We start from the raw sequence: 55,794 nt of genomic DNA on the forward strand, positions 1-55,794 counted from the left end.
CCACGTCAAGGGCTTTCTGTTCGACTGTCGCATGTGCGGCCAGTGCGCATTGTCGTCGACCGGCATGTCCTGCCCGATGAACTGTCCGAAGCAGTTGCGCAACGGCCCCTGCGGCGGTGTGCGCGCCAACGGCAACTGCGAGGTCGAGCCGGACATGCCCTGCGTATGGGTGCAGGCGTGGAAAGGCTCGCAGAACATGACGAAGGGTGATGCGATCCTGAACGTGCAGAAACCGGTCAACCAGTCGCTGCGCGAAACCTCCTCCTGGCTGCGGGTGACGGCCGAAGCGGCTGCCCGCCGTGAAGCACAGGCGAAAGAGAAGCAGGCATGAGCCCCGATTACAATCCACACGATCCAGGCGCCCCGCTTGACCCGCTGCCCGGCCATTCCTCTCGCGGGCGGCTCGAGCGCGTGCTGCGCCGCGGCGAGTTCGCCGTGACCGCCGAACTCAACCCGCCCGACAGCGCCAACCCGCAGGATGTCTACGAGCGCGCGGCGATCTTCGACGGCTGGGTCGACGGCATCAATGCGGTCGATGCCTCCGGCGCCAACTGCCACATGTCGTCCGTTGGCATCTGCGCACTGCTGACACGCATGGGCTACGCCCCGATCATGCAGATCGCCTGCCGCGACAAGAACCGCATTGCCATCCAGGGCGACGTGCTCGGTGCGTCCGCCATGGGCGTGCAGAACGTCATGTGCCTGACCGGAGACGGCGTGCAGGCCGGCGACCAGCCCGGTGCCAAGCCGGTCTTCGACCTCGATTGCATGTCGCTGCTCGAAACCGTGCGCATCATGCGCGACAACTCGAAATTCCTCTCGGGCCGCAAGCTGACGACGCCGCCACAGGTGTTTCTCGGCGCCGCCATCAACCCCTTTGCCCCGCCCTACGACTTCCGCCCCTACCGTCTCGCCAAGAAGATCGAGGCCGGCGCGCAGTTCGTGCAGAGCCAGTACTGCTTCGACGTGCCGATGTTTCGCGAATACATGAAGAAGGTGCGCGACCTCGGCCTCGACGAAAAATGCTTCATCCTCGTCGGTGTCGGACCGATGGCGTCGGCCAAGACCGCCCGCTGGATCCGCTCCAACGTGCCGGGAATCCACATTCCCGACAGCATCATCGCGCGGCTCGAAGGCGCACAGGACCAGAAGAAGGAAGGCAAGCAGCTCTGCATCGACATCATCAACGAGGTCAAGGAGATCGAAGGCGTCTCCGGCGTCCACGTCATGGCCTATCGCCAGGAAGAATATGTCGCAGAGATCGTGCATGAATCAGGCGTATTGAAGGGTCGCCAGCCCTGGAAACGCGAAACGTTGCCGGCCGATGCGCTGGTGGCCGAACGGCTGGAGCACATTCGCGAAGGCAAGGAAGAAAACCAGCAGGAGATGGCAGGCGCTGCAGCCCACCACCCCCACTGAAACAATTGTAGACACACCGGCGCCGGCAGACCCGGCCGCTTTCATCGATCACGGGTGAGACAACGAAACCCGACGCCACAGGATCAAAGGATCTTACATGACCCGTACCATCGTCGCTTCCGCCACCCGCGAAATCATCATCGGCTTCGACCAGCCCTTCTGCGTCATCGGCGAGCGCATCAACCCGACCGGCCGCAAGAAGCTGGCCGCGGAGATGATCGAGGGCAATTTCGACACCGTCATCAAGGACGCGCTGGAACAGGTCGCCGCCGGCGCAACGATGCTCGACGTCAATGCCGGCGTCACCGCGGTCAACCCGAACGAGACCGAACCGCCGCTGCTGGTCAAGACGCTGGAAATCGTCCAGGGCCTCGTCGACGTGCCGCTGTCGATCGACAGCTCCGTGTCGGCCGCGATCGAGGCGGCGTTGAAGGTCGCCAAGGGCCGGCCACTGGTCAATTCCGTCACCGGCGAAGAGGAAAAGCTCGAAGCGATCCTGCCGCTCTGCAAGAAATATGATGTGCCTGTCGTCGCGATCTCCAACGACGAGACCGGCATTTCGATGGATCCGGACGTGCGCTTCGCCGTTGCCAAGAAAATCGTCGAGCGCGCCATGGATTACGGCATCAAGCCGCACGACATCGTCGTCGATCCGCTGGTGATGCCGATCGGTGCGCTGGGCGACGCTGGCCGGCAGGTGTTTGCGCTTCTGCGCCGTCTGCGCGAAGAGCTGAAGGTCAACACCACCTGCGGCCTCTCCAACATCTCCTTCGGCCTGCCGCATCGCCACGGCATCAACGCCGGCTTCATCCCCATGGTCATCGGCGCCGGCATGACATCCGCGATCATGAACCCCTGCCGCCCGCAAGAAATGGAAGCCGTGCGTGCCGCAAACGTCTTGAACGGCACCGATGCCAATTGCACCAACTGGATCAGGACCTATCGCGACCACAAGCCGGCAGAAGGCGGCCATGCCGTGGCGGCGGCAGCGGCTCCGGCAGCCTCCGGCGGCCGTCGCGGCGGGCGCGCCGCGCGCACCGGTGGCGCTGCGGCAAGCGAATAGCCTGCCGTCGGGTCCATCTGAAAGGATAGCGGGATAAGGGTATGGGAAATAGTTATGCTTATGCTCTGCGCTATTTTCCCTACATCGTCGGCGTGATCTTCGTCACCAAAACCCTCATCCTCGACGGCGAGGACGAGTTCGACAGGTTTACCTCTGAGATCATCACGTTCTTCCTACCTGTCATGTGCGTCTGCGTCGTAGTTCTAACGATCCGGGACCTGGCGTGCGGCATAGGAAAACTCGCCCCCCAGGGGCGGGTCTACAAGACCTTCTCCTGGGGGGCCTGGGGTTCAATGGCGGCCGCGTTTACATGGGCAATCGTAGCTGCCAAACTGACCACGGCATCATAGTCAGGCATCCGACCGCCGCTATCGCGGCACAAGAGTAGGGATCAACGATGACAACGCGCCGACTTCACCTGGACACCTTTACGCTCTGGTTCGAAGCCCCTTTCGTGATCGCGCTTCGACTGCACGAAATGCAGATGGCGGCCCTGACCGGCAAGAGCCAGGATTCGACCGAAATCACCCGCATGATCTCGGAGAAGGTCGCCGCCACCGCCGAGAGCGCGATGGCAGTGAACATGGCGCTGTGGCGCGCCGCCTTCGACAATACGATGCGGCTGATGACCGGCGGCAATGCATCCTTTGGCCTGGGTGGAACGGCGATTGCCTCTGCCGCGCTCAAGCCCTATGGGAAGCGGGTGCGCGGCAATGCAAGGCGGCTGTCGCGCAAGTCGTCGTGAACGGATACCGCCGCGGCTGCGCGCCCCTGACGAAATGATGCTCGCAGATCTTTCCATGTCGGGATCTGACAACTATCAGGCTGCATTCCGGTGCAGTCTGAAGCCGTTTACCCGTGCTTCGCCTCACCAGTCGAAGCGGGCTTCAGGAAAGACAGAATAGAATGCGCATCGAAGGCAATTCCGAGATCGAGACCAACATGACCGAAGCCGCGCATAAGGATCCCCTCGTTCTCTTCATGCCCTCGGGCAAGCGTGGCCGCTTCCCGGTCGGCACGCCGGTGCTCGATGCCGCCCGCTCGCTCGGGGTCTATGTCGAAAGCGTGTGCGGTGGCCGCGCCACCTGCGGGCGCTGTCAGATCGAGGTGCAGGAAGGCAGTTTCGCCAAGCACAAGATCGTCTCTTCCAACGACCATATTTCGCCTCTCGGCCCGAAGGAGCAGCGCTACGCCTCGGTGCGCGAACTGCCTGACGGGCGCCGCCTCTCCTGCTCCGCCCAGATCCTCGGCGATCTCGTCATCGACGTGCCGCAGGATACCGTCATCAACGCGCAGGTGGTGCGCAAGGCGGCGAGCGACCGCGTGATCGAGCGCAACGCCGCCGTCCAGCTCTGCTATGTCGAGGTCGACGAACCCGACATGCACAAGCCGCTCGGCGATCTCGACCGCCTCAAGGTGATGCTGGAGAAGGACTGGGGCTGGAAGGACCTGCTGATCGCCCCGCACCTGATCCCGCAGGTGCAGGGCATCCTGCGCAAGGGCAACTGGGCGGTCACCGCCGCCATCCACCGCGACATGGATTCCTCGCGGCCCTTCATCGTCGGCCTGTGGCCGGGACTGAAGAACGAGGCCTATGGCATCGCCTGCGATATCGGCTCGACGACCATCGCCATGCATCTCGTTTCGCTGCTGTCGGGCCGTATCGTCGGCTCGTCGGGGACCTCGAACCCGCAGATCCGCTTCGGCGAGGATCTGATGAGCCGCGTTTCCTACGTGATGATGAACCCGGATGGCCGCGAGGCCATGACCAAGGCGGTGCGCGAGGCGGTCAACAGCCTGATCGGCAAGGTCTGCGCCGAGGGCGAGGTCGACCGCCACGACATTCTCGACATGGTGTTCGTCGGCAACCCGATCATGCACCACCTGTTCCTCGGCATCGACCCGACCGAACTCGGCCAGGCGCCGTTTGCGCTCGCCGTCTCTGGCGCGCTGCAATATTGGGCCCACGAGATCGACATCGACGTCAATCGCGGCGCGCGCCTCTACATGCTGCCCTGCATTGCCGGCCATGTGGGTGCCGATGCTGCCGGCGCCACACTGTCGGAAGGCCCGTACCGTCAGGACAAGATGATGCTGCTCGTCGATGTCGGCACCAATGCCGAGATCGTGCTCGGCAACAAGGACCGCGTCGTTGCCGCCTCCTCTCCAACAGGCCCCGCCTTCGAGGGCGCCGAAATCTCCTCCGGCCAGCGTGCGGCACCCGGCGCGATCGAGCGCGTGCGCATCGATCCCGAGACGCTTGAGCCGCGCTTCCGCGTTATCGGCGTCGAGAAATGGTCTGACGAGGACGGTTTTGCCGAGGCGGCGGCTGCAGTCGGCGTCACCGGCATCTGCGGATCGGCGATCATCGAGATCGTCGCCGAGATGTATCTCTCCGGCATCATCTCGCAGGACGGCGTCGTTGATGGCGCCATGGCAGCGAAAAGCCCGCGCATCATCCCGAACGGCCGCACCTTCTCCTACCTTCTGCATGAAGGCCAACAGCGCATCACCGTGACGCAGAACGACATCCGCGCCATCCAGCTCGCCAAGGCTGCCCTTTATGCCGGGATCAAGCTGCTCATGGAAAAGCTCGAGATCGATCATGTCGACACCATCCGCTTTGCCGGCGCCTTCGGCTCCTTCATCGATCCGAAATACGCCATGGTGCTGGGCCTGATCCCGGACTGCGACCTCGAGGAAGTGAAGGCCGTCGGCAACGCCGCCGGCACCGGCGCGCTGATGGCGCTCCTGAACCGCGGCCACCGCCGCGAGATCGAGCAAACCGTCAGCAAAATCGAGAAGATAGAGACGGCTCTTGAATCAAAGTTTCAGGAGCATTTCATCAACGCGATGGCGATGCCGAACAAGGTCGACGCCTTCCCGAAACTGTCTCAGGTCGTCACCTGGCCGGAGCCGAAGGTGGCGGCGGACGATGGCGAAGGTGGTGGCCGCAGACGGAGACGCAGCCGGGAGTAGGACGCCCCGCGCCGCAGCTCCGTAACGACACTGCCAGAAACCGACGCCTTCCGACCTCTCCCCGCCTGCGAGGAGAGGTCGCGGCAGCGGGATACCGGCTGCTTCCACAAAGGCCATGACCACGGCGCCTCACGCAGCCTGCGCCGCAAACGCTCCCAGCAACCCTGCCCAGCCACCTTCGGAATCGAGCGACGTGCGCGCCTCGTTCGCCTTGGCGCCATAGTTCTCCAGGTCGCGATGTTCGAGCCGCACCACCGTGCCGCCGTCGGTCGCGGGTTCGAAGGTCACTTCCACCTCGGTCTGGAAATCCGGATCGAAGACCCATTCGGCGTTGAGTTGCCAGGCGAAGACAATGCGCTTCGGCGGCTCGCAGGCCAGCACCCGCCCCCATTCCTTCTCTTCGCCGGAATTGCCGATCTCGTACCAGCGACCTCCCGAAAACGGCTCGACCACGACGGTCGTCTGTCCGCTTGCCGTCAGGCTGTGGCTCTTCAGCCACCACTCGCCCATATGTGAAACGAAGATCTCGAAGGCGCGCTGCGGCAGCACGCCGACGGTCACGGATTTGCGCACCGGCGCAGGTTCGATGCGGTGCATGTCACGGCCTCCCGTTTGTCTCACCGGCTGCGTCTCGCGCCATGCCGACGCTCAGATGGCTCCATCGAGGTCGGCCAGCGCCTTGAACGCCGCGAGCTGATCGCCCCAGAAACGATCGAGCCATTGGCGCAGCGGACCCAAGCCGTCCCGGTCGATCGAATAGATGCGGCGCGCGCCTGACGGTGTGTCGCGAACGAGGCCTGCCTGCTTCAGCACCTTCAGGTGCTGAGATATCGCCGGCTGGGACACTGGCAAGGACCGGGCGATCTCTGCAACCGAGCAGCCGCCGGTCGCGAGTTTTTCGATGATCGCCCGCCGGGTGGGATCGGCGAGCGCGACAAGCACCCTGCCTTCATAAGCCATGGCTTATTATAAGCTTCTACTTATGGAAAACAACCAAGGGACTGCTATCGGCACCGCGGAAGTTTCGGCGAACTGCGCCATCCGACAAATGACATGATTTCAATAATATAGAACTTAGAAATGACTCAAGATATCAACAATCACATGCCAGCCTAGCCACCCAGCGCGATCGTCACGGCGACAAGCACGCCGCCGATCGCCGTCATCGCAAACGCCATTGGCCAGGGGCTGCGGCCCATGTACTGCCCCAGCCGGGCACCGATGACAAAGAGCATGACGAGCGCGATGGCGTTCGACACCCGCATGGCCACGTCGATCTGATCGATGAACAGGAAGGGAATGCTCGGCGGCAGCGTCGAGATGGCGACAAGCGCAAAGATGGCGAAGGCTGCCTTGAGGTCACCACCCGTGACGACCCTCTGGCGGGCTGCGGCCGGCAAGGCACGGACCCGAAGCAACAGCGCATCCATCTCGGCTTGCGACGCGACCGAGCGAACGTCATCGGGCAGGTTGTCGTAAAACACGTCGCGTGCCCGCGGCAAAGGTTCGCGCTGCAGTGTCTCGATGAAGCCCTGACGCTTCACCCGCTCCACCGCCGTCGTCAGCACATGCATGACGCCATCGACGATGCCCCAGGCGAGATTGCAGCCGAAGGCGGCGATCAGCACGGCATTGACCTTCTCGCCGCCGCCCACAGCCGCACTCATGGTGCCGGTGAAGGACAGCACCATCAGCAGCCCGAAGATGATCTCCGAGAGCCGATCGATCGGATCGAGAATAGGTCGCGGCTGGTCATCGCGGGCCATCAAACATCCCCCTTGCGCGTCGATCAACGCATGACGACGTGACGGAAGCCCCCCTCTGGCTCAGGCCACGGCTGACGCAAGCCGCACCTCGCCCGCCTGCATCCTCAGTTCGGCGAAAGCGTCGCGAACGTGATCGGCCACCGCGAGCACCGGCGCCGAGGCGCTATCGATCACCTGCAAACCGATATCGTAGTGGCCGAGGTCCGGCAGACCGTCGCGCTCGCCAAGCTGCACCATCTCGCCGTGGACGAGATAACGCGGCAGCGGCGCGATCGCGAGGCCGGCGAGCACGGCGGCACGCTGGCCGGTCGTGTAGGCACTCAGGAACGCAATGCGAAACTTGCGGCCGGCACGCGACAGCTTTTCCACCGCATCGGCGCGCCACACACAGCCATCTTCCCACATCGACACTGGCAGCGGGTCCTTCAGGTGGGCATTTCCACACTTGACGCCGGCCCAGACCAGCTTCTCCTGCATCAGGATCTCGGCATTCTTCGGCGCGACATCGGTCAGGCTGTTGAAGATGGCAATGTCGAGGCGATGCTCGTCGACACGCTTGCGCATGGCGGTGCTCATGCCGATCGAGACGTCGACGGTTACGTTCGGATAGGATTCGGCAAAGCGCTTCAGCACCTCGGGCAGGATGCGCTCGCCGACATCCTCAGGCGCCCCGACGCGCACAACGCCGTTCATATCCGGCAACAGGAAGCGCGACACCGTTTCATTATTGAGTGCCAGCAGGCGGCGGGCGAAGCCCAGGAGCATCTCACCTTTCGGCGTCAAAGACACCGAGCGCGCGTCGCGCAGGAAGAGCGTACAGCCAAGCAGCTCCTCGAGCTTCTTGATCTGCATCGAGACCGCCGACGGCGTGCGGTAGACCGTTTCGGCCGCAGTGGTGAAGTTGCCCGTTTCGGCGATGGCGACAAAAGTCTTCAGCACATCCATTTCAAGGAGCGGAAGCGCGTGGCGCATCATCATGTTCATGGCGGCATCCTCATTCAATAAAACTGAAAGAAAGGTTCACATCATTTCGTTTGATTGAACATCAGCAAAGACCGATAGTCAAGTTGCAAGGACGCCAGGAGAAGCCCATGTCCGCAGCACTTATTATCGCCGCCTCGAAGAGTTCCCGCAGTAACAGCGCCACGTCGCAGGCAGTGGTACAAAAACAGTACAGCAGGAGCAAAGACATGGTCCTCAACGCCCTTACCCAGGTCATAGCCGTCCTAGACGGTGTTGTCAGGCATCGACAGCAAAGGCAGATCGCTCGATATCGGGTGGAAGCCCAGCGCGAACTGGCCAAACTGCCGAGGCGAGTTCGCGACGACGTGATGTTTACGGACTCGCTCATAGATCACCAAGTTTGATGAAAAGCATCAAACATATTCGCTGGAATGATAAGTCAGGTTGCGGCACAAGTACCGTCATGGTCGCGACCTGCTGAGACACTCAGAAGGAGCCATGAAATGTCCAATTCTCAGTTTTCATCGGCCTCGGAACGGGCATCCTCCCACTCGTCCCTTCCGGGTCTCTTCAATCTGCAGGTTCGTGCCTGGGCAGCGTGGAAGCGTCATCGCCAGGAACGCGCACTGGAAAACCTGTCCTATGACACGCTGAAGGACATCGGCTTCCCGTCGATGGACGATGCGGTGCATAAGTCCGAGCAATGACGTGACGGCTTGCCCTCTGGGCGGTCAAAGCAGTCGAATACAATGAAGGGTGTCGCTCTGATGGCGGCGCCCTTTTTCGTTGCACGGATGGCTCCCCAGCGTGCAGGGCCGGAATCTGCGGCGCCGATTTGTAGTCCCGGGCAACGGGGCACTGCGCCGTGCCGGCAAAGCCAGGCCAGCGTCGCCATTCGGCGAGACATGCACCCTACAAAGCCCGGGCTGAATACGCGGAAGATGAGATTTCGGAAAGCGCACCTGATGATGTAGGTTCGATGCATGGTCGATGCTTGTCAATTCAATGTCCGCGATCAGGTCGGACGCCTTCTTTGTCCCGCATGCGGCTATCCGGATTACGCCCGCGTTGCGGCCTACGACGAGTGCGGTGGATTGGTAGGAATCACGATTTGCCCATGCTGCCTGTGGGAGCCAGGCTTCGACGACGTCCCTGGAGCCTCCCCAAAGGCTGCCAAGGATGGCATCGGCGCTTCGTTGCGAGCCTATCGCGCTGCGTGGGGCCCGGCTTTGCGTTGGCGAGGACGATTTGCAGACAAGCCATCAGCCTGGGACGGCGAGCAGCAACTGGCCCGTCTTTTCGAGCTTGCGCCGGGCATCCGCTAGCGGACCTTGAATGCAGCAGGCAACGCCCGCTCGGCTTGAGGCGTCGCCCCTCCGTCAGAGTACTTGATACGTTTCCCGCGCCTCCTGTCGGCAGACAGGTCGACTTGTCTCATACCGACACCCGCCCCATCCGCCGTAAAAGTCGCAATCGGCAAACACAACCGTGACGAGAGCTTTATGATTATTGCGTATCTCTGGCAGTTCTTGTCAGATAGCGTCAATCGTGCTGCGAAATCTGTCGCTTTCCTTACAAAAGCCTGAAAGCCCTGCGCGGCCGCCTTTTCCCGCCCCATGTCGCAATGCGAAATGTCTTTGCGGTCGCTGCTTTCCATGTCAATGTCGCAAACAGACAAGCCGAAGAGTATCTTCCAAGCGACGAATATACGGCATCGCCAAGCATGGGAAGCCTCATGAACAAGCCCTTGACCAAAAAGCGTTCCATCGTCTTCTTCCTGGTTCCGAACTTTTCCATGCTGCCGTTTTCGGCTGCCATCGAAACGCTCCGCATCGCCAATCGCATGCTCGGTTACGAGGCCTATACGTGGCGCCTCACCTCAACCGACGGCGAGAAGGTTCTCTCCTCGAGTGGTATCGCCCTTGAGGTCAACTCATCTCTCGCCGACGAACGCAAGTTCCTGGGCGGTGAGAACCGTCCGTCGATGGTGCTGGTCTGTTCCGGCATCTACGTCGAGGATTTCAACAACAAGTCGGTCAATGCCTGGCTGCGCGAAGTCTACAACCGCGGCGTCGCCGTCGGCAGCCTCTGTACGGGCGCCCATGTGCTGGCGTCTGCCGGCCTTTTGACGGGCAAGCGCTGCGCCATCCACTGGGAAAACCTGCCGGGATTCTCAGAGAATTTTCCGCAGGTCGATGTCTATGCCGACCTCTACGAGATCGACAGCAACATCTACACCTGCGCCGGTGGCACCGCCTCGCTCGACATGATGCTGAACCTGATCGACCAGGATTTCGGCGAGAACCTCGTCAACCGCGTCTGCGAACAGGCGCTGACCGACCGCGTGCGCGGACCCCACGATCGCCAGCGGCTGCCGCTGCGCGCCCGTCTCGGCGTCCAGAATGCCAAGGTGCTGTCGATCATCGAACTGATGGAAGGCAACCTTGCCGAGCCGCTGTCGCTTTTGGAGATCGCCGAAGGCGCCGACCTGTCGCGCCGGCAGATCGAACGGCTGTTCCGCCAGGAAATGGGCCGGTCCCCTGCCCGCTACTATCTGGAGATCCGCCTCGACCGCGCCCGCCACCTGCTTATCCAGTCGTCGATGCCGGTCGTCGAGGTCGCCGTCGCTTGCGGTTTCGTCTCCGCGTCGCACTTCTCCAAGTGTTATCGCGAACTCTACAACCGCTCGCCGCAGCAGGAGCGCGCCGACCGCAAGCTGACGCTGCAAATGGCGCGGTAGGAACAAGCGACGGAGAAAAAACAAAGGGCGGGATTAACCGCCCTTTTTGCTGTCAAAAGCTACGGTCAACGGCCGCGACAGACACCTTTCCGCGCCGTGGTTCGGGCCGGAGGATGACCGGAAGAAAGCCCAAGCTTCAGCCTTGGCAACCATCTCCACGCTAAGTTCCGTCGCCTGTTCCGTGTCTGCACCTTACAGAACAGTTCGCCGCGGTTCGCTTGCCCACGCGCGATTTAGCCTTGATGTTACAACCCTGGGGAATCAGCGCGCAGCAGCGTCCCGTTGGTCCCAGACACGCCACGACCAGGAGCAAGCCGCCCTATGGCACCCGTGATCATCGACCCTGAAAAAGTCCGCGAATTCGAGGACAAGGAGCGCTTCTACGCCTGGCTTGGCGCCAACCACGCGAGCGAAACCGAGGTCTGGATCAAGATCCATAAGGTCAGCTCCGGGCTGAAATCGATCACGCCGAAGGAAGCGATCGACGTGATCCTGTGCTGGGGCTGGATTGACGGCGTGCGCAAGGGCCTCGACGACAAAAGCTTCCTGCAGCGCTACACCCCACGCGGCAGGAAGAGCATCTGGAGCCAGATCAACGTCGACAACGTCGCCCGGCTGATTGCCGAGGGACGCATGACCCCGCACGGCCTGAAAGAGGTTGAGGCGGCCAAGGCCGATGGCCGCTGGGACCGCGCCTATGGCAGCGGCAAGGACATGAAGATCCCCGACGACCTGCAGGCGGCGATCGATGCGGAGCCGGAGGCGAAGGAAATGCTTGCAAAGCTCAGCGCCCAGAACCGATTCGCGCTCGCCTTCCGCACCCACAACATGAAGACCGAGGCCGGCCGCCGCAAGAAGATCGAAACCTTCGTCGAGATGCTGAAGCGCGGCGAGACGATCTATCCGCAGGCGCGGAAATAGCATCGGCCAGCGCCCCCCGCTGCCGCAAGCCGCCGGCACTGGCGCGCGACGGCCCTGCTCAGACCCGGGCGTGGAAGGCGCGCTCCAACCCGGCGATATCCAGCTTGATCATGCCGAGCATCGCCTCGGTCGCCCGTTTGGCGCGGTCGCGATCGGAATGAGCGACCATATCGCCGAGCACCCTCGGTACGATCTGCCAGCACAGCCCCCAGCGATCCCGGATCCAGCCGCATTGCTCGACCTCTCCGCCGTTTTCGAGCAAAGCGCTCCAGAGACGATCGATCTCCTCCTGGGTGTCGCACTGGATCATGATCGATCTCCTCCTGGGTGTCGCACTGGATCATGATCGAGAACGAATGGTTAAACGGGTCGAGCGGCCCGGCCTCGAGCGCCAGGAATTCCTGCTTGCCCAGTGTGAACTCGATCACCTTGACGCTGCCGGCCGGACCCGCCGGCGACTCCGCCGGCATCACGGTCGCGCGGGTGATCGCCGAGCCGGGAACGAGCGAGATATAGAACTCGACGGCCTTGAGCGCGTCCTTCTCGAACCAGAGATTTGAGACAACATTGGTCATCTGCGGGCTCCTCCTTGTCAGTCTGGATCCTATCCAGATAACCGAAGGACGTTTCGCAGCAGCCACAGCCGACAATGCATCGGGATTTATCGCCGCCGCATCGGCAGGCAACGCTTCGCGGTGCGAAACGGTCCTACCCCGCTGGACCAGCCGAGAATGGCAGGTCTCGGCCCGTTACGACGCCAGCGCGTCGAGCAGGGCCAGTTCGGAGATCACCCGGTTTCGGCCCGCGTGCTTGGCCATGTAGAGAAACTGGTCGGCGGCATGCAGATAGTTCTCGAAGGATTCGGGCGCCTCGATGGTCGCCAGACCGATCGATACGGTGATCGACAGTTCCTCGTCATCAGCAACGATGCGTGATTTTGCCAGTTCGATGCGCAGCTTCTCGCAGAAGGCGAAGGCGCGCTGGACGTCGAAGCCGTTGAACAGGATACCGAATTCCTCGCCGCCGAGGCGGGCGAGCAGATGTTCGTCGCCGACCAGCGTCGTCAGCCGCTTGGCCACATGCTTGAGGACGACATCGCCGATCTCGTGACCGTAAGTGTCGTTCAGCCGCTTGAAATGATCGATGTCGAGGATGGCGATCGCAGTCGTCTCGCCGCGCCGCAGGCACTGCTCGACCAGGCGCGGGCCGGTCAGGAAGAAATGGCGGCGGTTGTAGATATCGGTCAGGTAGTCGCTTGCCGCCTGGCGTTGCAGGGTCTGTAGCCGCTTCTGGATGCCGGCGGCGTAGGCGATCCGGCCGTTGAATTCAGCCTCAAGGAACGGTTTCTGGATGAAGTCCGTACCGCCAGCCTCAAGGAACTTTGCGCCGATACGCCGGTCGCCACTGTCGGAAAGCGCGATCACCGGCAGCGCCTCGTCGCCCTGGCGCTGACGCACTTCGGCAAGCAGCGCCGCGCCGGTCATGTCGCAAAGATCGAGGTCTGTGACGACCACATCGATCGCCTCGCCCGAGTCGAGCACCTGCAGCGCGTCGGCTGCCGAAGCGACCTCACAGACCGAAATCCGTTGCCGGCGCAGAATGCCGGCCAGCTCTTCACGCGAAACCGCGTCGGAATCGGCAAGCAGCACCGTTGTCTTGCCATTGGTCAGGGCACGGTCGACAGCGCCAATCAAGAGATTGATCGATTCCGGCTGGTTCTTGATGACGCAGTCGAGAGCACCGCGTCCGAGGATCTGGTCGCGCGTGCTGTCGTTGAACGCCGCAGTGAAGACCACCGCCGGCACATTGTTTTCGAGGATGAAATCGAGCGCCTCGCAATTGGGCGCATCGGGAAGGTTGAGGTCGAGCACAGCGAGCGAGAAGCTGTCCGGCGCTGCGGCCATTTCCTGGCGTAGCGCCTCCAGCGAGGCGCAGTGCGTCACGCGGATTCCATGCACCGTCTCGAGGCCATATTTCAGCGCAGTGGCGAACATGCGGGAATCTTCGATCAGCAGCATGCGCTTGTCGCTGTGCTTCTGCACAGAATTCATCCGACCTGGCGTGCGGCGCAATCTCACGTCCCTGCAAATCCCGATTTCGAGCCGCAGGCGTGCTTGCCCCAAAAGGGCGACGCTGGCTCCCAATATACTGTTATACCCGATACGGATCGCGCCCAACGTTTCGTCTTGGCACGACCAGGCGGTACCGGGTCCCCACTTTTTTATTGCGGCCGATTGAAGACGGTCCTGATTGCAATTTCGTTAATGGAGCAACCGTAAGGAGTCTTTTCTCGCAACCCGGGCAATTTTAGGGGTCGCAAGCGCAAGAAATCTGCAAAGGCGCCGGCTTGTCTTGCCGACGGAAGAACACCACCGCCGTCAACAGAAGGCGATGGTCAAGCGAGAAACGAAGAAAGGCGGGCCGTCCGGCGGCATCCGCCCTGCGGCTTACGCCGGGACTTTTACCTTTTCGCTCAAGGTCTTGATCTTCGTCAGCGTATCGAGGTTCTGGTTGACGCGGCAGTAGAACTCCTCGTTGACGAACGGGCGCACGACAAAGTCGTTGCCGCCGGCTTTCAGGAAACGCGCCGACAGGAGCCGGTTGGTCGAGGACGAAACACCGATGATGCGCAGCTGGTGCGGGCCGTAGGCGCTGCGAATGCGCCGTGTCAGTTCGAAGCCATCGATATCGGGCATATTGTAGTCGGTGATGACAAGGCCGATGTCGGGATTGTTTTTCAGGATCTCGAGCGCCACCGCGCCGTTTTCCGCCGAGCTGGTGCGGAAGTTGTAGCGCTTCAGCTGCGTCGTCAGCAGCGCGCGTGCCGTCGGACTGTCGTCGACGATCAGCACATGGTGCTTGTGGTTGGTGAGAAACCGGCAGACCGATTCCGCCAGCATGTCGACGGCAAAGACGCTGTCCTTGATGACGTAGTCGACGATTTCCATCGCCAGGATCTTCTCGCGCGTCGACTCCTGGAAGGAGCCGGTGAAGATGACCGTCGGCACGCTCATCTCGATGAGGTAGTTGAGCGCCTCGCCATTCTCGGCACCGGGCAGGTTGATGTTGGAAATGGCGAGCGAGGCCGGGAATGTCGCATTTTCGACAGCAAACTGCAGGTCGTCATAATCGCGGCAGACGATCACGTCGATGTCGAACAGCTCTTTCAGCCGCTTCGAGACCATCGACGAAAACAGGTTGGAGTCCTCGGCAAGCACGATGCGGTGCTCAGCAAGGGATTCGCCGGAATAGTACATTCCGGAAACGCCGAAAAATGACATTGATCGCCTATCAGAAAGAGTGTCCCCGAAACCATGCTAGAGGAGAAAGACTTTCCCGGCTGTTAATAAGACAGCCGTGAAATGACGACTGCCGGGAGGGAACGAAGCCCGCGTGAGACGACATCGGCTCTGAAGGTCTGCGGATCGGCAAGGCCGCTTACGGCAAGCCGCCGATGACGGCCGAAAGCGCATCCCGCGACAAAGGCTTCTTCAGGAATGCGGCAGCGCCTGCGTTCAGACAGCGTTCGCGCGCACTCTCGTCTTGCGAACCGGTTATGATCACCGCCGCGAGCGGTGCCCGCCGCGCGCGCAACTCGACCAGCACCTCCAGGCCGTTCATCTCAGGCATATGGAGATCGACCAGCGCGCAGAACGGCGTGTCGCTATCGAGCGCCTTCAGGAATGCCTCTCCCGACGCGAAGGCGATAGCCCTGTAGGACAGGGAGACGACAAGGCGACAAAGTGCGCGACGAACCAGGTCGTCGTCGTCCACGATCGCAATGGCGGACCTTTCCTCACTCATCCAGCATTCTTACAGCATCACCCCGCGTTGTCGTAGTTGGACCTGGGTCCAATGCCGCGAGCGCTGCGTCTGCAAGTGCGACGAGCCGGACGAGATCGGCGACGGTCCGCACGCCCATCTTCGTCATCATCCGGCCCCGGTGGACCTTGACCGTCTTTTCCACCGTACCGAGATCGGCGGCGATCTGCTTGTTGAGCCTGCCGGCGACGACGAGATCCAGAACCTGGGCTTCCCGCGGCGTCAGGCTTTCAAGGCGCCGGCGAACCGACGCGCGCCTACACTCCTGTTCCTGCTCCGCCCGTGTGCGCGACAGCGCGACCTCCACGGCAGCAAGCAAGGCCTGCGCATCGACCGGCTTCGTCAGGAAGTCCAATGCACCGGCCTTCATCGCCTTCACGCTTGCGGGGATATCGCCTCGCCCGGTGAGAAAGATGATAGAGCGGCGACCTCCCCCCGAGGTCAGAGCTTGTTGTGCGGCGAGCCCGTCGATGCCGGGCAGGCCAAGATCAAGGATGAAGCAGTCCGCAGCATCGAGGTCGCTCGAGGCCAGCATCGCTTCGGCACTCAGAAACGCTTGGACGCCATAGCCCGACGCGCCCAGCAGCCTTTTCAGCGCCCGCAGCACAAGTTCGTCGTCATCCAGCAGAAAAATGCTTCCGGCGCTCTGGCCCATTGTCCACCTCTAAGCCGCAGGCAAGGCGATCACGGCGCGCGCGCCGCGCTCAACGCTGTCGTCGAAGAACAGTTTCCCACCTTGCGCCTCGATGATCGACCGGCAGATCGCAAGCCCAAGACCGAGCCCGGTCTTCTTGGTGCTGACGAACGGCTTGAACACCTCGTTGCGCATCTCCGGCGGAACGCCCGGTCCCCTGTCGGAGACAGCCAGTTCACGGGTGCCATCTTCGCGCCGGCGCACGCTGATTTCAACCTTTCGCTGCTTGGACGGCATCGTCTCCATGGCGTCGGCTGCGTTCAGGAGCAGGTTGAGGATCACCTGCTGCAGCTGCACCAGATTTGCCTTCACACGTTCTTCGCCAGGGCTTTCGATCACGGTCACCTCGGTGCGTCGGGCCATGAGCTCGGCGCTCGCCAGCGTCACCGTCGTGCGCACGGCCTCGTTGAGGTCGAGAACCTCCAGCGAAGCATCGCCCTTCAGCATCATGCTGCGCAATTGCGCGATGACCGAAGCGGCACGCTTGTCGTCGGCAATGATGTCATCAAAGATTTCCTTGACCTCGGTGCGATCGAAGGCGTCTGCCATGGCGAGCCGCTGGCCGGCCTCGGCATTGGCGAGAATGGAGGTGAGCGGCTGTGCCAGCTCATGGGCGAGAGCGCCGGAGAGTTCGCCGAGCTGCGATCGGCGCGACAGATGCGCGAGTTCGAGCCGCTCGGTGGACAGGGCCTCCTCCAGCCTGCGTCGGCGCCTGTCCTGAACGAGCAATGCACCGATGGTCATGGTCTGCGCGGCGATCACCGTTAGCGCGATCAGGATCTGCAGCCGGTAACGCTCCCAGGCGGTTGGCTCGTAGTTGAGGATCTGCGTCCCCTCCGGGATCATGGCGCGATCGATGCCCCAGCGCTGGATTTCTCGCCAATCCACCAGGTTCGCCTCCCGCGCAAAGGTGGTCTGGGCCGATGCAGCGTCTCCGTCCAGCACCTGGCGCGCCAGGTCCGCCATCTGTCTTCCGATTGTATCGAAGGTTCCGACATGGCCTGCCAGAACGTTTGAGCCGAAATAGGAACTGTAGACCGTGTAGACAGGCACGCCAGACACTTTGGCAATCGCAGCAACAGCTTCACGCGGGACGAACTTTTCTCCCTCCGAATCCTCGAAGATGGACAGTATCAGCATCACCGCATCGGCCGGCAGCGCGGCTGCGGTCTGCTTGAAGCCGTCGAGCGACAGGCCGGACACATACGAGACGTCGAAACCCGCATGGTGATCGCCAAGCGCTGCCCGGGCTGTGGCCTCCCAATTCCGATCGAAGCCGGAGGAACCGGATACGATAACCGCCTTCTTCGTCTGCGGCTGAAGCTGCCTTGCCAGTTGCAGCGTCTTGCCGACATCGAACCGACTGAGGACGCCCTTCACATCGGCCGGCAACGGCTCGCTCACCGACGTATCCCTGACGGCACCAAAGACGATGGGCACACCGTTTGCCAGCCGGTCGCGCCGATCCATGAGGAAGCGCAGCGCCCCCGGCCCAACCGCGATGACGACATCGAGAGGCACGTCGCGATATTTCGCCTCCAGATCTTCGGAAAGGTGCTTGAGGCGATCGGCCGAAGGAAAGCGAACAATGTCCAGATATTCGCTGTAGATCTCGATATGCCCGGGTTCGCCCGATGCGAGTTGCGCACGCAGTCCGGCCGCAACCTCCACCGCCGCGAACAAGGTGCTGTCATTCTCGTAGACGATCAAGATGCGTTGGGTCGACACCGCTGCCGCCGACGTCGACGCAAAGACGAGAAACACAAGCGTCGCGACCACCAGTCGGCATCGAAATCGAAGTCCCATGCTGTTCAGGCACCTTCTTCAATGCAGAGGAACGGTTTCAGCGTCGGGCGAACTCTCAATGAATGCGGTCATATCTGCAGGCGCGAGAGGCAAACTCTTCGTTGCTGCCTTGTCTATAGAGGACACTATGGAGTTGTATGTCAAATAGCTCAATTAGAATAGAGACTTCCTACCACAATTGGGCCTGGTCGTCAGCATCGGCGACACACGCAGCGCTGCCGCACTGGCCTCTTCAAGGCGACCGACCGGCATTTGCCTAGTTGGCCCTTGGTCCAACTATTCTTCCTCAACAAATGCACGAGAATGTCCGGCGATATCAGATGGCATCACAATGCCGTCCTCGCGCGGCTTTCCGCGTCTGGGGTCCGGCACACATTTTCCGCAACTCGCATGATCAGGCGAGCAGAACGGCCGCAAGTGCCGAGCGCCTCACCGACGTCATTCCAAGAGGAGAAGCCCAGTGAACGATGATATTGCATCCACACCGCAGGAAGACATCGAGAGCAGTCCCGAGCTTCAGAAAAACGGTCTCAGCCGACGCAGCGTGCTTTTGGGCGGCACTGCCCTTGCGGCAGCCGCCACCGCAATGGTTTCCACCACCGGCGTCAAACCGGCACACGCTCAGGCGAGCACCTTGGGGTCCGCAGCCAAGCCCAACATTCTCGTGATCTGGGGCGACGACATCGGCACCTGGAACATCAGCCACAACAACCGCGGCATGATGGGCTATGAAACGCCGAATATCGACCGCATCGCCAAGGAAGGCCTGGCCTTCACCGATTATTACGCGCAGCAGAGCTGCACTGCGGGGCGCGCGGCCTTCATCGGCGGCAACGTACCCGTGCGCACCGGCATGACCAAGGTCGGCCTGCCCGGCGCGCCGCAGGGCTGGCAGAAGACGGACGTCACCATGGCCACGGTTCTCAAGAGCCAGGGCTACGCCACCGGTCAGTTCGGCAAGAACCACCAGGGCGACCGCGACGAGCACCTGCCGACCATGCACGGCTTCGACGAATTCCTCGGCAACCTCTACCACCTCAACGCCGAGGAAGAGCCGGAAAACCGCGACTATCCGAAGGACCGGGTGCTTGCCAACGGCAAGACGTTCGGTGAGCAGTTCGGACCACGCGGCGTCCTGCATACCTGGGCCAATGCTGATGGCACCCAGAAGATCGAGAATACCGGCCCGCTGACCAAGAAACGCATGGAAACGATCGACGACGAGAGCCTTGCCGCCGCCAAGGACTTCATCACCCGGCAGAACCAGGCCGGAAAGCCCTTTTTCGTCTGGTGGAACGGCACGCGCATGCACTTCCGCACCCATGTCAAGGCTGAGCATACCGGCATTTCCGGCCCGAGCGGCGACGAGTATCACGACGGCATGGTCGAGCACGACATGCATGTCGGCGAACTCCTGAAGCTGCTCGATGACCTGGGGATCGCCGACGATACGGTGGTGATGTATTCCACCGACAACGGCCCGCACTACAACACCTGGCCGGATGCCGGCACGACGCCGTTCCGCAGCGAGAAGAACTCCAACTGGGAAGGCGCCTATCGCGTGCCGACCTTCGCTCGCTGGCCCGGGCATTTCCCCGCCGGCAAGACGCTAAACGGCATCGTCTCGCATGAAGACTGGCTGCCCACCTTCGCCGCAATCGCCGGCGAACCGGAGATCAAGGAAAAGCTGAAGAACACCGTCGAACTCAACGGACGCCAGTACAAGAACTACATCGACGGCTACAACCAGCTCGATTATCTCTCGGGCAAAGCAGGCGAGTCGCCGCGCCACGAGTTCTGGTACGTCAACGATGACGGACAGGTGGTGGCCGCACGCTACGACGACTGGAAGGTCGTATTCCTGGAAAACCGCGGCGAGGCCTTCGGTGTCTGGCGCGAACCGTTCATCGAACTGCGCACACCACTGTTGTTCAACCTGCGCCGTGACCCGTTCGAGCGGGCGCAGCACAACGCCAATGTCTACAACGACTGGTTCCTCGATCGCGCCTTCGTGGTCGTGCCGATCCAGGCGCTGGCGTCGAACTTCCTCCTGACGATGAAGGAATTCCCGCCCAGCCAGACCCCCGGCTCGTTCAACCTCTCCAAGATCGAGGAGAGCCTGAAGGCCGGCATGGGCAACTGATCGGCTGAGTTTCCAATACGAAATGACCCGGCGTCGCTGACGCCGGGTCATTTCCGCGTCAAGCGGTTGCCAAGCGCGCCACTGCCGGCAGCAGGACAATTCCCTGACCCCAGCGCCCGTTTCGGTATATGATGCCGGCATGAGCGAAACCCAGGCCCTTTTCGATGTGCTTCGCCAGTCGGCGATACCCAGCTTCGTCGATGCCCTCGAGTTGCACGTGCGCGAGGCGCCCGACCGCAAGCTCGGACGTATCAATGCGCTCGCCTTTGCCGCCGAGCACCGGCTCGACGAGGAAAAGACCATCGCCGGTTTCCTGCATGCCTCCCGTCTCGGCCTGTTCGAACTGTCCTGGAATGTGCTGTGTCCGGGCTGCGGTGGCGTGCTCGACGCCAACACGTCGCTGAAAACCGTGCAGAGCGAGGCCTATACCTGTGCGCTCTGCGCCGCCGGCTACGAGCCGACGCTGGACGAGATGATCGAGGTGACGTTCACGGTCAGCCCGCGCGTCCGCCACATCGAGGCTCACAATCCGCACGAGTTGTCCGCCGCCGAATATTTCCGCCAGATCTACTGGGGCTCCGGCGTCGACCTGCCCGACGATCACTACGATGAAATGGTCGAGGACTTCGTGCTCGAGACGCTGGAACTGCCGCCTGGCGAAAAGGCCGTTATCGCGCTGCAGCTTCCGGCCGAGTTCGTCATCATCTTCGAGCCGGTAACCCACGCCGCGCAGTTCCTCGACGTCTCCGGAGAGCCGACGAAGGAAAGACGCAATTTGTCGCTGGTGTTCGACCGCACGCACCGGCACAGCGAGACCATCAGCCTGCAGCCGGGGCCACTGCGCATCCAGGTGGAAAACCATTCGGAGGTCCGCACCCTGCCAAGCGTCTGCATCGCCGGCGAAGCGCTGCACGCGCTGCTCGGGCGCCGACGCCCCTTCCTGACCGCCAAGCGACTGCTCTCCAACCAGACGTTCCGCGACATCTACCGCACCGATACGATCGACGTCGACCAGCGCCTGAAAATCACCAGCCTGACGTTTCTCTTCACCGATCTGCGCGGCTCGACAGAGCTTTACGAGCGCGTCGGCGACCTCGCCGCCTTCGACCTGGTCAAGACCCATTTCAGCGTTCTGAACGAGATCGTGGCCGCGGAAGCCGGCGCCGTCGTCAAGACTATCGGCGACGCCGTGATGGCGACCTTCCCGACACCCGACCGAGCCATCGCGGCGGCCGTGCGGATGCGCGACGCCATGCGCCAGCTCAACAACGAGCGCAGCAGCGAAGACCTGTTGCTGAAGATCGGCATCCACGAGGGCCCCTGCATCGCCGTCAGTCTTAACGAGCGGCAGGACTATTTCGGCCAGACGGTCAACATCGCCTCGCGGGTGCAGCACCTGGCCACCGCCCACGAAATCTTCGCCACCAGCGCGGTGCTCAAGCATCCGGCCGCCGCCGGCCTGCTGAGCGACCGCGGCCTCAACCCGATGACCCACAACGTCACGCTGCGCGGCATCACCAACGAGATCAGCATTTTCGCGATCCCGTGACCTTTTCTTGAGACGCGGGCCTTGCGCCTCAGTCCGCCAGGATGAACAGAAGGTCGAAAAACACGGACGGCGCCTGTGAGAGCAGCGCGCCGCTGCCATAGCCGACGATGCCCCCTGTGGCTGCGCCCATCCAACCGTTAGAGCGTTTCATCTTTAAACGGAAGCGATTCTGTTGGCTCAAAACGGCCGTTCCACACGAAGGATGGCGCAGAGCGATGCGGACCCATCGGTCAAGCCATCCGACACAGTGGACGGCCGTTTTCAGCCAACCCGAAGGGCCGGATGAATTTCGGCCATTACCGGCGGCGTCCGTCTCGACCGCAGCTTCTGCTGCGCTCTTCGCCAGCCGACTTGGTTCTGGCCGAAATTCCTTCCGGCAGAATGCTTCCGTTTAAAGATGAAACGCTCTAGCCTCCCAGCCCGAAAAGATCCCGATGGCGGTCGCCATCCCGACGAGGCAGACGATCCACAGACTGTACATGACCGATCGCAACGCCCTGTCCATTCCACCTCCGCCCATGCCCCAACCTGGTGTGGCGCGTCAGCCGCTCGCCGTCGCCCTCAAGGGGAAGCTCATCCTCAGATTTCACCCCTGCATTGCAGATGGATAGAACGGCAAGCCATTACAAGTGGCGTCTGCAAGGCTGGCAGCGCGGATCGGCGGAGGCGTTTGGCCATCGCACCGCCCGGCTGCCGGCGCTGCAAGGCTCAGGCATTCCGTCGTGGCCGGCGAACCACTCTGACCTTGCCGCTGCCGCCACCGCCGCAGAAGAAGCGGTCGCCGCCATCGGCCTCGAGCCCGGACACGCCCATCCCTACCGGCATGTCGAGCCTCTCCAGCACCTCGCCTGTTTGCGGATCGATGCGCCTGACATCACTTTCGTCACCTTCCCAGGTGCCATGCCACAGGTCGCCGTCGACCCAGGTGACGCCGGTGACGACGCGGTTGGATTCGATCGTGCGCAGGATGGCGCCGGTCTCGGGGTCTATCTGATGGATTTTCCGGCCACGATGCTGCCCCACCCAGAGCGTGCCCTCGGCCCAGGCAAGGCCGGAATCTCCGCCCTTTCCCGGCGCCGGGATCGTCGCAACGATTTGGCCGGTCTTCGGATCGATCTTGCGGATGCGATCCTCGGCGATCTGGTAGAGGTACTCGCCGTCGAAGGCCGTGCCCGCATGGGCGGCAACGTCGATGGAGCGCACCGTCTCGCCGCTTTCCGGGTCGAGCGCATTCAACCTGTCGCCGGTGGCAAACCAGACGTGGCGGCCATCAAAGGTGACGCCATGCACCTGGTCGGCACCGGGAAACGGGCCGTATTCACGGATAATTTCGGCCGCAGTTCGTTTCATCGCTTCATCCTCATGCATCTTGCTGACGATCGGGACGGCTCAGCGGCATCGACGGGAACGACAGTAGTGGTCTGAAGCGCGTCGATGCTGCCCCACCACAAGCCATGCACTTTAATCACTCGGCAGGGGACCTGGGAGTAACAACACTGTCGGGAAACCCGGCATTGGCGGCGTCATCCACCGGCGCGCCCGCCCTCGCCCGACAGGCTGCACCTTGCCGTCTGCGGCAAGCGCATCCAGCGCCCTGAGCACCGTGCGCGGGCTGACGCCAAGCGCGATCGCCAGTGCCGAGCTCGCCCAGGCTTCGCCATCGGCAAGCAGGGCCAGCACGGCGCCGTGCTGCCCCTCGACCGGCGGCGTCATCACCGCGATCCGGGCAGCGCCGACCGGCGCCAGGACAAAGCCACTGTCCGTCGCGTAAACCTCGGCCAGGCCGTTCAGCGCCCCCCGTAGCCGCCCGAGCTCGACCCGCAACCGCGCGCGGTGCGTCTCGTCGGCATGTCGCGCCCCGAAGGCGCGCGCGAGAAGCCGGCCTCTCGACACATCATCCGGCCAGGCCTCGCCGAGCGTCCTCGCCAGCGCAAACAGCACCGGCCTGGTCGCCAGCGAAGCCACCCTTTCACCTGCCCTGACGCTGTGGCGGCACGCATCGATGACCAGGGCGCCTGACGCCAGCAATTCCTCGACGTCCGAAAGTAACAACACGCGTTCCTCGCCTCGGGAAACCAGGCGCGCCGCCGGCGTTTCCAGAAAGGCCGATGCCGCATCGACTTCCGCATCGAGCGCGGGAATTTGGGCATCGCGCGCCGCCTGGCGGGCGCCGACCAGCGCCTCGCGCGCAAGACCCGTGCGCAAGCGGCGCATGGCGATACCGGCCACGATCAGCGCATGTGCGGCCCGATGCGCGGGCAAAAACGACGCTGGATCGACACCGGCAAGTGCCCGCTCGGCCTCGTCGAGGCGGCCGATCAGCACGAGGCGCCGGGCCTGAAGATGGCGCGCATGCGCTGCATTGATCGGATCTCCATGCGCTTCGAGCGCGGCGCGGGCGGCTTCCAGCGCCTTTTCCGGAAAGCCGAGATCGCGCGACACCAGGGCAATCTCGGCTTCTGCGACGACACAGCGCGCCCGCGCGACCGCCTCGCGTGGGCCGAAGGCGCGCGCAGCCCCCTTCAGCAGGCTTTTCGCGCGAGCGTAATCGCCGAGTTGCGCCATAGCGATTCCGCGCAACGCCAGCGCCGGCGGGTCGTCTCGCAGCGCCACACGCTTCAGCGCGCCGAGCGTATCGCCCTTTGCCAGCGCCCTTGCCGCTGCCGTGATCAGCGAATCCATCGCAATCCCGCCAAACTTGTAACTCCCGCCCTGCGCGCACCCGGCGCTAACTGTCCGTGCAAACCCGTCAACGAATGGATAACTGAAAATGGCGACGCGCAGAACCGGATCGATCGATGGACGCAGAGGCACGATCCTGCCTGCCCTGGCGGATCGGCTTTCATTGTTCGCCAGCCCCACCTTTGCCGCCATGGCGCTCGTCACCGGCTTTCTGTCAGACGGCGAGCCCGGCATGCTCTGCACCACTGCGGCTGCCTCGCCGCTCACGGGCATGGCCGCCATGTACGCCCTCATGAGCGCCTTCCATCTTGCGCCCTGGCTGAGGCTGATCGCCGAATGGCGAAGCCCTCTCCAGCAATAACGACGGGTGACCGTTGCGACCCCGCACACATCTCAACACGAAGGAGACACCCCATGCAGAATGAAATCGTTTCACCCGAAGCGTGGCTGAAAGCGCGCCTTGAGCTGCTAACCGCCGAAAAGGAATTCGGCCGGCAACGAGAAGCGTTGACGCGCCGTCGCATGGAAATGCCATGGGAGCGCGTGGAAAAATCCTACCTGTTCGAGGGGCCGGCCGGCACCCTGTCACTTGCCGATCTGTTCGACGGGCGCTCGCAGCTGATCGTCTACCACTTCATGCTCGCTCCGGACTGGCAGGAAGGGTGCAAGCACTGCTCGTTCTGGGCCGACAATTTCAACGGCATCCCGGTGCATCTCAATCACCGCGACGTGACCTTCACGGCTGTTTCGCGCGCGCCGCTCGCAACAATCGAGACCTACAGGAAGCGGCTGGGCTGGAGTTTCCCCTGGGTGTCGTCCTTTGGCAGCGACTTCAACTTCGACTATCAGGTATCCCGCACGCCCGAGCAGCTCGCCAAGGGCGAGGCCTACTACAACTACAAGCTCCAGCCGAGCACCGTCCCGGAACAGGTGGGCGTCAGCGTATTCTACAGGAGCGACGAGGACGAGGACGAGGTGTTCCACACCTATTCCTGCTATTCGCGTGGCATCGAGATGCTGAACGCCGGCTACCATTTCCTCGACCTCGTGCCCAAGGGCCGCGACGAGGACGGCTTGAACTACCCGATGGAATGGGTGCGCCGCCGCGACCAGTACTAGAGCATCCAGCCTTCAAGCTCGCGCAAAACCGCTTCGCACTCTTCCTGGAAATGCTGTGTGACGACGCGACCGGCCGCAGTGCAGCCGGTCCTCGTCCTTCGCAATGCGGAGCTTTTGGCGGCGGGTGGCACGATGACAATGGGTCACTCTCTGCTGCGCATCGCCTGTCGAACGGTGGTGCGACCGTTCAGCCCGGCAGTCCGGCGATCCTGGGGGCCTGCTCTAGCTGATCCTCCCAGGCAGCCCGGCTGTCGAAGCAGATATGTGCGTCGGGCCGGACCGCGATCGCGCTGTCCATGCTTCCTGCGGGCACCACGAGCAAGGTTCCTTCCATCTGGATGCTCGGAACGGCCGAGCCGCATGCGCTGCAGAAACTCTTTTGATGGCGGGTGGCCGGAAGCCGGTATGTCTTGATGAGGTCTTCTCCCGACAGCCATCGCAGCTCGGCCGTTGTCGAAAACAGGTTGGCCGCAAAGGCGGACCCTGTATCCTTGCGGCAACGCGAGCAGTGGCAAAGGAAGAAGCTCTCGAGCGCGCCGGAAACCTCGAAAGTGACGCTGCCGCACAGGCAGGAACCGGTGGTATTGTCTGTCATCTTTTCGCTCCCTGACCTCCATGACGCCCGTCACAGAAATTCGTGCCGCTGGTCACATCGTCCGCGACCGCCCGCTATGGTTCAAACCGATCGGTTGCGGCCTACGTTTTCGGTGAGACGGATTAGCGCCCGGTCCTGTCCAGCACCAGCACCTCGCCATCTCTAGGGATCCGCAGCTTTGTCGCGGAAATGCCGCGCGCCTCGGCGGCCTCGCGCAGGTCCTGCCTGCTGATCGTCGCATGGTCGAGCGCTTCCATGTGGGTGGCAACGACCACCGCATCTGCGGATGCTGCGCAAACGGAAACGGTTTCATCGGCGTCCATGACAATCAGGTCGCCGTCCCAACGTGCACCGCAGGAATGGGTGATGATGATGTCGGGCCGCGTCCCTGCGATCACATCCGAGACCGGCGGATAGAGCACGGTGTCGCCGGCCCAGTAGATCGATGGCTCGCCCTCGGCCTCGAGCGTGAAGCCCATCACCGAGCCCATCAGCTCCACAACGGGACCAAGGCCGTGGCTGCCTTCGCGCCGCGTCAGCGTGAGCCCTTGCCAGGTTGCTCGATCGGCAAGCGGCGTCACGGCGGTAAAGCCAGCTGCGCGGATCTCCCCTTCGTCATCAGGCTGACAGAAGATCGGCAGGTCTTTCGCCAGGCACGCCTTGGCGACATCGTCGAAATGGTCCGAATGCAGGTGCGAAACGATCACCAGCTCGACACCGTCGAGGATCTCGTCGATCGACACCGGCAGCTCGACCACGGGATTTTCGGACCGGTTGGCAAAGGAAGGCAGGCTGTGTTTCGGCGCGAAATAGGGATCGATCAGCACCGTGCGCCCGGCATAGTCGAGCTTCAGCGTTGCATTGCGGATCAGCTGCAGTTTCATGGGGTGCATCCTCTGGCGGCGACCGGCCGTTTGACATCGCGGTGATCGTTGCCATTGCCGCAGCAAAATCAAGCCCCGAAATGCTGCTCCGTCTCCGTCGGCGCCCCGCTATTTGGCGGCAGAAACCGCGACCTCTCTTGCGGCAGCGATGATCCGCTCGGCGGTCGGAAAGGTCCCGAGGCCATCAGGGCCGTCGCGCGCCTCAACCTCGACCCAGGCGATGCAGCCCGATGTATCGACAAGGAAATGGCCGACGAGCTGGGTGCCGTAGCTCTCGGAGATGGATCGGTCGATGTCATGCAGTTCGAAGCCATCCTTGGCATTAAGGAGCTCATTGGCCTTCATCGGCTGCGCCGGCTCCGCCAACTCGCCGCCCGGATTGATGCGTGCAGCGGCAAACTGCTCGAAACTGGTGTGTAAGGGCCATTGCGGCTCTTGAGTGCTATCGGCCGGGGCAAAGCCGGCGAGCGGCAGGCCGAAGTCGCGGTGCGTGCGGCACTCGGGATCGCACAGCACCGTCACCGGCGTCGGTTGAAACTGGAGATAGAGACGCGCCCGCTCTATTGGCGTGTTGATCACGGCAAGCGTTTCTACGCCCGCTTCGCGCAAAACCGGCTGGAGCGCCGAGAACTGCCTGAGTTGACGCCGGCAGAACGGACAATGCAGGCCGCGAAACAGACCGATCAGGAACGGCCGACCGTGCAGGTCCGCAAGCGAAACAGTGCCATCGCTGTTGGCAGCGGCCAACGAGAAGGCCGGAGCAGCCTCCCCCGGGCGCAGTCCTGGAAAGTCATTCGCCATCGATAACCGTCCTCCGTAAAGAGCAATTCCTGCAAAAATGCGCAGCGGCTTTGTGTCCTGAATTGCGTACAAGCCAAGAGATAGGGCGTTGTGCGATTCCGTCTGTAGCGGAACCGCCCCAAAGCATGTCGCGCAAAAGTGTGCCGCGGTTTTGCGATAACGACATGCGCAAAAACAAGAACTCAAAGATCGCTACGCGCTTTAATGTCACCCGCCGATCACGTCGTCTCGTGACCACCACGGCTTGAGCGGTGCGGTCACCGCCAGCTGCAGTCCCAGGGTTGCCCGCGTGCGGCACGGGCGCAAGCAAACGTGCGGCCACAGGCATGTGTGGCGCTCATCGACGTGCGGCCGCGGCCGGAACCCCGGCCGAGCGTCTGGCGGGCTGCAAGCTGGGCGCTGGCGGGACAGCTGGCAAAGCTCTTTTTCTTGGCGTCATCGGGTGCCGTGATGGTGTTCGAAGGCGCCTTCCTTGCAGGCGTTTCGCCGGTGCTGCGCGTCTTCGACGGATCCGGCAGCTTCGCCTCGCGCCTGATGTCAATGCAGCGGCCGCCCTTCAGCTGCTGGTTCTGGGCGCAGGCGAGCGGGCAGATCCGCGCCTTCTGCGTCCGCAACCGCTCCAGCACGCCATCGGAGGGTTCGAGTGCCGCAAGCTCGACCTTGCCGAGCCTGGCGAACTGCTCCAGCGCCCGGCGGCTGCCGAGCCCCCAGAGCCCGTCCTCGCTGCCAGCGCGGCATCCGACCCGATTGAGCTCCTTCTGGATCGAGCGCACCAGCTCGCGGTTCGGCTCGACGGTTTCCAGCACCGAGGTTTCGCTGGCCGACGGCTGCGTCAGCGCGGCCAGCTGCTCCGGTTCGGCGGGAAGCCCGCCCGCGGCCGGCGCTTGCTGTTTTGCCGCCTCCTCGGCTGCCGCACGCTCGATGATCCTGATCTTTGCCTTCGCCAGCGAAACGAAGGCGCCGGTGGGATATTGCTGCAGATAGGCGTCGAACAGATCGCGATCGCTCGAGCCCTTGATCGTATCCCAATAGGCAAGCTCGGCGGCATTGCCCTCCTTGGTGGTGCCGGGCGATACAGCGGTCCCCTGTGCCGTCGACGGGTTCAACACCACCTCTCCTGTCAGCGAAGAATTGTCCCAGGGCACCTGCTTGCCGTCCGTCGCCTCCAGCACGTCGCGGCGAACGTCGATCAGTTCGCGGGTGATGTCGCGCCCCGGCTTGCCCAGGTGGCGAAGCAAGGCGGCCGTGAACGGCGAGTTGCGCCCGGCGCCGTCCAGCGCGACATTGCCGGGCTGGGTGGCAAAGGCGATCAGCGAGCCGATGCCGGTGCCGACCTTTGCCAGCCCCCTGCCGATCGAACTGGAGCGCGTGCCCATCGAGCGGGCGAGATTGACGGCGAGCGGATTGTCGCGGCAGGCATCGAGGAACACCAGGTTGACCCGGGTCTCGCGCTCCATCGCCGAAAGGATCAGGTTCATCGGCACCGCCTCGAATTCGAGGTCGATATAGGAGAGCAACTTGGCGTCGACGGGGGCGATGTAGTTCTCGCCGTTCACCTGCAAGCCGTGGCCGGCATAATAGAACAGCGCGAGGTCGGCGCCATCGAGCTTGCCGACAAAATCGCGAATGGTCCTGCGCACTCCGGCAAGGTCGAGGTCGCGGCCGACGACGACCTCGAAGCCGAGATCCGTCAGCTTGCCCGCCATGTCGCCGGCATCATTGTCGGGGTTCGGCAACTGCGCCACATGCTGATAGGCCGAATTGCCGATGACCAGCGCCACGCGCTTTTCGGCAAGCGCCTGCGAAGAGATCAGCACCAGGAAGATCGTCATGACCATGCGAAGGCATTGCATGTCATCCCCTCCGGACATGCCTGTGCATGTCCCGCCAGCGCCGCGCATCACAGGATGCGCCAAGGGCACCGTACCACCTCAAGCTTGCCGCATAGGCTTCTCCTCAAATCGCTTGCGCCTTGAGGAGTCATGCCGTCGAACGTCGCGTGCCCCCGCCGCACACCGGCCTGTTTTCAGCAGGGTGCGGCCCCTAGGCGGCGCTGTCAATGCGGTCTGCCCGTACCTGCGACACCCGCTCGGCATGAAACCGTGTCTCGGGGCCGTCCCCGAATTAACGGGCCATGGCCGCATTTCATTCAATTGCCAAATGGGATTAGCGCGCCCTAACCCGTTCTGCTTACGGCGCGTCGAAGGGTTGTTCGCGGCCCGGGTCGCCCCATCCGCACATCGGGCAACGACGGGCCAAAACGAAAAAACGGCGCCGGGAGATCCCGACGCCGTTTCGAATTCCGTTTTGAAGAGCTGCGCTTACTTGACGATCGCCGAGCCGTTGACGATCTCGACATTCTCATCGCCCTGCAAGCCGATGCGGTCTCCGCTCGGCGTGGTGACGAAGCAGCCGCTGGGGCAGATCATCTCGGTCGCGCCGGCGCTGATCGCCACTTCCATGCGGCTTTCGCCCTCGACGACAACCAGAACAGCAGTCTCGCCATCCTTGTTCGTGACAGTCGCGGCAGATACCGCCCCTGCCGCCAGCACGCCGGAAAGCAAAGCAATCACAAATGTCTTCATCGCCCATCGACGCCCGCGGCGCCGCCCTTTTGCACAGCCGGCCGCCCCGTCGGATCGCGACGGTGGCTCCGGCCACCTCTTCAGCCCGTGACAGCCTAGACCGTCAAAAGAAGAATTGCATGCTTTTTATCGCGGGCAGGCTGAATAGCGGCTGAACGCTCCGTTTATCAGCGGTTGGGGTTTGAGCGGCGGCTGGAGGCACGGCGCTTGCCGCCTTCCTGCTCGTTTTCTTCGTCCAACGGGGCTGCTGAAGCGGCCTCTTTCTTTGAGGCGGCGGCCCTCTCATCGGCCGAGGTCGCACCCTTGGGCTCGCCGACCGTCTCCGGCTCGTGGCTCTCGATCCCGGTCTGGTTCTCGACGGGCACGTCTTCGATCTTGACCGGGAACGGCGCGCCGATGCCTTCGTCACGGAAGCGCTCGTAGATGGTGACACGCAGGTCGTTGCGCACGCCGCCACCCGTCAGGACGTCGGCCACGTAGATCCGGAGTTCGAAGGTCATCCGGTCCTCGCCAAAGGCGGTAAAGCCGACGGTCGGCGACGGGTTCTTCAGCACCATCGGGTGGGCACCGGCGATTTCGGCGAGCAGGTCCATGATCCGGCGCGGCTCGCTCGCATAGGTGACGGTGACGGCGATTTCCGAACGCCCGAGCTTGTTGCGGTGCGTCCAGTTGCCGACCGACGCGTTGATCAGCAGCGAGTTCGGCATCATGATCGACTGGTGCTGGAAGGTCTCGATCTCGGTGGCGCGCACCGAGATGCGCTTGACGAAGCCTTCGGTCGTGCCGCTGACGATCCAGTCGCCGACCTTGAACGGGCGCTCGACTAGGAGGATCAGGCCCGAGACGAAGTTCGACACGATGTTCTGCAGGCCGAAACCGACACCGAGCGAGAGAGCACCGGCGACAAGCGCAAGATTGGAAAGATCGATGCCGGCCGCCGAAAGACCGATCAGGCACGCGAGCCCGACCCCGACATAGCCGATGCCGGTGCGGATCGAGTTTCTGACGCCCGCATCCACCCGGCTGCGCGCCATGATGTTGCCGTCGATCCAGCGCTGTACCCAGCGGGTGACGACGTAGCCGAGCGCGAAGAACAGGATGCCCGCCATGATGCCCATGAGCGAGATGGTGATGGTGCCGATCTTGATCTCGGTGATGGCGCGATAGGTCCAGGACTCGATGTCGGCGACCTGGAAGCCCCATTGCAAGAGGATCAGCGGGATGAAGAACAGCGCCACCAGCGCGTAGATGCTGAGGCCCGCCGCCAGCCCGACCTGGTCGAGACCGACCTGCTCCAGCTTGTGGCGCCGCTCGAGATAACGTCCGGCTGCCGTTTCGGCGAAGGCCCCCTGGCGCGACACCGCCTTGCCGGTGAGGAACCCGATGTACATCATCACCAGAATGGCGCCAGTGATGATGATCTGCGTGGCGATGAAGCGGGAGAGACCGACATAGCCGGTCGCGGCTGCGATGATCAGCGCCGCACCGGTCAGCATCAGACCGATGGAGACGATGCGCGGCCATGGGCGACCGGGCGCGTCAAACGGCTCGTCGCGCTTCAGCGTCGGCTTGATCCAGGCCGATGCGATGATGATCAGCCCGATGACGACCGAGGCTATGAAGCTCTTGACGACCGTCAGGACAACAGGCGAGCCGAGCGCCTCGCTGATGCCGCCGAAGAGGTAGTCGAGACCGTTGACCAGCACCATGGCAAAGATGGTGATCAAGAGGACGTTGGCGCCGCGATCGGACACACGCACCAGCCGCCAGCGGGAATCCTTCGGCGACAGCACCGCATTGGCAAGCGTCGTGACGAAGAACCCGACCACGGTTACCGCAAGCGCGATCGCAATGATCGGCGTGATATCGGAGCGCAGCACGTTGAAACTGCGCAGGAAGAGAAAGCTCGAAACGGCGAAGGCAGCCGTCGAGAGCGTCGGAATGAGCGTCGACCAGAAGGCGACGGACAGGCGCCGGAAATAGCTCGGCTCCTCGTCGGACTTGTCGTGATGGATGTAGGGCGAAAAAAGCCGGTTGCTGCCAACAAGGAAGATGAGTGCGGCGCAGATCGACAGGAAGAGTGCGGTCAGAAGCGGAATACGCTTGTAGTTCCAGACGAAGGTCAGCCAGCTCGTCGTGCTGCGTGACAGCACCTTGGTTTCGTTGATCGTCGCCGAAAGCGCCTCGTCGAACATTTCGAAGGACACATCGGTGTTCTTCAACAGCGTGTTGGAAAACAGCGCGCGCCGCGTCGCCGTGATGCCGTTCGACAATTTCGTTGCCTGGACCGAAAGGCTTTCAGCCTCCCCCGTCAGTGCATTGATCTCACCGCGCTCGGCCAACAGCCGCTTTCGCTCTGAGGTGACGATGTCGGCCTCGGGCGGCTGCCCCTCGCCCGGCGGATCGCCGAGTTCGGTCAGCCGGGCCTTGATCTCGTCCAGCCGCGGGCGGGTGGCGATCGAGGTCGAGATGATCTGCTTGGCGACGGCATCGACCTGAACCTTGAGTTCGGCAAGCGCGATGTCGTCGTCGCTGGCTTTGCCGACGAGGTCCTTCAGCCGCTGGAGTTCCTTGCCGGCCGTCGCCAGTTGCTCGGCGGTCTGGCTCTGCCCGGCATCGGCCGCGATGGTCGCGTCATTCGCCTGTGCTGCGTTCTGTGTAGGTGCCGCCGCGTTTTGGGCGGGTTGCGTCGCGCCCCCTGCGGGTTGCTGCGCATTCGGCGCAGGCTGCGCTTTGCCGTCGGAGGCCGGCTGCGAGTTCTGGGCGGGCTGGGCGCCTCCCTGCGCAGGCTGATTGCCGGTCTGGGCCGGGGCTTGCGCGGGCGTCTGGGCCAGTTGCGTCGTCGTCTGTGCCGGCTTTGCGGTTTGCGCCACGACAGCGCCGGCACCGGCCAGCGACAGCAGGCAGACGGAAACAGCGAGCAACTTTCCCACGAAACGCAATTTCAAAACCCTCAAAAGCCCAACCTCATCCCGATACGGAATCGCCCGGGCAGTCGTCACAATGCGGTTTGAATACGAAAGACGGCGGAAAGATGCAAAGGCATGGTAAAACATGCCTTCACACCCCGTAAAACCGTCAGAAACCCGAGCCCGGCTGCGCCAGATAGGCGAGTTCCGCCGCCGTCGACGTTCGCCCGACGAAGGCGTTTCGGTGCGGGAAACGTCCATAAGTCTCGATCACCTCGCGGTGCCGGATTGCATAGTCGATATACATGGGATCGCCAAGTTCGGTGAAAAGCTTCACCGCCATGGTCTGGTCCGTCAGGTTCTCGGAATGCTCGAAGGGCATATAGAAGAATGCCCGCCATTCCGGCTTCACCGCCATGTCGGCGCCGGCGCCGACGGCGAGCTTGGCTTCCCTGAGCGCCAGCCCGTCGGTCGCAAAGGCGAGCGGCGTCCCCCGGTACATGTTGCGCGGCAGCTGATCGAGAAGCACGATTGCCGCCAGCCGGTTTTCCGGCGTCGCCCGCCAGACGTCGCCGATCTCCCTGGCAAGGGCGAGATGCGAGGACTGGAAGCGCTGGTAGCAATGCTCGTCCAGCTCGCGGGAAGGCTTGAACCAATGGTCGAGCGACAGTTCCTCGAACCAGAATTTAAGGACTTCATCCGGGGTGCAGGCCTCAGCGTGATACGTCATTCGCTCCTCGTGTTGCGCAGTGGTCGATTGCTGGAACCAGGCGGCAATCGGTCCGTGTCCATGCCGCGAGCTTTACACCACCTTGCGCTGTTTCAGAATGGCAATAAAGGCCAAGCCGCCGACAAGTCCGGTGACGACGCCGATCGGCATGTCCTCGGGCGCCATGACGACGCGGGAAAAGAGGTCGGTCCATATCAGCACCAGCGCCCCGACAAAGGCGGAAAGCGGGATAACCCGGACATTGTCGCTGCCCGCAAACAGCCGAACGAAATGCGGCACCATCAGGCCGACGAAGCCGATCGCACCGGAGAACGCGACCATGACACCGGTCAGGAGCGCCGTGACGACAAAGAGGACAAGGCGGAACCGGCGAACGGGAATGCCGAGCGTCGTTGCCGTCTCGTCACCCATGGCAAGCGCGTTGATCTCGCGCGCACGAAGCACGAGATAGCCGAGGCAGGCCGCCAGCACCACGGCGGGATAGACGAGATGCGGCCATTGCGCCAGACCAAGGCCGCCGAGCATCCAGAAGATCACGGTGTGCACCGCCCGGGGGTCGCCGAGGAAAATCATCAGGTTGCCGATCGACGTCAAGGTGAAGGCGACGGCAACGCCTGACAGCACCAGCCTGTCGGCGTTGGTGCCGAGCACCCGCGTCACCAGCGCCACAAGTGCTGTCGCGACCAGAGCGCCGGCAAAGGCAAACAGCGGCACCGTGGCAAGGCCGAGGATGAGGCCTGTGTGGAGAAGCGCGATGATCGCGCCGAGCGCGCCGCCGGAGGACACGCCGAGCAGGTGCGGATCGGCGAGCGGATTGCGGGTGACGGGCTGAAGCACGGCGCCCGTCAGCGCCAGCCCCGCCCCCACCAGCCCGGCAAGCACGACGCGCGGCAGGCGCACGTCCCAGACGATGCTCTCGCGGCCGGCCGACCAGGCGACCTCGACGCTGCCAGGCGAAAGCTTCGAGGCGATGATCGACCAAACGGTCGAAACCGGGATCGGTGCGGAGCCCAAGGAGACGGCAGCGGTGATCGTCAGGCACAAGAGCAGCAGTGCCACGAGAAAGGCGGTCGTGATCTTCACTGTCCGTCCCAGGTTCAAGATTGCAGAGGAGAGGACGAAAGCGGGCGACAAGGCACGCTTTCGCCAGAGGGCGGCGCATCGGGCGTGACGCGCCGGCAATGCCATAACACGCTAAACGTGCTGCATGATTTGCCCTAAATCGACGCCGGTTTCAGGCAACATGCAGCCGCTGGCGCATTACATCGCCTGCCCGTGAAAAGCCTTGGCCAGGCGGGCGATGGCATCGATGTTGCGCGGGCCCGGCGTCGCCTCGACATAGTCGAGCACGACGAAGCGGTCGTTCTTGACGGCATCGATGTTCTTGAAGGCGGGGTTGCTCTTCATGAAGGCGATCTTCTGCTCGGCGGTGACTTCGCCATAGTTGACGATCACCACCACCTCCGGGTTCTTGTCGATCACCGGCTCCCAGGAAATCTCCGTCCAGCTCTTCTCGACGTCGTCCATGACGTTGACGCCGCCGGCCGCTTCGATCATCGCCGTCGGAATGCCGAACCGGCCAGACGTGAACGGCTTTTCCTCGCCGGAATCATAGACGAAGACGCGCGTCGGGCGCTCGATCGCACCGACGTCGGCGGTGATCCTGGCGAGATCGCGGCGATAGCCGTCGACCAGCGCCTTGGCCTGGTCCTCGACGCCGAAGATCAGGCCGAGATTGAGCAGATCGACGAACATGTCGTCCATCGTCGGCTTATCCTTGGCCATGATGTGGATGCAGGATTCGGTCAGTTCGTAGACGTTGACCTTGAAGGGCGCCAGCGTTTCCGGCGTCACCTCGCCGCCCACCTTCATGCCGTAGTTCCAGCCGGCAAAGTAGAAATCAGCGTCGGCATTGAGCAGCACTTCCTTGGTCGGATATTTTTCCGAAAGCTCCGGCAGCGCCTGGACACCTTCGCGCAGCTTTTCATCCAGCGTCTTCCAGCCGGAAACGCCGGTGTAGCCGACCATGCGATCCTGCAGCTTCAAGGCCAGCATCATCTCGGTGAGGTTGACGTCGTTGGAGACGGCACGCTTTGGCGCCGCATCGAAGGTCACGTCGCGATTGCAGCTCTTGACGGTGACGGGATAGGCGAGCGCCGGCGTCGCGGCGAGCGCAAGGAGCAGAAGGGCCGAACCGGCGAACAATGTCTTCATGAAATCAATTCCTGTCGAGCGAGTGAAAAGGAAAATCGGGCGCCGTTGGAGACGGCATTACTGTGGGCGGTGGCGGTAACGCCGAAGGCGGCCGAAAGCGCCTTCGGATTGAGCACCTCTTCGGGCGGCCCGAAGGCCGTCATGCGGCCTTCCGTCAGGATCGCCACGTCGGTGGCAAATTCGGCGGCCAGGTTGATGTCGTGCAGCGTCGTAACGATGGTCAGTCGGAGCGTCTGCAGGAGGTCGAGGATTTCGAGCTGATGGCGGATATCGAGATGGTTGGTCGGCTCATCGAGGATGATGATGCGCGGCTGCTGGGCCAGCGCCCGGGCAATCAGCACCCGCTGTTTCTCGCCACCCGAAAGTGTCGAGAATTGCCGTCCGGCCAGGTGGGCAAGGTCGAGATGCTCGAGCGCATGCGCCACCGTCTCGCGATCCCTGGCCGTCCAGCCGCTCATGCCTTCGCGCCTGGGGATGCGGCCCATCATCACCACGTCGCGCACGCTGAAAGGGAAATCGCTCGGCATTTCCTGCAAGACGACTGCAATGATCCGCGCCGCCTCCCGTGCCGTCATCGACCAGATGTCAGTGCCATCGACTTCGATCGTGCCCGCCGTCGGCTGGGCGGAACGATAGAGGCAGCGCAGCAGCGAAGTCTTGCCGGCACCGTTCGGGCCGAGAATGGCAAGCCGGCTGCCGGGCGCAATGGCAAAGTCGACCTCGCGGACCAGCCGCAGGTCCGGGCGTGGGCCCCAATCGAGCGCGCGGACACGAAGGCCGGCCCCTGTCGCGGTGCAACTCATCGGCTCATCCCTCCCCATGTACGCATTCGACAGGCGTTCATTGGAAATGCCCGCCGATATCTTCGGAGATGAGCAGCGCTGCCGGTATGCGCGCCAGCGTCTTGGCGCTCAGCCCGCGCGGCCGTTCGGCCGCCCGCGTCATGCCATCGTTGCGCCCGGCATAGGTGGTGGCGAAGGTGATGAGATCGTCGATATCCTCATCGGGCGAGATATCGCCGAAGAGATAGGTCGCCTTGCCCGTCGCCTGGAAGGCGATGGTACAAGGCCGGGTGCAGGCAGCCATGCAGACCGTTCCGGCGATCGAAAAATCCCGGTCGAGCGGCGCGCCGAGGGCGGCAATGCTGCGGTTCAGCCGCTGGATCAGATCCGCGCCCGGGCGGCAGGGGCCGCCGGTGAACCGGCAATCTGTGCAGACCGTTATCTTGTGCTGTCGGGATGCCAGATTGGCCATATCTCTTCTCCGCCGGATCGGGCCGGAGAGAATATGGCAGAGCGATGTGATGACGGGTGACCGCCGCGCAAAAACCAGTTCTTGTCCATCGGAACACCCCGTCCGTTGTGGTTGATCGGTTCGATGGCAGGTCTCCTGGCTCGCGGGTCGAGGCGCATCCACGTCTTCCCGGCTGATCGCCAGTGACATGGTGTGAATGCGCTTTCCGCTCACAGTTGCGGGGGCAGCCACGGTTTCGGCCCCATTTGGGTCGTCCGCTCCGTGTTCCCTTTTCAGCCGCTTACGCATTGTCGCGCTCGCAGCACCATCACCCCCTTCGTCGCACACTTCGACGGAGGTGACAACCGGCGGGACGGATCGGCCTCGGCCTATCAACATGCGGCATATTCTCATGCGCTTTAGTTATGTAATATCATTACAGTAAGCAAGCCGAAATATCCGTCCTCCGGCATTATGCATCAGGGTCGACGACGCCACGACTGACCGTGCACGAACGCTCGACCGCGATGATCAGCAACGTCGTTGGCAACGACCCGTGCCCGATATCCCATAAAATGCTGAGATGCGCGCCTTTGGCGGACACTCTGCACGAGCGCAATGAGGGAAACGATGCGTCGGCTGTATCCGCCGTGTTGAAACGTGTCTGGGTTGCTTCAACCATCCTTGGAGAAACCGCCTTCGGCGCATTCCATGGCTGGCAACGGCACGGAGTGGTGGGCGCGATTGCGCTCGGCTTCGTCGCCGGAGCCTTCCTCCCCACTTCACCGAGGTTGCTTGTCGAACTGCTGACCTGAACGATCGCCGACGGCATCGGCACCCCATCTCCTGCCATGCCTCGTCGCACGAGCCATCGCGCCGCCTCTGGGCGCAGTCGTCACCGACGGAACGGCCAACCGGTAACGTCGTCCGTTACTGTTACGTACTTGCAGACTGGCACAATCGGTGATGTGCTTTCAAAGAACTGATCGCGCCTTCCAGCGGCGTGCAACGACTTGCGCCGGGTTCGCCCGCGTTCCGGGCGGCGGCGCTCCGAACTTCATATCTCGAAGTCTTATGCGACGTAACATCCAGCCTGTCCGCGTAACTCCCGAATACGACGAGTTTTTTGAAGGGGATGATGGTGAATCCAATAGACTTTTTCGTAGACACGCTGCGTACATATCCGCCGGTCGCCGTCTTTCTTGCCCTCGGCATCGGCTTCGTGATCGGCCCGATCAAGATCGCGGGCTTCAACCTTGGAAACGTTACCGCCACCCTGCTGGCCGGTGTCGTCATCGGACAGCTGGGCATCCAGGTTTCCGGCGACCTGAAATCGACCTTGTTCCTTATTTTCCTGTTTGCCGTCGGCTACGGCGTCGGCCCGCAGTTCGTTCGCGGCCTGAGCACGGACGGACCCAAACAGATTCTCTTTGCCCTCTCGGTCCTCGTGCTGTGCCTGATCGTGCCCTATCTGTGCGCGCTGATTGCCGGGCTGCCGCTTGGCTATGGCGCCGGCATGTATGCCGGTTCGCAGACAATCTCCGCGGCCATCGGCGTTGCCAGCGACCAGATCAATGCAATGGGCATGAGCCCGGAACAAGCCAAGACCTACACCGACCAGATCCCGATCGCCTACGCGGTGACCTATATCTGGGGCACCATCGGCTCGGCGATCATCCTGGCGCAACTCGGGCCCAAGCTTCTCGGCATCGATCTTCCCGCCGCCTGCAGGGAGTATGAGGCCAAACTCGGCGGTGGCACCGTCAGCAGCGAACCCGGCATCACCCGCGCCTATCACGATTTCGGCCTCCGGGCCTACCGCGTCGACGAGGCGAGCGGCCTTACCGGAACGCCGGTCAGGAACCTGCTTCCCGGCATCCGCGTCTTCGTGGAGCGGCTGCGGCGCGGCGGCCAGATCATAGAGGCCGATGGCAACACCGTGCTGCAACCGGGCGACGTCGTCGCCTTTTCCGGCAGACGCGCCGCCCTTGTGGAACACCTCGACGCCAAGCTGCTGGAGGTTGAGGACAAGGAACTGCTGAACGCCGAAGCCGAGGTCCTCGACGTCTACGTCACCAACAAGGCGCTTGCCGGCCGGACACTCGCAGACGTCAGCACCGAGGATTGGGCCCGCGGCGTCTATGCCCGCAAGATCGTGCGCTCGCTGGTCGAAATCCCGGTCCTGCCCGGCACGACGGTCGAACGCGGCGATATCGTCACCATCGGCGGCGCCAAGAGACATGTCGAGGCGGCGATCAAGGCGCTCGGCTTTGCCGACCGTCCGGTCGAAACGACCGATATTGCCTTTCTCGGCTGGGGGCTGTTCTTCGGAGCCATGGTCGGCGCGCTGACGCTCACGATCGGCGGCATACCGATCGGCCTGTCCACCTCGGGCGGCGCGCTTCTCGCCGGCCTCGTCCTCGGCTGGCTTCGCTCCACCTATCCTGCCTTCGGCACCATCCCGGCTCCGGCACTCTGGCTGATGAACACGCTGGGCCTGAACATCTTCATTGCCGTCGTCGGCATCGGCGCCGGTCCCGGCTTCGTCGCCGGACTGCAGGAAGTCGGCATTTCGCTGCTGCTCTGGGGCATCGTGTCGACATCGGTCCCGATGATCGCCTCGGTGCTGATCGGACACTACGTGTTCCGCTTTCACCCCGCGATCCTGTTTGGCGCCTGCGCCGGCGTGCGCACCACCACGGCGGCGCTCGGCATGATCCAGGAAGCGGCCAAGAGCAAGGTTCCGGCCCTTGGCTACGGCATGCCCTATGCCATCGGCAACACACTGCTGACCATATTCGGCCTCGTCATCGTCATCATGCTGGCGCCATCAGGCGGGCCGTGAGTTTGAGAGCATCGTTCGAAGAAGCAGAAAACATCGTTTAAGGGAGTGTGATTCATGTTGGACAGAAAATTCTACGACAGTCTATCCGATCTCAGCCCGTTCGAAATCAAGGACGAGCTGATCAAGCTTGCCAGGACGAGCTCGCAGAAATCCGCCACGGCATTCCTCAATGCCGGCCGCGGCAATCCGAACTGGACGGCGACAAGGGCGCGTGAAGCGTTTTTCCTGCTTGGCCAATTCGCCATCACAGAGGCCAAGCGCACCTCCTTTGATCCCAAAGCGGGCGTAGCAGGCATGCCGGCGCGCGATGGGGCGCATCAGCGGTTCCAGAAGTGGATCAAGAAACAGCTCCACGCGGCCGCCCAATGGGACGAGGAGGAGGAAGGCGAACTGCCGGCAAAGACGCTTTCCGACGCCGTCGAATACGCCATTCGCTCCTTCAACTTCGACGCGGACGCCTTCGTGCACGAGCTCACCGATTCCATCATCGGCGACAACTATCCAGTGCCCGACCGGGCGCTCCATCACAACGAGATCATCACCCATGAATATCTGATGTGGGCGATGTGCGCCGGCCACCGGCCCAAGGCGACGTTCGACCTCTACCCGGTCGAAGGTGGCACCGCCGCCATGTGCTACATCTTCAAGGCGCTGAAGAACGCCCGCCTGCTCAACGCCGGCGACACGATCGCACTCGGCACGCCGATCTTCACGCCCTATCTGGAAATGCCGGAACTGGAGGACTACGACCTCAAGACCATCAATGTCAGCGCCGAGCAGGAGGATCGCTTCCAGTTTACCGACGAGGATATCAAGGCGCTCGAAAACCCCAAGGTGAAGGCGCTGTTCCTGGTGAACCCCGGAAACCCGTCCGCCGTTGCCATGGATCCGGATTCGATCAAGCGCCTCGTCGACCTCGTCACCAAGAAGCGCCCCGACCTGATCGTGCTCACGGACGACGTCTACGGCACCTTCGTTCCAGGCTTCCAGTCGCTGCTCGGTCATCTGCCGCGCAACACGATCGGCGTCTACTCGTACTCGAAGTATTTCGGCTGCACCGGCTGGCGCCTCGGCGTCATTGCGGTGGCGCAGGACAACATCTTCGACGAGAAGATCAAGGCCCATGGCGAGCCGATCCAGAAGCTCCTGGAAAAGCGCTACAAGGCGATGACGCCGAAGCCGCGCGACGTGAAGTTCATTGACCGCATCGTCGCCGACAGCCGCGACGTGGCGCTGAACCACACCGCCGGCCTGTCGCTTCCGCAACAGGTGATGATGTCGCTCTTCGGCCTCGTCGAGCTGATGGATGTGGAGAAGGCCTACCAGAAGGCTTGCATCGCCATCTGCACGAAGCGGTTCTGGAACCTGATCGAAGGCATGGGCGTCGAGTCGAATCCCGGCATCTATTTCGACCACTATTACGGCATCATCGACTTCGAGTTCTGGCTGCGCAAGTATGTCGGAGAAGATGTCGTCGCCTGGGTGAAGGAGAACATTCACCCGCTCGACATCCCCTTCCGGCTCGCCGAAGACTACGGCATCGTTCTCTTGAACGGTTCTGGTTTCGATGCGCCGAACTGGTCGGCACGCGTCTCCTTCGCCAATCTCAACGACGATGCCTATACCCAGATCGGCACTGCCGTCCGCTCCGTCGCGCGCGGTTACGTCCAGGCCTATCGCGCTTCCAAGGGCATTCCGATCAGCTGATGCACCAAAGGCGCCGGCCGCCTCTGGGCGGCCGGCGATTTCAACCCGCTCGCCTCGCCTGACCGCCTCGTTTCCTGAGCCGCATTCCCGCGCGTCCGAAAATCGACCGAAGGCTTCAGGCGCCGCATATCGTTGAAAACCCATCTGCATTCGGCACGCAGCCCACCGGCGTCCGGCGCTCAATCTCGAAGGATCGTCACGTGGTCGAACAGGCGTTCAGCATTCTGCGGGCTCATCCGGAACTGGCGTTGTTCCTGGCGCTCGGCATCGGTTATGCCGTCGGCAAGATCACCATCGCCGGCGTGACGGTCGGCGCCGTCACCGGCTGCCTGCTGGCCGGCGTGCTGATCGGCCAGACCGGCGCCGTGCTTTCGAACGATGTGAAGCAGGCGTTCTTCCTGCTCTTTCTCTTCGCCATCGGCTACCGCACCGGCCCACAGTTCTTCCAAAGCCTCAACGCCGACGCCCTGCCGCAGATCGCCGTCACCGTGACGCTTTGCGTCGTGGCACTTGGCGTGGCGATCGTTCTTTCCATCTTCTTCGGCTTCGATCTCGGAACGGCGGCGGGCGTGCTTGCCGGCGGGACAACGGAATCGGCAACCGTCGGTGTCGCCATCGACACGTTCCGAAAGACCGCACCGACGCCAGAAGCTGCCAGCCAGTTCGAGTCCGCTGTCGCGACCGGCTTTGCCGTCGCCTATCTCGTCGGTGTCGTCAGCGCCATCCTCGTGCAGTCGCAACTGGCGCCAAGACTGTTCGGCCGCAGCCTGAAGGACGCCTGCGCCGAACTCGAGGCAGAACTCAACATCACTCCGAGCGACACCGGCAACAGCGCACGCCGCGAGATCGAGGCACGCGCGTTCATTGTTGGCGACAATCTTGTCGGCCTCACCGTCCAGGAGGCGGAGGCACGCGTTCCCGAGCGGCAGAAGGCCTATATCGAACAGATCCGCCGGGGCAGCGAGATCATCACCCCCGCTGCCAAGGAGCGCCTGCAGGTGGGCGACGTCATTGCCGTTGCCGGGCTTCGCGGGTTTCTGGTGGAGTATGCCAGCCGGATCGGCACCGAGATCGACGATCGCGAGTTGCTCGATATCCCGGTCGAGGTTCTCGACGTCGTCGTGACCAACAAGGAGGTCGCAGGACAACGCCTGTGGCAGCTCAACCAGCGACCGGAAGCGCGTTCCGTCTTCCTGCGCGGGATCCTCCGCGCCGGCCAGACGATCCCGATCTTCCCGGGGCTGACCGTGCGTCGCGGCGACGTGATGTCGATTGCCGGCGCGAGGCGCCATGTCGAGGATGCGGCGGCTCTCCTTGGTTATGCCGACCGCGAGACGACGGCGACCGACATGGTCTTTGTCGGCGTCTTCATCTTCCTCGGGGGCCTCATCGGCATTCCCGCCCTCAAGCTTGGCGCGCTGGAGATCGGCCTCGGCGTCGCGGTCGGCGTGCTGGTCGCCGGCCTCGTCGCCGGCTGGCTACGCTCGATCAGGCGCACCTTCGGCTTCGTGCCGGAGGCCACGCTCTGGTTCTTCGACAGTGTCGGGCTCTGCGCCTTCATCGCCTGCGTCGGCATTTCGGCCGGCCCGAGCTTCGTGGCAGGCCTGGTCCAGTCGGGGCCGGCGCTCGTTATTGCCAGTGCGCTGATCTGCGTGATTTCGCACCTGGCCGCACTCGCGCTCGGCCGCTGGGTCTTCCGCATGAACGAAGGCCTGCTCGCCGGCACCTGCTGCGGCGCCGGCACCTCGGCACCGGCGCTGGCCGCCGTGCAGGAGGCAGCGGGAAGCAAGGTCCCGACATTGGGTTACGGCCTTGGCTATGCAATCGGCAATGTGCTGCTGGCGCTCTGGGGTGCGGTGCTGGTTACGGTTCTTGGGTAGCAACGCCCTTTGGCCCGGCGGCGCACATTCGCCGGTTGAAGCCCCTCTTCTTCCATCTATCGCAGCGGCCACGCCAGCATCAGCGTTGGGATGCTGACGACAACAATGACGAGCGAGAGCGGCAGGCCGAGGCGCGGGTAATCGCTGAACCTGTAGCCACCTGGCCCCATCACCAGGGTGTTGCACTGATGGCCGATCGGGGTAAGGAAGTCGCAGCCGGCGCCGATAGCAACGGCCATCAGGAAGGCTTCGGGCCGGTAGCCGAGCGCGGTCGCGAAGCTGGCGGCGATCGGCGCCATGACAAGCACGGTCGCGGCATTGTTGAGGAACGGCGTCACGGCCATGGCCGCAAGCAGGATCAGCGTCAGGGCGCCGGCGGGCGGCAGGCCGGTTGCGACCGTGCCGAGCCAGCTGGCAATGACATCGGTTCCTCCTGTCGTGCGCAGGGAATCGCTGACCGGGATCAGCGCCGCCAGCATCACCAGGATCGGCCCGTCGACCGAGCGATAGACGTCACGCAGCGGAATGATCCGGAAGATGACCATGGCAAGGGCGGCGGCAAAGAAGGCGATCGGGATCGGCACCAGGCCGAGGGCGGTCGAGCCCATGGCAGCGGCCAGAACGAGAAGGGGCAACGTCGCCTTACGGATGGTGCCGAGCAGGATCTCGCGCTGCGCCAGCGGCAGGCAGCCGAAATCCTGCAGGAACGATGGCAGCTCGCGGCGCGCGCCCTGCAGCACGACGATATCGCCTGCCCTGAGGCGGATGCTACCGAGCCGTTGCTTCAGCCGCTCGCCCTGGCGGCTGACGGCAAGCAGGTTGATGTTGTGGTTATTGAACAGCGCCAGGCGCTGCGCCGACATGCCGACAAGCGGCGAGCCGCTGCTGATCACCGCCTCGACCGCCTCGATCTCGGCACCGGTCTTTTCGCTCGATGACGGCGAACGATCGCCGGAGATTTTCAGTTTGGCCTGCGAGACGATGCGGTCGAGCGCATCCGGCCCGCCCTCGAGCAGCAGCACGTCTTCGGCCTCGAGCTTGATGTCGGGCAGCGGCGCCACATGAAGCCCGCGTCGGAACACGGCAATGACGACGGCCCCGCCATCGCCGATCTTGACGAGGTGGCTTAGCGACTTGCCGATGACGGGTGAGCCGGCCGCGACCACCGCTTCCGAGGTGTAATCGGTGATCTCGATTGCCGCCTGCACCGAGACATGCTGGCTCGTGCGCTGCGGCACCAGCCTGTAGGCAAACAGCAGGAAGACGACGCCGATGGCCGCAAGCGTGGCGCCGACGGGGGTGAAGTCGAACATCGTAAAACTCTCGCCCGTCAGTTCCTGCCGCACCCGCGACACGACGATGTTGGGCGAGGTGCCGACCTGGGTCATCAGCCCGCCGATCAGCGAACCGAAGGCCATCGGCATTAGGAACACCGAGGGCGTGACGCCCGAGCGGCGGGCGAACTGGAACGCGACCGGGATCATGATCGCGAGCGCCCCGATATTCTTGATGAAGGCGGAAAGGATGGTGACGGTGATCACCAGCAGCGCCAGCTGCGCCCTGACCGACGAGATATTGGGCAGAAACCGCTGGATCGCCGCATCGACGATCCCCGAGCGCGCCACCCCGGCGCTGACGATGAGCGCGCTGCCGACGATGATGACGATATCGTCGCTGAAGCCGTCGAAGGCGTGATCGTAGGGCACGATGCCGACCGCGACCGCAAGCATCAGCGCCGAACAGGCGATCACGTCATATCGAAACCGCCCCCAGATGAAGAATGCCATCATGGCGCCGATGACGAGAAACGCGAGAGACTGTTCGGCGGTCATGCAATACCTGGGTTGGGCAGAGAAGCTGGGCGGCGGGATGGATCGCCCGAGAGGCGCAAGTGCCTAACGCGCAAACCGAGTGGAAGTTCGCCAAGGACTACCGCATGTTTCGCCGGATCGGAAATCGCAGCGGCGACAAATCTGGGTATGAGCGGGAAATGCGAGGCGCTTCATCGCCAAGACCTGCCTCATTCCCGTGCCTGTCACGGGAAACTGCAGCAAGACCAAGTCCTTGGGCTGAAGGTACTTTGACCCGACCGACGTCAGGCCGCTGGATTCCGGCACAGGGCCGGAATGAGGGGAACTGGATCAGCCTCCCGTCAAACCGGCCCTTTCAAGGTTTGCCAGCAATCTCAGCCCGGGAAATCCCCTCTCCCGGCCCTGCCCTGGGCCGTCACGCCTAGGTAGCGATGCGCCGGCGATCAGTTGGCCGGTTGCGCGGCCTTCTCGATGAGATCGGCAACGGCCTTGGGGTTGGAGACATAGATCGCATGGCTGCCGGGCACCTCGACGACAGTGGCGCCTGCGCGCTTTGCCATCATCTGCTGCGCAGCCGGCGGGATCATGAGATCCTGGGCCGCAACCAGATAGTAGCTCGGCTTCGTCTTCCACGCCGGCTCGGTCACGGCACCGGAGAGCGCCTCGACACCCCACGGAACCTGGGAATCGGCCATGAAGGCAGCCGTCTCGGCATCGACGTCGGCGGCGAAGGACGCGGCGAACTTCGCCTTGTCGAGGAACAGGAAGCCATCGACCGGCGGCAGGATCGGCGGCACCGGCGCGCCGGCCGGCGGATTGGCGATCAGCGTTGAGACGGACTCGCCCTTATCCGGCGCGAAGGCGGCGATGTAGACGAGGGACTGGACCTTCTCATGCGTGCCGGCTTCGCTGATGACGACGCCGCCATAGGAATGGCCGACCAGCACGACCGGTCCCTCACTCTTGTCGATCGCCTGCTTGGTGGCAGCAACGTCGGCAGCAAGCGACGTCGTCGTGTTTTGGACGATGCTCACCTTGTAGCCGTCCTTCTTCAGGATGTCGTAGACCCCCCTCCATCCGGTGCCGTCGGCAAAGGCACCATGAACCAGAACGACAGACTTTGCCCCCTTCTCGGCGGCGAATGCGGTGGTACCGGCGGCGGCCAGTGCGAGCGAGGCGGCAGCGGCAAGCAGAGACTTCTTCAACATTTGCGCAACTCCTTAATTTGTTAGCGTGACAATCATTATCGCGATAATTAATAGATACGCTTCATAGAATTAGCTGTCCAGTATTTTATTATCGCGATAATGATTTCCGTGGTAAGGTCATGAAAAGCCACGGACAAAACTGGAGATGACCGATGACCACCCCGGCGCCACTTCCACTCGACAGCCAATTGTGCTTCTCGATCTACGCGGCGGCGATCGCCATCAACCGCACCTACAAGCCGATGCTCGACGCGCTCGGCGTGACCTATACGCAATATCTCGCCGTCAGTGCGCTGTGGGAACAGGACGGCCTGAGCATATCGGCGATTGCCGACCGGCTCGGCCTGGAGCCAAGCACCATCACGCCGGCCGTAAAGCGGCTCGAGGCGGCAGGTTTCCTTTCAAGACGCAGAAGCACGGCTGACGAGCGACTGGTCGAGGTCTTCCTGACGGACAAGGGCAAGGAACTGCACCCCAAGACCGCGTGCCTTACCGACACGCTGCTCCGCCGTTCGGGCTTTAGCGTGCCGGAGATGATCGATCTCAACAAGAAGGTCCAGATGCTGCGCGATGGCCTCACGCGAGAAGAAGAGCCGGAAGCCCGCGGCTAGGTATATCTCCGCGCAATCAAATGGCTGCAACCACTGGCAATCGCATGCCCGCAACTTGGAAATTCCCGTTGGAGCGCTACACTTTAGAGAAAGGTGTTGGAGAATTGCCTGCGAAAGCCGGAATAGATCGCGCCTGCTGGGAGTCGCGTATGGCAGCGGGCAGAAATCCATTCCGCCTCCTGCACGACAGAGGATCGTCGACATGAAACACGCTCTTGCCGCCCTGACCGTTGCCTTGCTTCTCGGTGGCTGCACCGCAAGCGGCCAAACCTATGGCTACTCGCCGAACCTCGAGCCCATCCCCGGCAGCATCACCTATGGCGGCCAGCCGCGCACCAAGCTGCAGAAAGCCCCGGTCGGCAGCATCGTCCCGCACCAGTTCTTCGATCAATTCGGCCGTCAGGTGTTCGAGACCTATGTGATCGAACCGGATCGCTCGCTGCGCCTCGTCAGCCGCCGCTGGAGGAACATCGACGCCTTCGGTGGCTTCGACGACTGAGCTTCACCATTCGCGCGACGACCAGCCGCACGACCCATCCTCCGAGACTGAGCGCTGTCGCAGCCACGCGCTCTCTTTGACCGCGTCCGAGGCGGGCTTCAACGGTTCCCGCCCTCGAACTGCTCCAGCACCCAATCCCTAAGCACCTGCGTTGCCGGCCGCTCGGCCATGCGCGGGCTGTAGACGAGGTCGTAGCGGTCGCCCTCCAGCGTCAGGTCGAAAGGCTGGACGAGAATGCCGGAGGCAAGCTCTTGCGCCACGAGCGTCAGGCTCAGGAGGGCGATGCCCTGCCCAGCGACCGCCGCCTGGACAGCGTGGATCTCGTCGGTAAAGGAAAGTCGTGCGCTAGCATCGACGTCGGAGGCGCCCGCACACTCCAGCCATTGCCGCCAGACGGGGGCGCGGTGATCGTTGCGGCGCGCTGGGCCCCAATCGAAGTGAATGAGCGTTGCCCGTTTGAGATCGGCCAAGCTTGCCGGCGCAAGGCTCGGCGTGCAGACCGGCGCGAAGCGATCGGCAAACAACGCCTCAGTAACGAGGCCGGGATAGTGCCCGCCGCCAAGCCGGATAGCAGCATCTGCATCCGCCTCGAGGTCGAGCGTGCGGTTGGAGGCATCGAGCCGCAGTGTCCAGTCGGGATAGGCTTCGCGGAAGGAACCGGCAAGCGGCGCGAGCCTCTTGGCGACGAAGGCAACGGTGGAGGTAAGACGCGCGACCTTGCCCGCCTGCTGCCGGCGCACATCGGCAATCGTCTGCTCGAAACGATCAAGACCATCGCGCAACACCGGAAACAGCGCCTTGCCTGCGGCGGTGAGATGCACCTGCCGCGTCTCGCGCTCGAAGAGCTTAACCTCAAGCATCTCCTCCAGCTGCCGGATCTGGTGGCTGACGGCGGTCGCCGAAACATTCAGCTCCTCCGCCGCATGCTTGAAGCTCAGCCGACGGGCAGCCGCCTCGAAAACCCTCAGTGCACCGAGCGGCGGCAACTTCCTCATCCCATCCTCATAGGTGAACTAGATTCATCCATCGGCTGAGAAATCACTCTTTGTCAGCCCGTGATCGCCCCAGCATATTGGGATCCACAGCCAAGGCAACAGCGCCGAGCTGAGAAAATCTCACGCGTGAAAGGACACTGCCATGTTTCTCGAACAGGTCATCACCAAGCCGGATCCCTACGCCCCCTTCCTCTTGTCGCAGGCGATCAAGGCCAACGGCTTCGTCTTCGTCTCCGGCCAGGCGGCCATCGGCGACGATGGCGAAATCGTCGGCGAGGATGATTTCGACCGTCAGGCCGAGCAGGCCTTCCGCAACCTCGAACGGGTGCTGACCGCCGCCGGCTCCAGCCTTTCCAGGGTGGTGAAGGTGACGATCTTCCTGCGCTCGATGGAAAATTTCGGCAAGATCGTCGAACTGCGCCGCAAGTGGTTCTCTGCACCCTATCCCGCCGACAGCATCATCGAGGTCTCTTCGCTTTATTCACCGAAGGCGATGATCGAGATCGAGGCGATCGCGCTCACTGAGGAACGCTGAGATGAACGTGCACAGCACCGTCGCCTCGCCGACTCTGGCCGAAACGGCGCTCAAAGGGCTCCCCTTCGCCAACCGGCTTTCCGTCGCGCCAATGACCCGCATCAGCGCTACGGCAACGGGCGTGCCGACCGAACGGATGGTTCGCTACTACGAGCGCTTCGCCAGGGGTGGGTTCAGTCTGCTGACCACGGAAGGCATTTACACCGACAAGGCCTATGCGCAGACCTATAAGGGCCAGCCGGGGCTTACAGACCCGGAGCAGGCGGAAGGCTGGAAGGCGGTCGTGGACGCCGTGCATGCCGCCGGCGGCCGCATCTTCGCCCAGCTCATGCACGGCGGCGCGCTTGCCCAGGGCAACCGCTTTCGCAGCGACACGGTAGGACCGTCTGCCCTGCAACCGAGGGGCCAGCAAATGGTCTCCTACCACGGCGAGGGTCTCTACGCCGTACCGCGGGAGATGGAAGAGACGGATATCGCGGAAGCGATAGCAGGCTTTGCGCAAGCCGCCACGCTCGCCATCGATGTCGCCGGCTTCGACGGCATCGAGATCCATGGCGCCAACGGCTATCTGCTCGACCAGTTCTTCACCGACTACACCAACCGGCGGCACGACCGCTGGGGCGGCGACATCGGCAAGCGGCTGGGTCTGAGCCTCGCAGTGCTCGACGCCGTTCGCGATGCGGTCGGCAACGCAGTGCCTGTCGGCATCCGGCTCTCCCAGGCCAAGGTCAACGACAACAAGCACAAATGGACCGAGGGCGTAGAAGGTGCTGCCGTGGTCTTCAAGGCACTCGCCGCCAGCCCCGCCGACTTCGTGCACCTGACCGAGTTCGAAGCGTGGCAACCGGCCTTTTCGGACGGCGGCAAGTCGCTGGTGTCTCTTGCCCACCAGCATGCGCCGGATCTGTTCGTTATCGCCAATGGCAGCCTGCACGAACTCGCCAGGGCCGAACAGGTTCTGGAGACCGGCGCCGACATGATCGCACTCGGCCGTGGCGCGCTCGCAAACCCCGACTGGCCGCGCATCACCGCCGACGATCGCGAGGCTCGCCCGCTGAAGCTGGAAATGCTGTCGCCCATCAGCGACATCAAGGACAGCGAGCTTCAGCTTTGACGACAAAGGGCGGCGCCACTAAGTGATGCCGCCCTCGCCCTCCTTACGACCCCGAGACAAAACGATACGCCACACCGTTCCGCTCGGCCCGACCGATGCCGGGATAGCTCCAGTGGTAGCCGAGCAGCGTCAGCTTCTCTGTGGCTGCCCGGTCGATCAGCATCTTGCGGGTCTTCAGCGCCAGATCCGGGTCCGTATCGAAGCCGAAATGCCAGTCCGGGTGTTCGAAGAAGACGATGTTGCTGGTCGCCGCATCGCCCGAGATGACCAGCCCGTCGCCGCCTTCAAGCTCCAGCGAGATGTGGCCGGGCGTGTGGCCGCGCGTGTCGAGCACCTGCATGCCGCTGACGATCTCGTCGCCGGGCTTTACCAGCGTCAACCGCTCCTTGACCGCGAAGAGATCGCGCTGCGCGCCGCGCGCAAAGCCGTGCAGCGCCTTCGGCATGGCCTTTTCGTAATCCGGGTTCGTCCAGAACGCCCATTCGCGCTCAGAGACGAAATATTGCGCGTTCGGAAAGGTGAGTTTGCCATCCGTTCCGACCGTGCCGCCGGAATGATCGGGATGGACGTGGGTGAAGACCACCTTGGTCACGGCGGCTGCATCGATGCCCGCCGTTGCCAGATTGGCCGAAAGCTTGCCGGCGCTCGCCTGGAAATTGCCGCCAGATCCGTTGTCGACGACGATCACTTCGCTGCCGGTGCGGATCACCGGAATGTTGGTGTGGAACGGTGCGCCCTCCGGAGTGCCGCCGAGCCGGCGCATGATGCCGTCGCGCTCCTCGGGCGCTGCGTCCGGCAACACGATGCTGACCGGCAGGGTCAGGAAGCCGTCGCTGACGACAGAAATATCGAAAGCTCCGTGGCTGAAGCGGTGGGTGTCGGCGGCGTAGACACCCTTCGGCAGCAACGGCAAGGCAGCGCCAGCGGCCGAACCGGCGAGAAAGGAGCGGCGGTTGAGGCTAGAGGTCTTCTCGTCAATGCGGGTCATGGATCGGTTCCTTCTGGTTTCGAGGAAGAGCTACCGGCCAGTGGTGCGTTTCGGCGGCACCGGCCGGCGTCAGGGGTCAGGACCGGGCGAAGTCGAGCAGGTCGGCGTTGAGCTGATCCTTGTGGGTGTCTGTGATGCCGTGCGGCGCGCCGGGGTAGACCTTCAGCGTGGCGCTCGGAACCAGTGTCTTCGAAGCGCGGGCGGCCGCATCGATCGGCACGATCTGGTCGTCGTCACCATGGATGATCAGCGTCGGCACGTCGAACTTCTTCAGGTCTTCGGTAAAATCGGTCTGCGAGAAGGCGACGATCGAGTCATAGGTGTTCTTGTGCCCGCCCATCATGCCCTGCAGCCAGAAGCTGTCGATCATGCCCTGCGAGGCAACGGCACCCGGCCGATTGAACCCGAAGAACGGACCGGAGGCAATATCGCGATAGAGCTTGGAGCGATCCTTCAGGCTCGCCGCCTGCAGCCCGTCGAACACCTCCTTCGGCAGGCCGCCGGGGTTCTTGTCGGTCTTGACCATCAGCGGCGGCACTGCCGAGATCAGCCCGGCCTTGGCGACGCGGCTCGTGCCATGCCGGCCGATATAGCGGGTGATCTCGCCGCCGCCGGTGGAAAAGCCGACGAGGAAGATGTCCTTGAGATCAAGCGCATTGATCAGGTCGGCGAGATCGTCGGCATAGTGATCCATATCGTTGCCGTCCCAGGGTTGGGAGGAGCGGCCATGGCCGCGACGGTCATGGGTGATGACACGGAAGCCGTTGTTGGCGAGGTGGAATGCCTGCGCCTCCCAGCTATCCGACGACAGCGGCCAGCCGTGGCTGAGCACGACCACCGGGCCATTCTTCGAGCCCCAGTCCTTGTAGTAGATCTCGACGCCATCGCGGGTGATGATGCGGCTGCCCATGGTGGTTGCTCCCAGTGTCGTGCTTGTGCTGGCGGGTGTGGTTTCGGCTTTCGCCGGACGAATGGCGGCCGGGACGGCCGCGGCGGTCGCTGCGGCGCCAAAGGCGGCCGAAAGAACTGTGCGGCGCGAAAGGCCGGTGGAGACTGCGGTGGAAACTGCTTTTGCTTCAATCATTGTCCTGCCCTCTTCCATCTCGGTTGATCTGCTCTCTCCGTTCCGGAGCGCTGGTTGAATTGATAGAACGAGCGGCCTAACCTCTCGACCGGCAAAGCTGACAACGATGGGGGCAGAAGTGACAAAACCACCCGGAAGCGAACCGGCGGAGATCGGCATCGTCGTTTATCCCCGCGCGCTGAAGTCCGCCGTCCATGGGCTCACCGACATGTTCCAGGTGGCCGGCATGCAGGCGACCGAACAGGGTGGTGCAAGCGCGCCGCTGATCCGCGTCACCCATTGGCAGCTTCAGGACGACGGCTCGGTCGAAAAGACCCTCGACACCCACCCCGGGCCCTCCTCCGGTCTCGTCGCGCTGATCCTGCCCCCGACGCTGGCGGAGCTGCCCGTAGGCGGACGCATGGGTCAGCTGCCCGCCTTCGTGCGTGAAAAGCATGCCACCGGCACCACCATCTGCTCGGTCTGCGGCGGCGCCTATCTGCTGGCAGAATCGGGCCTTGCCGCCGGTCGCACGATCACCACTCATTGGTCGCACCAGGACCTGATCGCCGACCGCTACCTCGACGTGCGCATCGACACCGACAAGCTGTTGATCGACGAAGGCGATATCATCACCGCCGGCGGCATGATGGCGTGGATCGACCTGGGGCTGAAACTCGTGGACCGGTTCCTCGGAACCAACGTGATGCTGGCAACGGCCCGCTTCATGATCATCGATCCAGGCGCCCGCGAGCAGAGCTACTACAGCGTCTTTGCCCCGAAGCTCGACCACGGCGACAGCATCATCCTGAAAATCCAGCACTGGCTGCACGGCGCCAACACCAAGGGCGTGACCCTGCAGTTGATGGCCGAGCGCGCAGGCCTCGGCGACCGCACCTTCCTCCGGCGTTTCCAGAAGGCGACCGGTTTCAACCCGACGGAATACTGCCAGCGGCTGAGGATCGCCAAATCGCGCGACCTCCTGGAGCGCTCGCACCTGTCGATCGAGCAGGTCGCCTGGCAGAGCGGTTACGACGACACCAACGCCTACCGCAAGATCTTCCGCAAGATCCTCGGCCTGTCGCCCAGGGAATATCGGTTGCGCTTCTCTGTATCGGACGGCGGACGTCGTCCGGCCACGGCAGATCTTGCCGGCGCCCTACCCGCCTGAACGGCACCGCGGCGATATCACTGGGCTTGCGGGCGCCTTTAGTCGGCGCTCGGCTTTCGCCCCAGGATCTGTCGCGCTCCGCTCTTGGAAAAGGGCTGCACCAGTTGGCCGACGAAGCTACGCGACACCTTGCCGGTAATGCCGATATCGGTGGAGGACGGCCGATCAGGATTGAAGTAGGTGCCGAACAGCTGGTCCCAAAGCACGATGTTTTCGCCGTAGTTGCTGTTGCCCTCAGCCAGATCCTTGGAATGGTGCCAGCGATGAAGCCTCGGCGTCGAGAAGATCCAGTCGAGCGGGCCGGTGCGCATCTCGACATTGCAGTGGGTCAGAAGGCCGGTGAAGGCGGTGACGGCACCGATCCACAGAAACACCGGCAGCGGCGCCCCGAGCAGGTAGAGCGGCAACTGGCCAAGGCTCACTTTGATCAGGGAATCGATGACGTGGAACCGCCCGGTGTTGAGCACCCAAAGCCGCGTCACGCTGTGATGCAACGCGTGGAAACGCCAGAGGCCAAGCCGCTCATGCGCCAGTCGGTGGGCGGCATAGAGCCCGAACTCGGCAATCACCAGCCCGAGCACCACCTGGGAGATCGTCGACCAGTGCGCCGGCCAGATATGCGGCTGCGAACCGAAGAATGGCTGCGCGAAGATGGCGACCAATAATGGGAACGAAGCGCCGAAGGCCGCGGCAATCTGCACGATCCCCTTCGTCAGCAATGTATGACCGAGATTGTTCAGCGTCTCGCCGTCGGGCGCGAGCCAGGCCGGCTCGTAAGGCATGAGACGTTCAAAAAGCGCAATGATCGCCACCACCGAGAGGTAGACGACATTGAACCAGAGCACCGGCGACGATGTGGCAAAAGCCAACCCGGTCGCGGCCAGGCCACCGACGTAGAGCGCAGGCCACAGCAGGATGGAGGCTGTGTATCGCAGCGGCGATGAAAAGCTGTCGTGATGAAAAATCATATCGTTTGACCACTTGTGCTGGAAATCGAAGGGCGCGGCATCGCGCGCTGTTCACGCCACGCCTAATCCTCGTCTCGGCGAGAGTACGGTTTCGCCAGTTCATCGCAGCTATGGTCATGACGATCGCCGTTGCGCCCGTCACGGCAGGGCAGCGAGCGGTACTGGACGAGCTGCCGCTCGAGCGCAAAGCGATCACTGGCGCTCTCTTCCAAGCGGCTGTGATCGCTTTGCGATGACACCCCGAGCAGGTGACACGCCAGTAGACCGATCTTGAGAAGACACATGGGATAACGCCAATCCTCATCGTTGGAGCATTGACGGCAAACTCGACTGATTTCATTACACCAGCATTGCAGTTGCGCGCAGCCGCGGAGCATCGCCGGCGCATGCCTCTCCGCCCCCCCGACCGGCTCCTCGAAACTTCGGGGTTTCCGTCCGGTCCGCGCGATCACCTGTCGCGACACAGCGAAACGATCAGGTGTGCCATGCGCCGCATCTAAAGCGCGTCGCGATCTTTCAGATTCGCTTGGCGCGCTTTAAGTTCTTGTTTTTGCGCATGTCGTTATCGCAAAACCGCGACACACTTTTGCGCGACATGCTTCAAATCCAGCGATCGTTCTCGGCGGTGCGGTCGCCACCGGCATGACCGGTATTGAGCACGCCCCGCGGCTCGATCAGCAGCAGCCGCACCTCGTTTTCGGCAAACGGCTTGTGCTCGACCCCTTTGGGAACCACGAACATCTCGCCTGGGCCGATCCGCACGGCGCCATCGCGAAAATCGA

The 55,794-nt window shown here is 63.0% G+C and carries 53 protein-coding genes, 1 pseudogene and 1 riboswitch (2 of these 55 only partly in view); of the genes and pseudogenes, 23 read left to right on the forward strand and 31 right to left on the reverse strand.

Going from position 1 to position 55,794, the window contains the following annotated elements:
- From LPJGGPFB_RS13155 to LPJGGPFB_RS13180, 6 genes are all read left to right on the forward strand, one after another.
- Positions 1–331, forward strand: the 3' portion of a protein-coding gene (locus LPJGGPFB_RS13155) for a methylenetetrahydrofolate reductase C-terminal domain-containing protein (RefSeq protein WP_173420311.1). The gene continues 278 nt to the left of window position 1, outside the view; the window shows 331 of its 609 coding nt (coding positions 279–609); the start codon falls outside the window, past its left edge; its stop codon occupies positions 329–331.
- Positions 328–1,419, forward strand: coding sequence for a methylenetetrahydrofolate reductase (locus tag LPJGGPFB_RS13160; protein WP_173420312.1), 1,092 nt, complete (start codon positions 328–330; stop codon positions 1,417–1,419). The genes LPJGGPFB_RS13155 and LPJGGPFB_RS13160 overlap by 4 nt, the downstream gene beginning before the upstream one ends.
- A 97-nt stretch (positions 1,420–1,516) precedes the next feature.
- Positions 1,517–2,482, forward strand: a complete 966-nt coding sequence (locus tag LPJGGPFB_RS13165; RefSeq protein ID WP_077503875.1) for a methyltetrahydrofolate cobalamin methyltransferase — start codon at positions 1,517–1,519, stop codon at positions 2,480–2,482.
- A 41-nt stretch (positions 2,483–2,523) separates the two neighbouring features.
- Positions 2,524–2,832: a hypothetical protein gene (locus LPJGGPFB_RS13170; RefSeq protein ID WP_173420313.1), complete on the forward strand. Its 309-nt coding sequence runs from the start codon at positions 2,524–2,526 to the stop codon at positions 2,830–2,832.
- Between the two features lie 47 nt (positions 2,833–2,879).
- A complete protein-coding gene (locus tag LPJGGPFB_RS13175) occupies positions 2,880–3,227 on the forward strand; it encodes a hypothetical protein (RefSeq protein ID WP_173420314.1) in 348 nt (115 codons plus the stop codon).
- A gap of 161 nt (positions 3,228–3,388) precedes the next feature.
- Entirely contained in the window at positions 3,389–5,461 is a 2,073-nt protein-coding gene (locus LPJGGPFB_RS13180) for an ASKHA domain-containing protein (RefSeq protein WP_173420315.1), read from the forward strand.
- A gap of 129 nt (positions 5,462–5,590) precedes the next feature.
- Here the strand turns inward: LPJGGPFB_RS13180 and LPJGGPFB_RS13185 are convergent, their stop codons facing one another.
- From LPJGGPFB_RS13185 to LPJGGPFB_RS13200, 4 genes are all read right to left on the reverse strand, one after another.
- A complete protein-coding gene (locus LPJGGPFB_RS13185; RefSeq protein ID WP_173420316.1) occupies positions 5,591–6,058 on the reverse strand; it encodes an SRPBCC family protein in 468 nt (155 codons plus the stop codon).
- Between the two features lie 51 nt (positions 6,059–6,109).
- Complete coding sequence (locus LPJGGPFB_RS13190) at positions 6,110–6,421, reverse strand: ArsR/SmtB family transcription factor (RefSeq protein WP_173420317.1); 312 nt, start codon at positions 6,419–6,421, stop codon at positions 6,110–6,112.
- A 152-nt stretch (positions 6,422–6,573) separates the two neighbouring features.
- Complete coding sequence (locus tag LPJGGPFB_RS13195) at positions 6,574–7,227, reverse strand: VIT1/CCC1 transporter family protein (protein ID WP_173420318.1); 654 nt, start codon at positions 7,225–7,227, stop codon at positions 6,574–6,576.
- A gap of 60 nt (positions 7,228–7,287) precedes the next feature.
- Complete coding sequence (locus tag LPJGGPFB_RS13200; RefSeq protein WP_173420319.1) at positions 7,288–8,211, reverse strand: LysR substrate-binding domain-containing protein; 924 nt, start codon at positions 8,209–8,211, stop codon at positions 7,288–7,290.
- 107 nt (positions 8,212–8,318) lie between these two features.
- On the opposite strand from LPJGGPFB_RS13200, the gene LPJGGPFB_RS13205 reads away from it, so the two are divergent.
- From LPJGGPFB_RS13205 to LPJGGPFB_RS13220, 4 genes are all read left to right on the forward strand, one after another.
- Positions 8,319–8,594, forward strand: coding sequence for a hypothetical protein (locus tag LPJGGPFB_RS13205; protein WP_173420320.1), 276 nt, complete (start codon positions 8,319–8,321; stop codon positions 8,592–8,594).
- Positions 8,595–8,693: 99 nt separating this feature from the next.
- Positions 8,694–8,897, forward strand: coding sequence for a hypothetical protein (locus LPJGGPFB_RS13210; protein ID WP_173420321.1), 204 nt, complete (start codon positions 8,694–8,696; stop codon positions 8,895–8,897).
- A gap of 1,028 nt (positions 8,898–9,925) precedes the next feature.
- Positions 9,926–10,930: a GlxA family transcriptional regulator gene (locus LPJGGPFB_RS13215; protein WP_173420322.1), complete on the forward strand. Its 1,005-nt coding sequence runs from the start codon at positions 9,926–9,928 to the stop codon at positions 10,928–10,930.
- Between the two features lie 321 nt (positions 10,931–11,251).
- Positions 11,252–11,851 carry a YdeI/OmpD-associated family protein gene (locus tag LPJGGPFB_RS13220; RefSeq protein ID WP_173420323.1) on the forward strand — a complete coding sequence of 200 codons (600 nt, stop codon included), beginning with the start codon at positions 11,252–11,254 and terminating at the stop codon, positions 11,849–11,851.
- Between the two features lie 58 nt (positions 11,852–11,909).
- Here LPJGGPFB_RS13220 and LPJGGPFB_RS13225 read toward each other — a convergent pair.
- The 6 genes and pseudogenes from LPJGGPFB_RS13225 to LPJGGPFB_RS13250 form a co-directional block, all read right to left on the reverse strand.
- Positions 11,910–12,426: pseudogene (locus LPJGGPFB_RS13225) on the reverse strand (VOC family protein).
- A gap of 174 nt (positions 12,427–12,600) precedes the next feature.
- Positions 12,601–13,902: a GGDEF domain-containing protein gene (locus LPJGGPFB_RS13230; protein WP_210264387.1), complete on the reverse strand. Its 1,302-nt coding sequence runs from the start codon at positions 13,900–13,902 to the stop codon at positions 12,601–12,603.
- A gap of 396 nt (positions 13,903–14,298) precedes the next feature.
- On the reverse strand, positions 14,299–15,132 hold the full coding sequence (locus tag LPJGGPFB_RS13235) for a response regulator (protein ID WP_173420325.1): 834 nt from the start codon (positions 15,130–15,132) through the stop codon (positions 14,299–14,301).
- Between the two features lie 157 nt (positions 15,133–15,289).
- Positions 15,290–15,655, reverse strand: coding sequence for a response regulator transcription factor (locus LPJGGPFB_RS13240; protein ID WP_173420326.1), 366 nt, complete (start codon positions 15,653–15,655; stop codon positions 15,290–15,292).
- Positions 15,648–16,328 (reverse strand): response regulator transcription factor, encoded by a 681-nt coding sequence (locus LPJGGPFB_RS13245; RefSeq protein WP_234902799.1) that lies wholly within the window; start codon positions 16,326–16,328, stop codon positions 15,648–15,650. The genes LPJGGPFB_RS13240 and LPJGGPFB_RS13245 overlap by 8 nt, the downstream gene beginning before the upstream one ends.
- A gap of 9 nt (positions 16,329–16,337) precedes the next feature.
- Positions 16,338–18,173, reverse strand: a complete 1,836-nt coding sequence (locus LPJGGPFB_RS13250) for a sensor histidine kinase (RefSeq protein WP_173420327.1) — start codon at positions 18,171–18,173, stop codon at positions 16,338–16,340.
- A gap of 586 nt (positions 18,174–18,759) precedes the next feature.
- On the opposite strand from LPJGGPFB_RS13250, the gene LPJGGPFB_RS13255 reads away from it, so the two are divergent.
- Together LPJGGPFB_RS13255 and LPJGGPFB_RS13260 are read left to right on the forward strand one after the other, a co-directional pair.
- On the forward strand, positions 18,760–20,316 hold the full coding sequence (locus LPJGGPFB_RS13255; RefSeq protein WP_173421033.1) for an arylsulfatase: 1,557 nt from the start codon (positions 18,760–18,762) through the stop codon (positions 20,314–20,316).
- Positions 20,317–20,455: 139 nt separating this feature from the next.
- Positions 20,456–21,865, forward strand: a complete 1,410-nt coding sequence (locus LPJGGPFB_RS13260; protein WP_173420328.1) for an adenylate/guanylate cyclase domain-containing protein — start codon at positions 20,456–20,458, stop codon at positions 21,863–21,865.
- A gap of 28 nt (positions 21,866–21,893) precedes the next feature.
- On the opposite strand, the gene LPJGGPFB_RS13265 is transcribed toward LPJGGPFB_RS13260, so the two are convergent.
- From LPJGGPFB_RS13265 to LPJGGPFB_RS13275, 3 genes are all read right to left on the reverse strand, one after another.
- Entirely contained in the window at positions 21,894–22,046 is a 153-nt protein-coding gene (locus LPJGGPFB_RS13265; protein WP_173420329.1) for a hypothetical protein, read from the reverse strand.
- A gap of 527 nt (positions 22,047–22,573) precedes the next feature.
- Positions 22,574–23,215, reverse strand: coding sequence for a Vgb family protein (locus LPJGGPFB_RS13270; protein WP_173420330.1), 642 nt, complete (start codon positions 23,213–23,215; stop codon positions 22,574–22,576).
- 111 nt (positions 23,216–23,326) lie between these two features.
- Positions 23,327–24,547, reverse strand: coding sequence for a helix-turn-helix domain-containing protein (locus LPJGGPFB_RS13275; protein WP_173420331.1), 1,221 nt, complete (start codon positions 24,545–24,547; stop codon positions 23,327–23,329).
- 88 nt (positions 24,548–24,635) lie between these two features.
- Between LPJGGPFB_RS13275 and LPJGGPFB_RS13280 the strand changes: the two genes are divergently transcribed.
- Positions 24,636–24,908: a hypothetical protein gene (locus LPJGGPFB_RS13280; protein ID WP_173420332.1), complete on the forward strand. Its 273-nt coding sequence runs from the start codon at positions 24,636–24,638 to the stop codon at positions 24,906–24,908.
- Between the two features lie 53 nt (positions 24,909–24,961).
- Positions 24,962–25,666, forward strand: coding sequence for a DUF899 domain-containing protein (locus LPJGGPFB_RS13285; protein ID WP_173420333.1), 705 nt, complete (start codon positions 24,962–24,964; stop codon positions 25,664–25,666).
- A gap of 187 nt (positions 25,667–25,853) precedes the next feature.
- On the opposite strand, the gene LPJGGPFB_RS13290 is transcribed toward LPJGGPFB_RS13285, so the two are convergent.
- From LPJGGPFB_RS13290 to LPJGGPFB_RS13340, 11 genes are all read right to left on the reverse strand, one after another.
- Positions 25,854–26,261, reverse strand: a complete 408-nt coding sequence (locus tag LPJGGPFB_RS13290) for a GFA family protein (protein WP_173420334.1) — start codon at positions 26,259–26,261, stop codon at positions 25,854–25,856.
- 122 nt (positions 26,262–26,383) lie between these two features.
- Positions 26,384–27,145 carry an MBL fold metallo-hydrolase gene (locus LPJGGPFB_RS13295; protein WP_173420335.1) on the reverse strand — a complete coding sequence of 254 codons (762 nt, stop codon included), beginning with the start codon at positions 27,143–27,145 and terminating at the stop codon, positions 26,384–26,386.
- Between the two features lie 108 nt (positions 27,146–27,253).
- Positions 27,254–27,946 (reverse strand): redoxin domain-containing protein, encoded by a 693-nt coding sequence (locus LPJGGPFB_RS13300; RefSeq protein ID WP_173420336.1) that lies wholly within the window; start codon positions 27,944–27,946, stop codon positions 27,254–27,256.
- Between the two features lie 257 nt (positions 27,947–28,203).
- Entirely contained in the window at positions 28,204–29,799 is a 1,596-nt protein-coding gene (locus tag LPJGGPFB_RS13305) for a caspase family protein (protein WP_234902800.1), read from the reverse strand.
- A gap of 468 nt (positions 29,800–30,267) precedes the next feature.
- The gene (locus LPJGGPFB_RS13310; protein WP_025427439.1) at positions 30,268–30,531 is read right to left on the reverse strand and encodes a hypothetical protein; all 264 of its coding nucleotides are present in this window, start codon (positions 30,529–30,531) and stop codon (positions 30,268–30,270) included.
- A 167-nt stretch (positions 30,532–30,698) separates the two neighbouring features.
- Complete coding sequence (locus tag LPJGGPFB_RS13315) at positions 30,699–33,515, reverse strand: mechanosensitive ion channel family protein (RefSeq protein WP_427858238.1); 2,817 nt, start codon at positions 33,513–33,515, stop codon at positions 30,699–30,701.
- Positions 33,516–33,609: 94 nt separating this feature from the next.
- Positions 33,610–34,170 (reverse strand): DUF924 family protein, encoded by a 561-nt coding sequence (locus LPJGGPFB_RS13320; protein ID WP_173420337.1) that lies wholly within the window; start codon positions 34,168–34,170, stop codon positions 33,610–33,612.
- Between the two features lie 72 nt (positions 34,171–34,242).
- Complete coding sequence (locus tag LPJGGPFB_RS13325; protein WP_345791015.1) at positions 34,243–35,253, reverse strand: FecCD family ABC transporter permease; 1,011 nt, start codon at positions 35,251–35,253, stop codon at positions 34,243–34,245.
- Positions 35,254–35,430: 177 nt separating this feature from the next.
- Positions 35,431–36,384, reverse strand: coding sequence for an ABC transporter substrate-binding protein (locus LPJGGPFB_RS13330; protein WP_173420339.1), 954 nt, complete (start codon positions 36,382–36,384; stop codon positions 35,431–35,433).
- Positions 36,381–37,187: an ABC transporter ATP-binding protein gene (locus LPJGGPFB_RS13335; RefSeq protein ID WP_173420340.1), complete on the reverse strand. Its 807-nt coding sequence runs from the start codon at positions 37,185–37,187 to the stop codon at positions 36,381–36,383. The genes LPJGGPFB_RS13330 and LPJGGPFB_RS13335 overlap by 4 nt, the downstream gene beginning before the upstream one ends.
- Positions 37,188–37,224: 37 nt before the next feature.
- Positions 37,225–37,638: a DUF1636 family protein gene (locus LPJGGPFB_RS13340; RefSeq protein ID WP_173420341.1), complete on the reverse strand. Its 414-nt coding sequence runs from the start codon at positions 37,636–37,638 to the stop codon at positions 37,225–37,227.
- A 108-nt stretch (positions 37,639–37,746) separates the two neighbouring features.
- A riboswitch (cobalamin riboswitch) is annotated at positions 37,747–37,962 on the reverse strand.
- Positions 37,963–38,144: 182 nt separating this feature from the next.
- On the opposite strand from LPJGGPFB_RS13340, the gene LPJGGPFB_RS13345 reads away from it, so the two are divergent.
- The 4 genes from LPJGGPFB_RS13345 (at position 38,145) to LPJGGPFB_RS13360 (ending at position 44,049) form a co-directional block, all read left to right on the forward strand.
- Positions 38,145–38,432, forward strand: coding sequence for a hypothetical protein (locus tag LPJGGPFB_RS13345; protein ID WP_173418168.1), 288 nt, complete (start codon positions 38,145–38,147; stop codon positions 38,430–38,432).
- Between the two features lie 323 nt (positions 38,433–38,755).
- The gene (aspT, locus tag LPJGGPFB_RS13350) at positions 38,756–40,462 is read left to right on the forward strand and encodes an aspartate-alanine antiporter (RefSeq protein WP_209791430.1); all 1,707 of its coding nucleotides are present in this window, start codon (positions 38,756–38,758) and stop codon (positions 40,460–40,462) included.
- Positions 40,463–40,516: 54 nt separating this feature from the next.
- Positions 40,517–42,169, forward strand: coding sequence for a bifunctional aspartate transaminase/aspartate 4-decarboxylase (locus LPJGGPFB_RS13355; protein WP_173420343.1), 1,653 nt, complete (start codon positions 40,517–40,519; stop codon positions 42,167–42,169).
- 200 nt (positions 42,170–42,369) lie between these two features.
- Positions 42,370–44,049 carry an aspartate-alanine antiporter-like transporter gene (locus LPJGGPFB_RS13360; protein WP_173420344.1) on the forward strand — a complete coding sequence of 560 codons (1,680 nt, stop codon included), beginning with the start codon at positions 42,370–42,372 and terminating at the stop codon, positions 44,047–44,049.
- A 56-nt stretch (positions 44,050–44,105) separates the two neighbouring features.
- Here the strand turns inward: LPJGGPFB_RS13360 and LPJGGPFB_RS13365 are convergent, their stop codons facing one another.
- Together LPJGGPFB_RS13365 and LPJGGPFB_RS13370 are read right to left on the reverse strand one after the other, a co-directional pair.
- Positions 44,106–45,881, reverse strand: coding sequence for an SLC13 family permease (locus LPJGGPFB_RS13365; RefSeq protein ID WP_173420345.1), 1,776 nt, complete (start codon positions 45,879–45,881; stop codon positions 44,106–44,108).
- Positions 45,882–46,303: 422 nt separating this feature from the next.
- Complete coding sequence (locus tag LPJGGPFB_RS13370) at positions 46,304–47,068, reverse strand: alpha/beta fold hydrolase (protein WP_173420346.1); 765 nt, start codon at positions 47,066–47,068, stop codon at positions 46,304–46,306.
- A gap of 152 nt (positions 47,069–47,220) precedes the next feature.
- Between LPJGGPFB_RS13370 and LPJGGPFB_RS13375 the strand changes: the two genes are divergently transcribed.
- Together LPJGGPFB_RS13375 and LPJGGPFB_RS13380 are read left to right on the forward strand one after the other, a co-directional pair.
- Positions 47,221–47,679: a MarR family winged helix-turn-helix transcriptional regulator gene (locus LPJGGPFB_RS13375; protein WP_173420347.1), complete on the forward strand. Its 459-nt coding sequence runs from the start codon at positions 47,221–47,223 to the stop codon at positions 47,677–47,679.
- 202 nt (positions 47,680–47,881) lie between these two features.
- The gene (locus LPJGGPFB_RS13380; protein WP_173420348.1) at positions 47,882–48,178 is read left to right on the forward strand and encodes a hypothetical protein; all 297 of its coding nucleotides are present in this window, start codon (positions 47,882–47,884) and stop codon (positions 48,176–48,178) included.
- Positions 48,179–48,276: 98 nt separating this feature from the next.
- Here the strand turns inward: LPJGGPFB_RS13380 and LPJGGPFB_RS13385 are convergent, their stop codons facing one another.
- Positions 48,277–49,173 carry a LysR substrate-binding domain-containing protein gene (locus tag LPJGGPFB_RS13385; RefSeq protein ID WP_173420349.1) on the reverse strand — a complete coding sequence of 299 codons (897 nt, stop codon included), beginning with the start codon at positions 49,171–49,173 and terminating at the stop codon, positions 48,277–48,279.
- A 142-nt stretch (positions 49,174–49,315) separates the two neighbouring features.
- Between LPJGGPFB_RS13385 and LPJGGPFB_RS13390 the strand changes: the two genes are divergently transcribed.
- The gene (locus LPJGGPFB_RS13390) at positions 49,316–49,708 is read left to right on the forward strand and encodes a RidA family protein (RefSeq protein ID WP_173420350.1); all 393 of its coding nucleotides are present in this window, start codon (positions 49,316–49,318) and stop codon (positions 49,706–49,708) included.
- Position 49,709: 1 nt separating this feature from the next.
- Positions 49,710–50,822, forward strand: a complete 1,113-nt coding sequence (locus tag LPJGGPFB_RS13395) for an NADH:flavin oxidoreductase (RefSeq protein WP_173420351.1) — start codon at positions 49,710–49,712, stop codon at positions 50,820–50,822.
- 43 nt (positions 50,823–50,865) lie between these two features.
- Here LPJGGPFB_RS13395 and LPJGGPFB_RS13400 read toward each other — a convergent pair whose 3' ends face one another.
- Both LPJGGPFB_RS13400 and LPJGGPFB_RS13405 read right to left on the reverse strand, forming a co-directional pair.
- Positions 50,866–51,810, reverse strand: a complete 945-nt coding sequence (locus LPJGGPFB_RS13400; RefSeq protein WP_173420352.1) for an MBL fold metallo-hydrolase — start codon at positions 51,808–51,810, stop codon at positions 50,866–50,868.
- Positions 51,811–51,886: 76 nt separating this feature from the next.
- Complete coding sequence (locus LPJGGPFB_RS13405) at positions 51,887–52,894, reverse strand: alpha/beta fold hydrolase (protein ID WP_173420353.1); 1,008 nt, start codon at positions 52,892–52,894, stop codon at positions 51,887–51,889.
- A 118-nt stretch (positions 52,895–53,012) separates the two neighbouring features.
- Here LPJGGPFB_RS13405 and LPJGGPFB_RS13410 point away from each other — a divergent pair, with 118 nt between their 5' ends.
- Positions 53,013–54,044 carry a GlxA family transcriptional regulator gene (locus LPJGGPFB_RS13410; protein WP_327795872.1) on the forward strand — a complete coding sequence of 344 codons (1,032 nt, stop codon included), beginning with the start codon at positions 53,013–53,015 and terminating at the stop codon, positions 54,042–54,044.
- A 38-nt stretch (positions 54,045–54,082) separates the two neighbouring features.
- Here LPJGGPFB_RS13410 and olsE read toward each other — a convergent pair whose 3' ends face one another.
- Complete coding sequence (olsE, locus tag LPJGGPFB_RS13415) at positions 54,083–55,012, reverse strand: ornithine lipid hydroxylase OlsE (protein WP_173420355.1); 930 nt, start codon at positions 55,010–55,012, stop codon at positions 54,083–54,085.
- A 600-nt stretch (positions 55,013–55,612) separates the two neighbouring features.
- A protein-coding gene (locus LPJGGPFB_RS13420; protein ID WP_173420356.1) for a cupin domain-containing protein crosses the window boundary here: on the reverse strand, positions 55,613–55,794 show its end. The gene runs 202 nt beyond the window's last position; 182 of the gene's 384 nt are visible here — the last part of the coding sequence; its start codon lies off the right edge, out of view — the gene reads right to left on this strand; its stop codon occupies positions 55,613–55,615.

Source organism: Ensifer adhaerens (assembly GCF_013283195.1).
Classification (GTDB): Bacteria; Pseudomonadota; Alphaproteobacteria; order Rhizobiales; family Rhizobiaceae; genus Ensifer; species Ensifer adhaerens_G.

Excerpts from the sequence above, each read along its gene's own strand:
- LPJGGPFB_RS13160 (WP_173420312.1), top strand. The coding sequence starts at position 328 with ATGAGCCCCGATTACAATCCACACGATCCAGGCGCCCCGCTTGACCCG.
- LPJGGPFB_RS13165 (WP_077503875.1), top strand. The coding sequence starts at position 1,517 with ATGACCCGTACCATCGTCGCTTCCGCCACCCGCGAAATCATCATCGGC.
- LPJGGPFB_RS13170 (WP_173420313.1), top strand. The coding sequence starts at position 2,524 with ATGGGAAATAGTTATGCTTATGCTCTGCGCTATTTTCCCTACATCGTC.
- LPJGGPFB_RS13175 (WP_173420314.1), top strand. The coding sequence starts at position 2,880 with ATGACAACGCGCCGACTTCACCTGGACACCTTTACGCTCTGGTTCGAA.
- LPJGGPFB_RS13180 (WP_173420315.1), top strand. The coding sequence starts at position 3,389 with ATGCGCATCGAAGGCAATTCCGAGATCGAGACCAACATGACCGAAGCC.
- LPJGGPFB_RS13185 (WP_173420316.1), bottom strand. The coding sequence starts at position 6,058 with ATGCACCGCATCGAACCTGCGCCGGTGCGCAAATCCGTGACCGTCGGC.
- LPJGGPFB_RS13190 (WP_173420317.1), bottom strand. The coding sequence starts at position 6,421 with ATGGCTTATGAAGGCAGGGTGCTTGTCGCGCTCGCCGATCCCACCCGG.
- LPJGGPFB_RS13195 (WP_173420318.1), bottom strand. The coding sequence starts at position 7,227 with ATGGCCCGCGATGACCAGCCGCGACCTATTCTCGATCCGATCGATCGG.
- LPJGGPFB_RS13200 (WP_173420319.1), bottom strand. The coding sequence starts at position 8,211 with ATGAACATGATGATGCGCCACGCGCTTCCGCTCCTTGAAATGGATGTG.
- LPJGGPFB_RS13205 (WP_173420320.1), top strand. The coding sequence starts at position 8,319 with ATGTCCGCAGCACTTATTATCGCCGCCTCGAAGAGTTCCCGCAGTAAC.
- LPJGGPFB_RS13210 (WP_173420321.1), top strand. The coding sequence starts at position 8,694 with ATGTCCAATTCTCAGTTTTCATCGGCCTCGGAACGGGCATCCTCCCAC.
- LPJGGPFB_RS13215 (WP_173420322.1), top strand. The coding sequence starts at position 9,926 with ATGAACAAGCCCTTGACCAAAAAGCGTTCCATCGTCTTCTTCCTGGTT.
- LPJGGPFB_RS13220 (WP_173420323.1), top strand. The coding sequence starts at position 11,252 with ATGGCACCCGTGATCATCGACCCTGAAAAAGTCCGCGAATTCGAGGAC.
- LPJGGPFB_RS13230 (WP_210264387.1), bottom strand. The coding sequence starts at position 13,902 with ATGAATTCTGTGCAGAAGCACAGCGACAAGCGCATGCTGCTGATCGAA.
- LPJGGPFB_RS13235 (WP_173420325.1), bottom strand. The coding sequence starts at position 15,132 with ATGTCATTTTTCGGCGTTTCCGGAATGTACTATTCCGGCGAATCCCTT.
- LPJGGPFB_RS13240 (WP_173420326.1), bottom strand. The coding sequence starts at position 15,655 with ATGAGTGAGGAAAGGTCCGCCATTGCGATCGTGGACGACGACGACCTG.
- LPJGGPFB_RS13245 (WP_234902799.1), bottom strand. The coding sequence starts at position 16,328 with ATGGGCCAGAGCGCCGGAAGCATTTTTCTGCTGGATGACGACGAACTT.
- LPJGGPFB_RS13250 (WP_173420327.1), bottom strand. The coding sequence starts at position 18,173 with ATGGGACTTCGATTTCGATGCCGACTGGTGGTCGCGACGCTTGTGTTT.
- LPJGGPFB_RS13255 (WP_173421033.1), top strand. The coding sequence starts at position 18,760 with ATGGTTTCCACCACCGGCGTCAAACCGGCACACGCTCAGGCGAGCACC.
- LPJGGPFB_RS13260 (WP_173420328.1), top strand. The coding sequence starts at position 20,456 with ATGAGCGAAACCCAGGCCCTTTTCGATGTGCTTCGCCAGTCGGCGATA.
- LPJGGPFB_RS13270 (WP_173420330.1), bottom strand. The coding sequence starts at position 23,215 with ATGAAACGAACTGCGGCCGAAATTATCCGTGAATACGGCCCGTTTCCC.
- LPJGGPFB_RS13275 (WP_173420331.1), bottom strand. The coding sequence starts at position 24,547 with ATGGATTCGCTGATCACGGCAGCGGCAAGGGCGCTGGCAAAGGGCGAT.
- LPJGGPFB_RS13280 (WP_173420332.1), top strand. The coding sequence starts at position 24,636 with ATGGCGACGCGCAGAACCGGATCGATCGATGGACGCAGAGGCACGATC.
- LPJGGPFB_RS13285 (WP_173420333.1), top strand. The coding sequence starts at position 24,962 with ATGCAGAATGAAATCGTTTCACCCGAAGCGTGGCTGAAAGCGCGCCTT.
- LPJGGPFB_RS13290 (WP_173420334.1), bottom strand. The coding sequence starts at position 26,261 with ATGACAGACAATACCACCGGTTCCTGCCTGTGCGGCAGCGTCACTTTC.
- LPJGGPFB_RS13295 (WP_173420335.1), bottom strand. The coding sequence starts at position 27,145 with ATGAAACTGCAGCTGATCCGCAATGCAACGCTGAAGCTCGACTATGCC.
- LPJGGPFB_RS13300 (WP_173420336.1), bottom strand. The coding sequence starts at position 27,946 with ATGGCGAATGACTTTCCAGGACTGCGCCCGGGGGAGGCTGCTCCGGCC.
- LPJGGPFB_RS13305 (WP_234902800.1), bottom strand. The coding sequence starts at position 29,799 with ATGCAATGCCTTCGCATGGTCATGACGATCTTCCTGGTGCTGATCTCT.
- LPJGGPFB_RS13310 (WP_025427439.1), bottom strand. The coding sequence starts at position 30,531 with ATGAAGACATTTGTGATTGCTTTGCTTTCCGGCGTGCTGGCGGCAGGG.
- LPJGGPFB_RS13320 (WP_173420337.1), bottom strand. The coding sequence starts at position 34,170 with ATGACGTATCACGCTGAGGCCTGCACCCCGGATGAAGTCCTTAAATTC.
- LPJGGPFB_RS13330 (WP_173420339.1), bottom strand. The coding sequence starts at position 36,384 with ATGAAGACATTGTTCGCCGGTTCGGCCCTTCTGCTCCTTGCGCTCGCC.
- LPJGGPFB_RS13335 (WP_173420340.1), bottom strand. The coding sequence starts at position 37,187 with ATGAGTTGCACCGCGACAGGGGCCGGCCTTCGTGTCCGCGCGCTCGAT.
- LPJGGPFB_RS13340 (WP_173420341.1), bottom strand. The coding sequence starts at position 37,638 with ATGGCCAATCTGGCATCCCGACAGCACAAGATAACGGTCTGCACAGAT.
- LPJGGPFB_RS13345 (WP_173418168.1), top strand. The coding sequence starts at position 38,145 with ATGATCAGCAACGTCGTTGGCAACGACCCGTGCCCGATATCCCATAAA.
- aspT (WP_209791430.1), top strand. The coding sequence starts at position 38,756 with ATGGTGAATCCAATAGACTTTTTCGTAGACACGCTGCGTACATATCCG.
- LPJGGPFB_RS13355 (WP_173420343.1), top strand. The coding sequence starts at position 40,517 with ATGTTGGACAGAAAATTCTACGACAGTCTATCCGATCTCAGCCCGTTC.
- LPJGGPFB_RS13365 (WP_173420345.1), bottom strand. The coding sequence starts at position 45,881 with ATGACCGCCGAACAGTCTCTCGCGTTTCTCGTCATCGGCGCCATGATG.
- LPJGGPFB_RS13370 (WP_173420346.1), bottom strand. The coding sequence starts at position 47,068 with ATGTTGAAGAAGTCTCTGCTTGCCGCTGCCGCCTCGCTCGCACTGGCC.
- LPJGGPFB_RS13375 (WP_173420347.1), top strand. The coding sequence starts at position 47,221 with ATGACCACCCCGGCGCCACTTCCACTCGACAGCCAATTGTGCTTCTCG.
- LPJGGPFB_RS13380 (WP_173420348.1), top strand. The coding sequence starts at position 47,882 with ATGAAACACGCTCTTGCCGCCCTGACCGTTGCCTTGCTTCTCGGTGGC.
- LPJGGPFB_RS13385 (WP_173420349.1), bottom strand. The coding sequence starts at position 49,173 with ATGAGGAAGTTGCCGCCGCTCGGTGCACTGAGGGTTTTCGAGGCGGCT.
- LPJGGPFB_RS13390 (WP_173420350.1), top strand. The coding sequence starts at position 49,316 with ATGTTTCTCGAACAGGTCATCACCAAGCCGGATCCCTACGCCCCCTTC.
- LPJGGPFB_RS13395 (WP_173420351.1), top strand. The coding sequence starts at position 49,710 with ATGAACGTGCACAGCACCGTCGCCTCGCCGACTCTGGCCGAAACGGCG.
- LPJGGPFB_RS13400 (WP_173420352.1), bottom strand. The coding sequence starts at position 51,810 with ATGACCCGCATTGACGAGAAGACCTCTAGCCTCAACCGCCGCTCCTTT.
- LPJGGPFB_RS13405 (WP_173420353.1), bottom strand. The coding sequence starts at position 52,894 with ATGATTGAAGCAAAAGCAGTTTCCACCGCAGTCTCCACCGGCCTTTCG.
- olsE (WP_173420355.1), bottom strand. The coding sequence starts at position 55,012 with ATGATTTTTCATCACGACAGCTTTTCATCGCCGCTGCGATACACAGCC.